This is a genomic window from Streptomyces yangpuensis, assembly GCF_001005295.1.
GTDB classification, from domain to species: Bacteria; Actinomycetota; Actinomycetes; order Streptomycetales; family Streptomycetaceae; genus Streptomyces; species Streptomyces yangpuensis.
Genome location: NZ_LBMK01000002.1, coordinates 2043782 through 2099277 on the forward strand (window position 1 = coordinate 2043782; position 55496 = coordinate 2099277).

Here is a 55496-nt window from a genome sequence, read left to right on the forward strand (position 1 = left end):
CACCCAGGGCGGTACGCAGGGTGGCGGCAACGGGAACACCCAGGGCGGTACGCAGGGTGGCGGCAACGGGAACACCCAGGGCGGAACCCAGGGTGGCGGCAATGGCAACACCCAGGGCGGAACCCAGGGTGGCGGCAATGGCAACACCCAGGGTGGAACCCAGGGCTGACCAGTCCCGCCGAAAGGCGCAGCACCTCGCAGAGGCCCCCTCTGCGAGGTGCTGCCGTCCCCTTCAGCCGTTGCCGCCCCGACACACGTCGGGGCGGCAACGGCTCGATGTGTGCCGGCGCGCCCGCCGAACCCGCCCCGCCCACCCCAGGCACGGCAGGGCGCCCATCCGAATCCGAACTTGTCAAGCCCCGAATCTCCGTCTCTTTCTCCCCGTGCCCGAAAAGGGCAATCTGGATACAGATAAACCGCTCGGCCAGACAAACGGAACTGAGACACCAGGCAAGTCGAATCCCCGGCTCGCAGAGAATCTCGAATCCGGGTCGACCATTCAAGGGAGATTTAAATGTCGAGGAAGAAGCACGTCGCCAACATTGCCGGTCTTTCCTGTGTCACCGCGATACTCGCCGGAACGGCGGGGGTGGCATTTGCTCAGCCCTCCCAGGCCTCCACGCTTCCGACCGCAGCCCCCGCGGCGGTATGCAGCCTGAAGAGCGGGGAGATCCGCGGCAACGGCTTCGCCCTCAAGCAGACCTACGACGTCAAGCGCAACGGGAAGACCGTCGCCCGCGTCGCTGCCGGACCGAAGGGCGACATCCGCGCCGAAATCACCGGCGGCGGTCCGGTCTCCGTAGGCACCGTCCGGTGCGCGTCGGCCGCATCCAGCGCGGCTTCGACGAAGGCCGACGCCGCTGTTGCAACGGCACGAGGCACGGCAGCGGCTCAGCAGGCAGCCCGCGGCGGAGCTTCCCAGGCGCAGGCGGCCGCCATCGGGCGGAAGGCCGCGGCCTCCGAAGCGAAGCGGCTCGGACTGGCGCCCGCCGTGATCAACCAGGTGACGAACAACGTGACGACCATCGTCAACAACACGATCATCGGCGGCTCGAACAACACCATCGGCGGCACCCAGGTCGGCAACGGCAACACCCAGGGCGGCACGCAGGGCGCCGGTAACGGCAACACCCAGGGCGGCACGCAGGGCGCCGGTAACGGCAACACCCAGGGCGGTACGCAGGGCGGTGGCACCGGGAACACCCAGGGCGGTACGCAGGGTGGCGGGACCGGTAACACCCAGGGCGGTACGCAGGGTGGCGGCAATGGCAACACCCAGGGCGGTACGCAGGGCGGTGGCACCGGTAACACCCAGGGCGGTACGCAGGGCGGTGGCACGGGTAACACCCAGGGCGGTACGCAGGGTGGTGGCACGGGTAACACGCAGGGCGGTACGCAGGGTGGCGGGACCGGTAACACCCAGGGCGGTACGCAGGGTGGCGGGACCGGTAACACCCAGGGCGGTACGCAGGGTGGCGGCACGGGTAACACCCAGGGCGGTACCCAGGGTGGCGGCGCCGGTAACACCCAGGGCGGGACCCAGGGCTGATCAGTCATCAGCGGTCGAGGGCGGCACCTCGCGGAGGCAACTCTGCGAGGTGCCGCCGCATGTCCGGCACCGGCACCGGCACCGGCGGGCCCGGCATCCGCCTCGGGCGGCCCGCGTACGGCAGGGCAGACTCGTCCGGTGGACACCCGTCGCCCCTGCCCCTGTTGTGGTCATCTCGTCTTCGATGCCGAAGACGGGTGGCCCGGTTCGTACGGCATCTGCCCGGTCTGCTGCTGGGAGGACGACCCGGTGCGGCTGCGTTGGCCGTTCGTGCCGGGCGGCCCGGACCGGCTGTCGCTCGTCGAGGCCCAGCTCAACTTCCGCGCCTACGGGGCCTGCGGCCAGCGGGGCAGGAGGTTCGCCAGGCCCGCGACGGACGACGAACCCCTGGACGGGGCCTGGCGCCCGGTCGACCCCGCCACCGACCTCTTCGAGGACTCCACGGGTACGGAGCACCGCCCCTGGCCCGACGACGCGGTGGTCCTGTGCTGGTGGCTCCCCTCGTTCTGGGGCGTTCCCGAGGAGCCCGCGCAGGATCCCGGCCGCCGGGTGGTCATCGACGTCGGCCCGGTGTGCAGCGAGCGTGATCTCCACCAGGTGCTCAAGCGGGAACTCGGCTTCCCCGCGTTCTACGGCATGAACCGGGACGCGTTCTGGGACGCGATCACCGGCCTCGTCACCATGCCCCGGGAGCTGCGGTTCGTCGGCTGGGCAGGGCTGGAGCTGCGGGAGCCGTCGGCCGCGGCCGTGCTCCGTGAGCAGCTGGAGGCGTGGGCAGAAGGCCGCGGACTTCAGGTGGTCTACGACCGTTAGCGGCCCCCGCCGCCCCGCGGCCCCCGCCGCCCCGCGGCCCCCGCCGCCCCCGTCGCCCCGGCGGCCCCCGAGGTCGGCGGGTGTCGGCCGGGCGGTCCCGGGTAGGCGCCCGGTGCGGGGTGCGGTCCTGGCCCTCATGGCTGCGACGGGGGCCGCATCCCGCCCGCCCATGCCCGGCCCCGCCCGCACCCTCCGCCCCCGCCCTCCGCGGCCGGGGACGGGCCGGGTCAAGTTGACCGCAGTACGGGGATCGCCTCGCGCGTCTCGTCAGCCTCGAGGCCCGCGGTGCGGCGGCCGGCCGGTTCCGGGGGTGACTCGTCCGCGCAGACGGTGCCCCGCGCGGGCAGCGCCCCCGTGGCGAGGTAGCCGTTGACCAGGGCGCTGACGCACGCGCTGCGGTTGTAGGCGGTGTGCCCCTCCGCGGCGAACGTCAGCAGCCGGCCGTTCTCCAGCGTCCCGGCGAGGGCCACGGCGTCCTGGTAGGGGGTGTCGGGGTCCCCGGTCGTACCGAGGACCAGGATCGGGGCGGAACCGGCGGCACGGTAGGAGCCCTCGAAGCGGCCGGGCCGGTCCTCCTGCCACGGGACGCACGCCGGTGCGTGGTTGTGGTCGTAGGCGGGCGGCCCGAGACCGACCGGGGGACCCAGCAGCGGAGCCGAGGCGGCGTGCGCGCCGACCAGCGCACCCAGGAGCGTACGGCCGGACGGATAGCGGCGGTCGGCGCACTCGACGGCCGTGTTCACGGTCAGGAAACCGAAGGACGCCCGTGAGGGCGGGGACAGCAGGAACGACACCCGCCGCTCCTGCGCCGCCCGCAGCGCCTCACCCAGGTAGGGCCAGATCTCCCTGCCCGCGTTGATGCCGAACATCAGGCGGTAGGCGAGGGTGTAGCCGGTGGCCGGGCGCCCGCCCGCGGTGACGACCGGGTCGGCGTCCAGCGCCCGTTCGAGGTCTTCGAAGGCCTGCCGCGGCCGGCCGTCACCGAACCCGCAGACCGCCGCCTCGCGCGCGCACCAGTCGAGGAACCGGCCGACCGCCGCGTCCAGGGCGGCGAACTGCGCGGCGTCGTAGGCGTAGGGCACGTCCGCGTACAGGTGCGGGTCGTAGGCCCCGTCCAGGACCATCGCCCGTACCCGCCGCGGGAACAGCGCGGCGTAGACGGTGCCGACGTAGCTGCCGAAGGAACGCCCGTAGAAGGAGAGCGTCTCCTCGCCCAGGGCCCGGCGCAGCAGGTCGATGTCCCGGGCGTTGAAGCCGGTGCCGACGAACGGCACCAGGCCGCCGGAGCGCTGCCGGCAGGCGGCGGCGAAGTCGGCGCCCTGGCGGACGGCGCGCCGCACGGCTCCCCGGCCGGGCACGCCGCGCGCGGCGTCGACGGCGGCCGTGTACTCCTCGTCGTCCCAGCACTGCACCCGGGCGCCGCGCGCCACACCGCGCATGTCGTAGCCGACGACGTCGAAGGTGTCGCGGAGGGCGGCGGGCAGGGCGGCGTGGCTGTTACGGGCGAAGTCCACACCGGAGCTGCCCGGCCCGCCCGGGTGCAGCAGCAGGACACCGGTGCGGCGGGCGGGGTCGGCCGCGGGCCGCCGGGTGACGGCGAGGGCGATCGTGGGCCCGGTGGGCCGGCGGTGGTCCAGCGGTACGCGGGCGGTCGCGCACTCGAAGCCGTCCCGCGGGCCGGTGCAGGGGCCCCAGGACAGGACCGGCACGGACGAGCCGGCCACCCCGGCCCCGGCCGCGGAGGCCCCGGCCCCGGCCGTGGTGGCGGGGGCCGTAGCCGCGGTTGCCCCGGCCCAGGCCGGGGCGGGGGCCACCGTGGCCGCTGTGGTGGCGGTGGGCCGGGGGGCGGCTCCCAGGAGGGCGGTGACCGCGGTCAGGGCGAGGGCCGACACCCCGGCCACGTGCCCGCGCGGGCCGACGGCGGAACGGGTCTGCATGCTGCGCACCTCCGTGACGGGCGTCGCGAACGGGCGCCAACGTAGCCGCCCGCCCGGCCCCCGTCGTCCCGCCGACAGCCGGCCGCGCGCTGCACCCGGGAGGTGACGGACCGGGGCCGCGCTCAACCATCCGCCGGCCGGCGCGGTCTTGCCGGGCGGGCGGACCCCGCCGGTTCCCGGGGGAAGCCGCACGAGTTCCCGCGAGCACACCGACCGCCGAGGAGCACGACATGACGTTACGCACGACCGTTACGACCGCACGGGTTGCCCTGGTGGGCCTGGCGGCGGCCGCGATGGCCGCCACCGCCCTCACGGTCCCCGCCCAGGCCGCCCCGGACCCCGGACCGGACACCACCGCGGGCGCCACCCAGGACACCAGCGCGGGCGCCGCCGCGGACCGGGCCTCCGGGAGGGCGGGGCACGGGGCGACCCGGCGCGCGATGGACGCCGAGGTCGAGGCCGGTATTCCCGGTATCACGGCCCAGGCCCGCGACGCCCGCGGTGTCTGGAAGGCCGCCTCGGGCGTCGGCGACCTGACCACCGGCGCCCCGCGCGGCACCGACGACCGGTTCCGGATCGGCAGCATCACCAAGACCTTCGTGGCCACCGTCCTGCTCCAGATGGAGACGGAGGGCAGGCTCCGGCTCGACGACACCGTGGAACACCATCTGCCGGGCCTGGTCAGGGGCAACGGCAACGACGGCAGCAAGATCACCGTACGGCGGCTCCTGAACCACACCTCCGGCCTCTTCGACTACCTGGCCGACGAGGAGTACCTCACCACGTACATGCTCGGCAACGGCTACCTCGCGCACCGCTACGACACCCTGCCGCCCGCCCAGCACGTCAAGGTCGCTCTCTCCCACCCGCCGCTGTTCTCTCCCGGCGCCCGCTTCTCGTACTCGAACACCAACTACGTCCTGGCCGCGCTCATCATCGAGAAGGCGGGCGGACGGACCTACGAGGCCGAGGTCCGCGACCGCATCATCAGGCCCCTGGGCCTGAAGGCCACCACCAACCCCGGCAACAGCATCCGCATCCCACGCCCCAGCAGCCGCGCCTACTCCAAACTGTTCGAGCAGGACCCCGACCGGATCGACGACGTCACCGAGATGAACGGCTCGCAGGGCTGGGGCGACGGCGACATCATCTCCACCACCGGCGACCTGAACCGCTTCTACCGCGCCCTGATGCGCGGCGAGCTCCTTCCCCCGCGGCAGCTGGCCGCCATGAAGACCACCGTGGAGATCCCCGAACGCCCCGGCACGGCCTACGGACTCGGCATCACCCGGATGCGCACGAGCTGCGGCACCACGCTGTGGGGCCACGGCGGAGGCATGGTCGGATCGACCTCCCTGGCCGTCACCACCGAGGACGGCGGCCACCAGCTCGCCTACAACCGCAACGGGGACTGGAGCACCACGGTCGCCCCGGACGCCGTCATGGAAGCCGAGTACTGCCCCGCCGCCCCGGCCGCCCCCACCCCCGCCCCCGACGCCGCCGACGCCCCGGCCGTCTCTCCCTGAGCCGTACGGGTGTTCCCCGCCGCGGGAGGACCACCGGCCACCGGCTGCCATCGGCCGTCGGCCCGCCCGCGGCGGGGCACCCTGCGCAATACTGACCGGATGAGCCCGGCGCAAGCCCCGTCCTTCAGGGCGGGGTGAGCCGGAACGGTCCGCGGAGCGAAGCTAAAGCGGCCGGCGCTGTTGCTCGATGTACTGCTTCACCACGGTCAGCGGCGCGATAGACCAAACGCTAGGGTCGCGGCTGTGCAGCTCCGGTGCAACTTCCGCGTGTACCCCGAGCCCGCCCAGCGCCACGCGCTGGCCAGGGCGTTCGGGTGCGCCCGGGTGGTCTTCAACGACGGCCTGCGGGCCCGTCAGGAAGCCCACGCGGCGGGCCTGCCGTACATCAAGGACACCTACCTCCAGAAGCAGGTCATCACCGCCGCCAAGCGCACCGACGAACGGGCGTGGCTGGGCGAGGTGTCCTCCGTCGTGCTGGTGCAGTCCCTGAGGGACCTGCACACCGCCTACCGGAACTTCTTCTCCTACGTCACCGGCAAGCGCAAAGGGCCGAAGGTCGCGCCGCCCCGGTTCAAGTCCAAGCGGGACAACCGGCAGTCCATCCGCCTCACCGCCAACGGGTTCAGCCTGCGCGAGAACGGCCGCCTGTACGTGGCCAAGGTCGGAGACCTGCGGGTGCGCTGGTCGCGCCCGCTTCCGGCCGCGCCGACCTCGGTCACGGTCACGATGGACGCGGCCGGTACTGGGCCTCGTTCGTTGTGGACACCGACCCCCAGTTCCTGCCCGAGACGACCACCGAGGCCGGCATCGGCCTCGGACTGTCGGCGTTCGCGGTCCTCTCCGACGGCACGAAGATCACTTCCCCGTGCTTCCTGCGCCGGGCCGAACGCAGGCTCAAGCGGTTGCAGAAGGACCTCAGCCGCAAAGCCAAGGGATCGAGGAACCGGGCCAGGGCCCGCATCAAGGTCGCGCGCCAGCACGCCCGCGTCGCGGGCCGGCGCCGGGACTGGCACCGCAAGGAATCCACGCGCATCATCCGCGACAACCAAGCGGTGTACGTGGAAGACCTCGCGGTGTCCGGCCTCGCCCGCACCCGCCTGGCGAAGTCCGTGCACGACGCCGGATGGTCGGCGTTCCTCGGCATGCTGGAGTACAAGGCCGCCAAGCATGGGCGGTACTTCGGCAGGATCGGCCGTTTCGAGCCGACCTCCCAGGTCTGCTCGGCCTGCGGGATCAAAGACGGCCCCAAGCCCCTGCACGTCCGCGCATGGACGTGCAAGGAGTGCGGGACCGTCCACGACCGCGACGTCAACGCCGCACGCAACATCCTGGCCGCCGGACGGGCGGACAGGCCAAACGCCTGTGGAGCGCCGGTAAGACGGGCATCCGTGCCCGCACAGCGCCGTGAAGCAGGAAGCCCCCAGACGGGCCGGACGGCCCAGGCTGGAATCCCCGTCCTTTAGGAGCGGGGAGCGCGTCAACTTCCTGCACTGGCCCGCGGACCCCGCCGTCGTCGCCCGGCTGCTCCCGGCCCGACACCCTGGACGGCCTCACCTACATCGGGCTCGTCGCGTTCCGCATGCACCGTGTCGGATGGCTGCGCCTGCCCGGCATCCCCTACCTGGGCTCCTTCCCCGAGACCAACGTCCGCCTCTACTCGGTCGACACCCACGGCCGCCGCGGCGTGGTCTTCCGTTCCCTCGACGCCTCCCGCCTCCTGCCGGTCCTCACCGCCCGCACCCTGTTCCGTATCCCGTACGTGTGGTCGCGCATGTCGGTACGCCGCGACGGCCCCACCCTCACCTACACCAGCAGCCGCAGATGGCCCGGACCGCGCGGCGCGCACAGCACCCTCACCGTGCGGACCGGTGAACGCATCACGGAGCCGACCGCCCTGGAACACTTCCTGACGGCCCGCTGGGGCATGCACAGCGACTTCTCCGGCCGGCTGCTGTACCTGCCCAGCAGCCACCCGCGCTGGCCGCTGCACCGCGCCGAACTCCTGGGCTGCGACGAGGACCTGGTGACGGCGGCCGGTCTGCCCGCGCCCGCCGGCCCGCCGGTCAGCGTGCTCTACTCCCCGGGAGTCCCCGTACGGTTCACCCGCCCCACCGGCTGACCCGCCCCGGCCCTCCACCCGTCCGACCAGGCGCGGGGCATTGACAGAGCCCGCGGGACATGCGAAAAAGACCCCACGTCCGAGGCCGCGCGATGTCCGTTTCTCCGCGGCCCGGCGCCGCAACCGCGAGACGCCGCCCGGGACCGACAACCCCGCGGGATCCACCCCGCCGCGATCAGCACCGCGTCGGTGCGACCGACCGCGACCGACCCACCTGAAACACGACGATCGGACCCGACTTGACCCTCATGCCCGGATCACGCGTGCCCGGCCGGACCTGGACGGTCCGGCTCACCGGCCACGCCGATCACAGCGCCTCCGTCACCTGCAGCACCGAAGCCTGCCGGATGCCGCCCCGTTCGAAGGACACCGCGGCCCTGAAGCGGTTCGCCGCCGAACACGCCCGGGCCCACGCCCGGCTGGCCACCGTCCGCCCCAACGCCGCCTGCGCCTGCCGGGCCGCCGCACAGTGCGCCTGGCACGAGACCCGCACCCAGTGCACCGGCTCCACCCTCCTGGTCCTGCTCCACAACCCGGCCGTGGGACAGGTCTGGACGCTCGCCGAGATCTGCCAGTCCTGCGCGCCGCTCATCCCGCACACCGCCGTCCTCGGCCGCTCCCAGCCCCAGCCCCAGACGCCGTCCCAGGCGCAGGGGCAGGCCCGCCGGGCCCCGGCCGGCGCCGTGGTCCCCGCGCCCGCCACCGCCCCGGCGGCGGCCCCCCTGCCCGTCGCGGGCGGCTTCTCCTCACCACAGGCCGCCCCGGAGGCACCCGCCGCCCGCCGCCGCCCGCGCCGCCACGCCAGCCCCCGCCGGGCCTCCTGACCCCGCGGGCCGGCGGCCGCCGCCCGAAGCCGCGCCGGCCCGAAGCCCGCGCCGGCCGGCCGCCGTCAGGCCATCACACCCACGTGTAGTTGTCGTCGGTGACAGCCTCCAGGGCGGCGTCGGCCGTGGCCGCCCGCGGGCCGGGCAGCGCGGCGAGCGCGGCACCGATGGGCGGGAAGACCGGGAGCCCGGCCACCTTCCGGTAGTCGATCCACTCGATCACGCCGATCTCGTGGCTCCCGTCGGGCTGCTCGTCCCGTTCCTCCACGGCCAGCGTGGCGCGCACCGCGGGGGTGATGTGCAGGCGGTGGATCAGGTGCAGCTTGCGCGGGGGCGGGGTGGGGCCGGGCCGGCTGACCCGCTGGTCGACGACCCACAGCAGGTCGCCGCCCTCGGCCCGGTCGATGTCCAGGGCGAGTTCCTCGGCGAGCTCCCTGCGCAGGGCGCAGGTGAGGTCCTCGCCGTCCTCCACGTTCCCGCCGGGCGGGCTGTAGTGGGTGGAGCCGGGCCGGTCGCGGCGGATGAGCGCGACCTCGTCGCCGCAGAACACCAGGGCCGCGGTACGGATTTTGATGCGGGAGAACGGGATCGGGACCGCGGGCGGAGGCGGGGGAGCGGACGTCATGACGGCCAGTATCCCGCCCGCCGCCCCCGCACCCACCCGTGACTGACGGGCTGTCGGCGTTGTCGGTGCCCGCCCCCACCACCGAAGGCGGCGCCGGCCTCCTCGGGCTGGAGACCTCCGGCGGGCCGACCCCGGCGGGCTGCGAGCCCACCCGCAGTTCTTCGCCGGGTTCCTGAGCGCACCTCAGGCCGCCGCCCGGGGCCTGCTCGCCGCCGCCTTCGGCCTGCGCGCCGAACTGCCCGCGGCCGGGGCCGGCGAGTCCGGCCCGGACACCCCCTGCCCGGAGCCGGGGAACGCGGCGGTCTCCTGGGCGCAGCTCTCGTGGTGGCCGGCGAACGAGACCAGGCCGGTCCGGCCGCTCTGCCGCCGGCTGAGAGGGCCCGGCTTGACCCTGACCCTGGGGGAGAGGGGAGCGTAGGGGCCATGGAGGAAGAAGCACTGCTCAGCATCGGCACGTTCGCCCGCCGGGCACGGCTGTCGCACAAGGCGCTGCGCCTGTACGACCGCCACGGTCTGCTGCCGCCCGACCACGTCGATCCCGCCACCGGCTACCGGTACTACCGGGAGGGCCGGCTCGCCGCGGCCCGGCTGATCGTGCGGCTGCGCGGGCTGGACATGCCGCTGGCCGACGTCGGCGCGGTCCTGGCCGCCCCGGCCCCCGAGGCGGCCCGCCTGGTGGCCGCGTACTGGGACGGCGTCGAGCGCCGGCACGCGGCGCAGCGCGAGCTGGCGGCGCACCTCCGTATCCACCTGCTCGGAGACGAAGGGAGTCCGGACATGTACGAGATCCAGGAACGCGAGGTGCCGCAGCAGCTGGTCCTCACGGAACAGCGGCACATCACCCCGGAGGAGCTGCCCGACTGGATTTCTGCCGCCCTGGGCCGGCTGGCCCCGGTGGCAGAGGCGCACGGGGGATTCTTCGGCCACCCCTTCGTCGTCTACCACGGGGAGGTCAACGAGGACGGCGACGGCCCGGTGGAGCTCTGCGTCCCGGTGGACCCGGCCCGCGCCGGGCAGTTCCCGGTGCCCTCGCGCACGGAGCCGGCCCACACGGAGGCCTACACCCGCCTCACCAGGGCACAGGTCACCTACCCGCAGATCCTCTCCGCCTACGACGCGGTCTACGCGTGGGCGCAGCGCCAGTCCCGCACGACGACGGCGGCGCCCCGCGAGGTCTACTTCGCCAACTGGTCGGAGATCTCCCCGGCCGACCCCGCCTGCGACATCGCGGTCCCCCTGGCCGGCTGACCGCCCCCGTCCGCCCCCACCCGCACCCGCCGCCCGCCGTGCACAGCGGGCGGCGGGTGCGTGCCCTGCCGCCGCGCCCGGCCGGACCTACGCCGGACCGGTCCGGCGCGCTCCCGCGCCGGCCGGCTCCTGCGGGGAGGAACCGGCCGGGGACCGCCTCCCGGCCCGGTTCCGGTCGCGGTACCACGCACCCGCGCCGACCAGTACGGCCGCCCCGGCCCCGTACAGGGGCAGCCACAGGGTCGTCGTGGACGCCAGGCAGCCGGCGACGGCCTTCCTCCGCCCGCTCTCCTGCGCGTACGCCAGCGCGGCGGCGTCAACGCCGGCCGGCTCCGCCACCGCCGCCCTCGTACGGATGACCTCGTACCGGCCGACGGCCTCGCAGGCGCTGCGGGTGCCCGGCATCGGGAACAGCCAGTCCCAGCGCTGCAGCATGGGGGCCACCGCGACCGCCGCGCACAGGCCGACGACCAGCGCGTACGCGACCAGGGCGCGCATGTACGCCGTGCGGATGCCGGGCCGCCAGGCCGGCCGCACCTGGGAAGGCGAAGACGATCGCGAAGAGCGTCCCCCCGATGTACGTGGCGAACCACTGCCAGGAGCCCTGCGCGAGCGCGAACGTCAGCACGGCGGCGAGCCCGATGCCGATGACCCCGGCCTGGCCGGCGGTGTCGTCGCCCGCTCCGGTGGGCGCGGGCCTGTGCTCTCTTCGGGGGCCGGGCTCGTTCACGGGCCCCTCCTGCAGGGTCGCCGGGCACCGGTACCGGCACCGGTATCGGTATCGGCACCAGCATCCGCCGCGCGCCGGCCGCGGGCCCCGGCGCCATGCCGGGGGCGGGCGAACGGGGCCCGGACGGGGTCCCGGGCGGGCCCGGACGGGGGAGCCGCGCGGCCTGTCACGCGCCTGTGACAGTCGGCGGACGGCTTCATGAAGTACGGGAGCCAGTCTTTTAACCAGAGAACGAAACAGACATTTCGCCCAATGTTCTCTGGAACGTCCCCCTCGTCCCCACCTCTCATCGGAGTCATTCTCATGTTCCGCACCACCTCCCGGAAGCAGCGTTTCGCCCTGTACGCCGTCTCGGCCGCGATCGTCGGAGGAGGCGTGCTGGTCCCCACCAGCGCTTTCGCCGCCCCGTCGATGGCCTCCGCGTCCACGGCCGCCGCCCCCGCGAAGAGCGGTCACGGGAACAGCGACAAGAAGGGGAAGTGGGAGAAGAAGAACGACAAGCACGACAAGGGCAAGAAGAACCAGAAGCACCGCGGCAAGAAGGACAAGGTCCGCGACGTGGAGAACATGCCGGGCTGCAAGTTCTACCAGGGCAAGGTCTACTGCGAGCACAAGCCCGACAAGCCCGCCCCGGCCCCCAACCCGGCCCCGAACACGGACCCCAAGCCGGCCCCGAACACGGACCCCAAGCCGGCCCCGAAGCCCGACCCGGTGGTCGTGGACAAGGAGAACCCCGACAAGGCCCAGACCCCCGCGGCCTAGCCCACACCCCGACGGCCACGGCCGCAGGCCCCTGCCGGACCCCCTCACCGGGGTCCGGCAGGGGCCTGCGGCAGCCGCGGCGCGCACCACACGCAACGCACGCGGAGGGCGGGGCGGGTGGGGTGGGCGGAGCCGGCCGGATTCGAACCGGCGTCCTCACGGTTTTGGAGACCGCGCGCGACGACCTCTGCGCTACGGCCCCGCCCGCCCGGCATCCTAGGGGGCCGCACGCGTTCACCCCGCGGGCGGGTGCGTGGCCAGCCAGTGCCGTGCGATCTGCTCCCGCGTGGCGACCCACGCCCCGCCCCGCGACGCGACGTGCTTCAGGAACCCGTCGAGCGCGCGGATCCGCCCCGGCCGCCCGATGATCCGGCAGTGCATGCCGACGCTCATCATCCGCGGCCGCTCCGCGCCCTCGGCGCGCAGCGTCTCGAAGGTGTCCACGAGATAGGCGAGCATGTCGTCCGCGGTCGTGAACCCGTGGACGATCAGGAACTTGAAGTCGTTCGCGTCCAGGCTGTACGGCACCACCAGGTGCGGGCGCCCGCCCGCCTCGACGTAGAACGGCAGGTCGTCGGAGTAGTCGTCGCTGTCGTAGAGGAACCCGCCCTCCCCGGCGACCAGACGCCGCGTGTTCGCACTGGTCCGACCGGTGTACCAGCCCACGGGCCGCCGGCCGACGAGCCGCCCGACCGTCTCGACCGTGCGCGCGATGTCGGCGCGCTCGACCTCCTCGGGCACGTGCCGGTAGTCGATCCAGCGCCGGCCGTGGCCCGCCACCTCCCAGCCGGCCGCCCCCATCGCGCGCGCCGCCTCCGGGTTGCGCTCCAGGGCCTGCCCCACGGCGTACACGGTCAGCGGCGCACCGTGCGCGGCGAGCGTGCGGTGGATGCGCCAGAAACCGGCGCGCGCCCCGTAGGCGAACATCGACTCCACGTTCAGGTCGCGCCCGCCCGTCACGGGCGGCGCACCGACGATCTCGTGGAGGTACCCCTCCGAGGTGCGGTCGCCCTCCAGGACGTTCTGCTCCCCGCCCTCCTCGTAGTTCAGCACGAGGCTGACGGCGACACGGGCACCCCCGGGCCACGCCGCGTGCGGCGGCTCGGCGCCGTAGCCGGCGAGGTCACGCTGCTGCTCGGACACGGCCCGCACCCTACCGCCGCCCACCCGCCCCCGCCGCGGACCACACGCCCGCGCCGTACGGGCGGCCGCCCCGCCGGCCGGCACGGGCCCGCGGCCCGGTCCGTATCCGCCGCCCCCCCATGAGCACACGACCCCCGAACCGTACATTTCCTTGGATTCCGGTGTAATCCGTACATGCGGCCCGGTCTCTCGAAGGGGTACATGCAGTGACACTCGGTGAGATTCGGGCGCCCCGGAGGTGAGCCGCCCCATAGGACTCACGTCACACACGAACCGGGATAGTAGACCCCGAAGGCCCGCCGCGAGCCCCTCCCGCCCCGCTCCCACCTGCGCGAACCCCACCCCGCCCCGCACCGGGCCGCGCGGCCCCGACTGCGAAGCCCCCTAGTAATGGCGGTCGTTGCCAGGCCGGTGGGGCGTCGGTAGAACTGGATGAGTCGCCGGGCGGCACGGGCTCCTCACCCGCCGCCGACGAACCCCTCTCCACCGCGTGAGTGGCTCACGCATGCCCCAGGCATGCCGCGACCGCCCCAGTCCCCTGTGGAAGGAACCTCCGTGTCCAACGCCGTCATCCGCCGCATCGCCGCCTCCAAGAAGGCCCTCGCAGGTACCGTCGTCGCCCTGGGCGTCGCCGGCTCCATGCTCGCCACGGTTCCCGCCCAGGCGGCCCCGACGAGCGCCAAGGCGATCGCGCAGCAGATGATCAAGGACCCGGCGCAGTTCGCGGCCTTCAACAACATCGTTTCCCGTGAGAGCGGCTGGAACCACACCGCCACGAACGCCTCCTCCGGCGCGTACGGCCTGGTCCAGGCCCTGCCGGCCTCGAAGATGGCCTCCGCGGGCGCGGACTGGAAGACCAACCCGGCCACCCAGATCAAGTGGGGCCTGGACTACATGAACGAGCGCTACGGCAGCCNCTCCGCGGGCGCGGACTGGAAGACCAACCCGGCCACCCAGATCAAGTGGGGCCTGGACTACATGAACGAGCGCTACGGCAGCCCCGTCGGCGCCTGGAACTTCTGGCAGGCCAACCACTGGTACTAAGCCGTCGCCGGCGGACACACACCACGAAGACGCCCCGGCCGGGACCTCCCGGCCGGGGCGTCTTCGCGCACCCGGCCGGATACGCGCGGCCCGGCGGCACCGCCGCGGCGGCCGGTTCGCCCCGCCTCGCCCCGGCCGCCCGCTCCCGCACCCGGCCCGTCCCGGCCGCCCGCGCCCGCACCCGGCGTCACACCCGGGTGCCTGTCTGCGCCGGCGCGGGGACCGGGCCCCCCGACATCGCGCGGGCCATCCACCCCGAGGTGCGCAGGGTCTGCGCGACGAAGGTGCGGCGGCCCACCCCGCAGGCCCGCAGGGCCGGGCCGTGGTCCACCGCGACCAGGGCGGCGGCGCCCGCCAGCAGCCCGCGCCACCCGGCCGTCACCGCCCCGCGGACCGGCCGGGGCAGCCCGGCCAGGCCCTCCTGCAGGCGCAGGCAGTGGAAGGGGACGTGCCGCTCCTCGTCCGCGAGGATCCGGCCCGCGACCTTGCGGGCCAGCGGATCGGCGGCGCCGTCGCGCAGGGCCCGGTAGTACCCCAGGGCCACCACCTCGGCGATCATCAGCACCAGCAGTTCCACCCGCAGCCCGAGCAGCCGCCGTACCCGGACGAAAGCCGCGTCGCTCCAGTGCCCGTCGAGAGTGCCGGCCCCGCCGGCCTCCAGCAGCAGCTTCAGCATCCGGGCGTGGTTCTGCTCCTCGGCGATGAAGAGCCGCACCGCCTCGGAGTAGACCGGATCACCCGCGAGATCGGCCTTGCCGCACAGCGCGGAGCCGTCACCGTCCTCGCCGACCTGGAACTTCTGGATGCTGCGGACGATCTCCGCCGGCAGCCGCGCGCCCCTGCCCCAGTCCGGGTCGCCCAGCGCCGCCCGCCGCTCCCGCCCGGCCTCGAACTCCCGCACCCATGAACCGTACCCAGTTTTGATCATGTTCAAGAATCTAGCGAATGTTGATCGTGTTCAAAACCGTGGGGGTGTCATGGCCGCGTAACAGAACGCCCGGAGCCGCGCCGGGCCGCCGGCGCGTCAGATCCAGCCGTTGCGCGCCGCGTAGAGGGCCATCTGGAAGCGCGTCACCGACCCGGCACGGGCGTTGATCGCCTCCACGTGCCGCGACAGCGTCCGGCGGCCGACGACACCACCGTCGCCTACGGCCGGGCGGAGCAGGGCAGGCCCTTCGTCTACGCGATACCGGCCGACGGCTCCGGAAAGCCGATGAAACTGACCGAGGGCAGTTCACCGTCCATGACTACGGGCGCACGCTGACGGCGCGTCCCCGCGACCGGCCCCCACGCCGCCCCGCGCCGCCCGCGACGATCCCAGCCGACCCCCGCCGACCAGCCCCGTGAGGAACAGCCCGAACATGCACCAGCCCCCCTACGCGCAGTCCGCCCCGGCCCTGGTCGTCCACCCGCCGCAGCCCCACGACCCCCGACGCGGGGCACTCGTGCTCGCCTCGCCGTTCACCAGCCCGCCCCCTTCACGGTCCCGGAGCCGGCGGGGCGCGGTCATACGCATCACGCACACCTACGAGTACCGCGTCACCGACGAGGACGCGCTCCTGCACGCCGCCGCCGACCGCGGATGGCAGCCGCTGCCGGCGTCCGAACGCGGCGACGACGACCCGCGCGACCTGATCGGCGCCATGACGGCCCTCACCGCGCAAGGCGCCGTCGCCGGAACCCGGACCCTGGAGCACCGGAGCACCGCGGAACTCCACACCCTCGCCCCCGTACCGGAACCCGGCCCCGCACCCGTACCGGCACCCGTACCCGGCCCCGCACCCGGACCGGCACCCGTACCCGTACCCGCTCCCGGCGACGCGGCCGGACCGGCCCGCCACGGTGCCGCACGCCCGCCGGACCGGTGGACCGGACCCGCCCCCGCCCCCGCGTTCCGGACGCCGGACTTCGCGGCCCTCTTCGCCCCCCGCGACCACCCGTACACGGCCGCGGGCACGGGCACGGCCGCGGGCCGGCACCCGGGCACACACCGGTGGCAGCTCACCCCCCGTACCGCCGACCTCCTCCACACGGCCCTGCTCGTCCTCGCCGACCAGGCCTACGACGACGCCCAGTACCTCGCGGACCGCCTCCTGCCCGACGCCGGCCCCGCGTCGCTGGAGGTCTTCGACCGGCTGCCCCCGCTCACGTGGAGCGCCGACCACCGCTGGCGGCGGCGGATGGCGCGCGCCTTCGACGACCTGGCCGGCGACCTCGCCGGCGGGCACTGGCCCGAACCCTCCTGCACCGCCGAGGAGATGGCCCTCCACCTGGCCGTCCAGGACGTTCCCGTCCACCTGGAGGACCTCTGCGAGGAGGACGACCACCACACCCTCCCGCACCACCGGGACGACTACGACCTCTCCCACCCGCTGCTGCGCAACGAAGACGTCCTCATGCTCTTCCGCAGCGACCTCACGGGCCCGGCCGGCCTCGGCCGGGCCGCCTGGTTCACCCCCTTCGACCCCCGCAGAACCAGAAACCCCCGCAGGGGCTTCCGCCGCTAGCGGGTGTCCGGCGGATCAGGGCCGGACGGCTGCCGCCGGGCCGGTGCCCAGACGCAGGGCCAGGGCGGCCAGCCACACCAGGCCCAGGCCCGCGCCGGCGGTGAAGGCCAGGACGGAGACGGCGGAGGCCGCGAACCCGCAGAACACGGCCGCCGGCGCGAGACGGGAGGCGACGGCCCACCCGCGGTGGCCCCGCGCGGCAAGCGGACGGGCCAGGACGAGGCACGCGCCGCACAGGGCGAGGTAGCCGGCCATTCCGGCCGCCATGTGGACGGCACCCTGCGCGCTCAGCACGGCCGGCGCCGGACACCGAAGTCATCGCCCCCGGGGGGAACAGCCTGCGCCCCTGCCGGACGGGCTCACTGCGCGCGGCGGAGCTCGTCGAGCTGCTTCTCGAAGTCCTTGGTCGCCGCGATCAGGTGGGCGTGGGCCTTCTTCTGCAGCTCGTCCCCCTGGGACTTGAACGCCGCACTGAAGTGGGGCTGGAGCTGGGTCCACCAGCCGTAGTCCAGCATCGCCCACGCCTGCGGGCACAGCGGGGCGCGGGTCCGGGGGAGGTAGCCGCCGTCGACGAGGGGCTTCTTGTACTTCGCCGGGTCGCTGCCCTCCAGGTAGCACAGGAAGTTGAAGACCCGCTGCTGGGTGACGGGGTGGTCGCTCGCCAGGCCCTCCAGGGTCAGCCGGCCCTCCTTGCGGGCGATCTCGTCGAAGAGGATCGCGGCGGCCAGCGAGGGGCCCGGCCCGACCTCGTTGACGGTGTAGAAGGACGCGTAGCCGTCGGCCGCGTCCTCTTCGAGGCCGAGATTGGCCAGCAGGAGCTGCCGCTGCAGGGCGTGGCCCATCTCGTGGCCGAAGATGAACTCCGTCGACAGCACCGTCAGGTCGTCGGTGTTGTACTGCGACGCCGGGAACGGGGCGGGCCGTTCCACGGTCTTGACCACATCGGCGAGAGCCTTCTCGATCTGCGTCAGGAACGACGGCGGGATGTAGATCGTCCTGCCGTCGGGCTGGGTGACGGCGTCGGTGACACCGGGCGGCACGTCGGCGGTGACCTTGACGACCATGTCGTGCGGGAGGGCGAGGGACCTGCTCACCCAGTCGGCCGACCGCTCCAGCACCCGGGAGTTCCGGATCAGCGCCACCACCTGCCGGTCCTGCGGCTGGACGGTCCTGTCCTCGTAGACGACGGTGACCCTGCCGGAGCGCGCCGCCTGGGGGCGGGGCCCGGCCCAGGCCTGCTGCCCGGTGTCGCGGGCCGTGCCGCCGCACCCGGTGGCGGCGACGCAGGCGAGGACCAGCACCCCTGACAGGACGGCACGCGTCCTCTTCGAGCAACCGGTGGTGTTCGGCATCCTGGTCGGCTCCCGTCGCGTGTTCCCGCACCGATCCTGCGGCCGCCCGCGGACGGCCGCCCGCCGAGCCACCCGTCCGGGCGACCCCCCCGCCGTTCGGCCCGCCAAGGCCGCCCGGCGAGCCCTTCGGCCCGCTGTTCGCCGCGGCCCCCGGGCGGCGGTGAGCGGTCAGGACCGCGGTGCCGCCGGCTCGGCGGCGGCGGGCGGAGCGGGCGTGGCTGCTGCGGCGGCCACCGCGGCGGCCGGGGCGGGCGCCGCTTCGGGAGCGGGCACGGCGACGGGGGCGGCGATCACGGCGGCGACGGCGAGGACGACGGCGGCGCGCAGGGTCCACTTCAGCACGGTGAGGCTCCGGTTTCCGGTCGGTGACGGCATGTGCCGTGATCGTCTCCGCCGCCGGGCCCGCGGGCATCGTCCGCAGGTTGTGGCCGCCTCCCCCGCGCGGGGGAGGCGGCCACCTCGCTCAGAGACCGGCCGGGGCGTTCCGCCTGACCGCGGCCAGGGCCTCCTTGACCTCCCGCACCACGCGGGCCGCGTCGTCGGCGTTGTGCACGACATCCGTGCTGTTCATGTCGACGACGAGGACCTCGCTGGCCGAGTAGTGCCTGTGCACCCAGTCGTCGTAGCCGGACCACAGCGTCCGGTAGTAGTCGATGAGGCCCTCGTCCTGCTCGAAGTCCCGGCCCCGCAGGCCGATCCGGTGCAGCACCGTTGCGAAGTCCGCCTTGAGGTAGACCATGAGGTCGGGAGCCTTGCGGTACGGCAGGCCGTCGATCTCGCGCATCATCTCGCCCAGCAGCCCCTCGTACACCTGCATCTCGAGGGAGCTGATCCGGCCCAGGTCGTGGTTGACCTTGGCGAAGTACCAGTCCTCGTAGATGGACCGGTCCAGGACGTTGTCGCCCTGCTTGTACGCCTCCTTGATCGAGGCGAACCGCGTCTGCAGGAAGTACAGCTGGAGCAGGAAGGGGTAGCGCCGCGCCTGGATCTCCTCCGGGCTCGCCGTGTAGAAGAGCGGAAGGATCGGATTGTCGTCGACGCTCTCGTAGAAGACCTCGCTGCCCAGTTCCTTCGCGAGCAGCTCGGCGACGCTCGTCTTGCCGATCCCGATCATGCCTCCGACGCAGATCACTGCCATACCTCACTTCTCCCCGGCGGTCATATGTGCGTGGGCGTGCGGGCTGGGCATCTCACACCACTGAGACGCACGCCGACGGCACGCGATTCCCCGGGAGCTTCATGATCAGCGTCAGACGGTCCCCGTCCGGACCGGAAGCGGAACCCCTGACGCGGGCCGCTCTCACCGACCGGCCGGCCTGGCCCTTCCGCGGTCGCCGCGCACTGCGACGAGCCCCGGCCCCGCGGCCAGCTTGAATCTTAGATGACGATTCACCCGCGCCGGCCAGCGCTTCGCCGCGCGCCGCCCCCACCACGCTCCGCCATGCCCCGGCGACGCCGGAGAGCAGGGACGGCCGGCACGGCGAAGCCGATGAGCGCCGCAACGAGATGGCCGACAGTGGTGAAGTCCGGCAGCGGACCGGACCATTCGGCACCCCCGAGGGGCCACGCCAGCACGAACACCGCCCAGGGCAGACGGCCCCGGCGCGGCAGCGCCGGGGTCCCGGCCGCCAGCACGCTCTGCGCACCGTAACTGATCCCGAAGTCCAAGGACTCCCGCACGGCCGCCGGATACCAGCCGTAGCGCAGCGCGACGACGATGACGACAGCGGTCAGCAGGGTGGCCGCGACATGCCCGCCGAGGAACACCGCCACGGCACGCCGCTTCCCCCACCGGTACTCCGCCCGGGCCAGGAAACAGCACACCCCGAGGCCCAGCGTGATGAAGGTGCCCACGAAGCCGGGCGAGGCGACATCCGTGAGCGTCCCGTCGAAGAACAGCACACTGCCGGCCAGCGCGGACAGCGGATGGTCCCGCAGGTTGTCCAGGTTGGTGCTGACGTACCCCAGCACACCGGCCGCCCGCTCGGCGGACAGCACGTAGCCCAGCCAGGCGTGGCCCGCCAGGAGCACACAGACATAGACGAGGGTCAGCGGCGCACGACGCGGGTACTCCCGCAGCGCGCGGAGCGCATCGCCCGGGAGACCGGTCGGTGACGGACGGTTCATACCGCGGCATTCTCCAGATCGGGTCGGGGACGGGCCGGTCCCGGACCGGCCACTCAAGGGGATGCGGATCACCGCGCCCGGGTTCCGGCACCCACCGCGCCACCTGCTGACGGATCCTCAAAACCCCTGGTGGGAGAGGGTTTCCCGGAAGTTTCCCGTTTCCCGTTCGCAAGGGGCGACCCGTGCCTGCTCGACACCCGGCCGCGCCGGGGAACAGTCTCGGAGCCGACGAGCACGACGAGCACGACGAGCACGACAACCACGACAACCACGACGAGCACGACGGACACGACGGGTACGACGGGTACCGACGAGACGGGGGACCGGAACATGACGATGCGCAGGACGGCGGCCGCAGCGGTGACGGCGGCGACGGCACTCGCCCTCCTGGCCACCTGGGGAGGCGCACCCGGCGCCGGCGCCGCCACCCCAGCCGCGGCACCGGACACGGCGCAGACGGCGGCAGCGGCGGGGGAGTGCCGCACCCTCGCCCCCGGGGCCTCCGCGGTGGCCGAGAAGGCCGTGGCGGCCGCGTGCGAGCAGATCGGCGTCTGGTACACCTGGGGCGGCGGCCACGGACCCCGGCCGGGCCCGACGTACGGCCAGGTCGACCCCAGCGACCCCGACAGCGCACACGACCCGGAACGGCTGGGCTTCGACTGCTCGGGACTGGTCCGCTACGCCTACCACCGCGCGGCCGGCGGCGACCCGCTGCCCGGCAACGCCTACCACCAGTTCCACGCACCGCAGGCACAACAGCGGTTCACCGCCGCCCAGGGCACCGCGCCGCTGCTCCCGGGCGACCTGCTGGCCTGGGGCTCGGGGGGCTCCATCCACCACATCGCCATCTACCTGGGCGCGGGGAAGATGGTCGAGGCCCGCGAGTCGGGCACCCGGATCATGGTCAGCGACGTCCGGCTGGGCGGCGACTACGCCGGAGCGGTCCGCATCGCGCCGCAGGCGACGGCACCCGGCACGTTCAGCACCTGGGGCACGGACGTGTGGACCCACAAGGAGCCGTCCACCACCAGCGAGCGGGTACACAAGTTCCCCGGCCCGGCCACGGTGCGCATCGCATGCCAGAAGCACGCCGAACCCGTGACCGCCGAGGGCTACACCAACGACGCCTGGTCCTACCTGCCCGAGTACGGGGCGTGGATCACCAACATCTACATCAAGGGCCCGGCCTGGCTGGACGGCGTACCCACCTGCCCCTGAACACCCCACCCACCCCACTCCACTCCACTCCACCCCACTCCAGATCCATCACATCCCGGCTCCGGAGGGAGCCGTTTCCCGAGGAGGAACCATGTACGCAGGCAGGAAGATCGCTCTTGGGCTCGCCGTCGCCGCGCTGGCGGGCGGCATGGCCACCGTGACCGGCCCCGCCGCGGCCACGCCCGCCACCGGGCGGAGCGCGGCCGCCGAATGCGGGGTGCGCGCCGACGGCAAGCTGTGGTGCGGCAACCGGGTCGGTGCCAAGGGCTACGAGCACCGCCGCTACAACTCCGCGGTGCGCGGGCCGCTGAACACCAGCCCCAGCTGGTTCCAGTGCTGGGGCCGCGGCGACCAGCACGCCGGCGGCAACAACGTCTGGTACTGGACCCAGCTGGACAACGGCCAGTGGGGCAACGTCGCGGCCGTCGACGTCCACACCTCCGTCGACCCCGCGCCGGGCCTGCGCGAGTGCTGACCCCCTGAGCAACCGGCCCGCCCCCGGCCCCCGTCGGCAGGACGCCGCCGGGGGCCGGGGCCCGTCCAGCCGTACTCAGCCGTCAGCTGTGCTGGTGCTGCTCGGGCAGCCGGCTCTCCGGATGCGCCCACAGCAGCACGTTGCCGGGCCGCTCGTCGCGGAAGAAGTCGAGCACCTCCCGGTCCGAATGGCGCAGGCTGAAGTGCGTGAGGACGAAGAGGGTCTCCGGGTGGGCCTCGACGACCGGCCTCAGCCGGCTCCACACGGTGTGCCCGACCCGGTCGGCCCGCGCCAGCTCCGCGTCGTCGAGGAACGTGCACTCGGTGATGACCACCGGGTAGTCGAACAGCCACGGATTCTCCTCGAAGACACGCACATGGGTGTCCCCGAGGAACGCGAACAACGGCCTGAGCACCTCCCGCTCGACCTGTACGCCCTCCCTGCGGCGTTCCGCGAGGATCCGGCCGAACTCCGCACCCCGGCCCTGCCCCACCAGGCCGCGCCGCAGTTCCTCGTACCCGGGCAGCAGCACCTTGCGGGGCTCCGAGAACGCGTACCCCACGCACGGCACCTTGTGGACGCAGTCCACCACCCGCACCCGGTGCCCGCGCCGCCCGAAGGTGAACTCGTCACCGCCGCGGACCCCGTGCAGCCGGCAGCCCGCGGCGAGCGAGGGGTCGTAGGCGGATCCGTGGTTCAGCTCGGCCGAGGCCCGCAGGAAGGACTCCACGTACGGCACCGCCGCGGCGGGCAGGTGGATGTCGACACCGCCGGGCCTGGCGGCGAGGTGGTCGAGGTCCTTGGAGTGGTCGTGGTGGGTGTGGGTGAGGAAGACGGTCTCCGGCTGCCGTCCTTCCGCCAGCCCCGCGTCGAGCGCGCACCGCAGTTCCGGGACGACGAAGAACGTCTTGTCGTTGGCGCGCGAGTATCCGGTGAGGGTGAGCTCGGTACCGGGTATCCGCCAGGTCTTCCACTGCCGGAACGGATGTCCCCGCTCCAGCCGTCCGGGATGGGCGGGCGTCCGCGCAGGGGCCGGTGCCATCGGTGCCTCCGTCGGACGGCCGTGATCGGGTCAGGCGCCGATCGTAACGGCCGGAGCCCGCGACGGCCTGCGGTTTTCCCGGCCCGCACCACACGCTACGCACGGCAGGACGTCACGCGCCGCGCGCCGCGCCTTCTCACCGAGGGTCGGCCCCCGCCGCCGTGGACCGGGGCCCCCGGTCCCGGCCCCGCCACCGTCACACCCGGGTCCCCGCTCCCGGCGCCGGCGGCGGACGGCCCGACGGCCTCGGCTCCGGCCGGTGGGCCGAACGCCAACAGCCACCTCGCCGGCCTCGACGCGGCGGGCCTCGGCCTGCGCCTGCTGACGGCCTGAACTCCCGCCGCACTCATGGCGCCGCGGCCGGATGCCTGACACCCTGGTGCCCGTGATCATCAGGGTGAGTGAGGCACGCGTACGTCCTGACCGGTTCGAGGCGTTCCACGACATGATCGTCTCCGCGGTGCGCGAGTTCCCCGGCCGCTACCCGGGGCTCGTGGACCACGAGGTACTGCTCGCGCCGCCCGACTCACTGCTGTACATCAGCCGCTGGCGCAGCGAGCAGGACCTGGCCGGCTACGCCGGCGAGCACTGGCGCAGCAGCCCCGTGGTCCTGCCGGGCGAGGACGAGTACCTCCTCGCGCCGCTTCGGGTACGGCACTTCACGCCCGCGTCCCTCGCCCAGGGGAGCGCGCCTCGGCCGGAGCGCTAGCCCGGCGGCCGGGCCGGCCCTCCGGGAGGCAGGCCCACAGGGCGACGCCGATGAAGACCACCTGCTCGGGAATCCGGAACCACAGCGGCGTCGCCGGTTCCCCGTTGAACGGGATGTGCTCGACGGCCGCGTGGATGTTGGCCGGGAGCATCAGCACGAACAGCACGGCGAGGCCGAGCCCGGCCGCCCGCCGCGTTCTGCCGAGGACGAGGCCGGCGGCGCCGAGGAGTTCCAGCACACCCGTCGCGTAGACCGCGAGGCGGGGGAGGGGTACGAACGGCGGGACCATGGCGACCAGGTCGTGGTGGCCGGGCACGGGGCCCAGGGCGGACGGGGCGAAGTGCGCGCTCGCCGTGAACACCAGCATGACCGCGAGGCCGTGCACAACGGACATCCGCCAGGTCGCGAACCGTCCGACGCCGAGTGCGCCGAGCAGCCGGAACAGCACGGAGGGAACGGCGATGAGCATGAGTGTGCCGAACATGAGAGGAGGATCCTTCCGGTCGGTAAGAACGGATAATAGCGTTATCCGCTATCCATTGACGAGAGAGTGGGCGAATGAAGGTCTCCGAGCTCAGCCGCCGCACCGGCGTACAAGTGCCGCTGATCAAGCACTACTTGAGGCAAGGGCTGCTGCACCCGGGGCGCGCCACCGCGTCCAACCAGGCCGACTACGGCGAAGACCACGTGCACCGGCTCCGGTTCATCCGCACCCTGATCGGGATCCGCGGCCTGTCGACCGGTGCGACGAAAGAGATCCTGGACGCGATCACCGCCGAACAGGACGACCTGCACCAGGTCTTCGGCATCGTGCTCGGTGTACGCCCGACCACGCTGGAGGAGCCCGCCGGCACCCAACAGCCCCCGACAGAGCCGACGCAGGAGCCGGAGCCTGCGGGCCTGGCCGACGCCCGCAGGCTGATCGCGGAGATGGAGTGGGACGTCTCCCCGGGCAACCCCGCCGCGCACACCCTGGCGGAGGTCCTGGCCGCACTCGGCGAACTCGGCGCGGACATCGACTGGCGCGGCCTGCTGCCGTACGCCCGGCTCGCCGACAGCATCGCCGACGTGGACGTGCGCCAGATGCGCGGCGAGCGCGATCTGCTGGCCCAGGCCGAACGGGCCGTCCTGGTCTCCGTCCTCCTCGAACCCGCCCTGCTGGCCCTGCGCCGCCTGGCCCAGGAATCCAAGTCGGCCCGCCGCTTCGGCGGTGTCGGCAACGGCGGCTCCACCACCCCCGCAGGAAGCTGACCCGGCCCCCGCTCGGGGCTCCGCACCGGTGCTGTAGGGTCCGCCTGCTTGCGTATGCCCAGGTCAGGGCTACCGGGAAGGGAGATATGGGCGGTTCGGGATCAAACGACAGCGAGTGGAAGCTGACGGACGAGGAGGGCCGGGCCCTGTCGGGCCGGTGGTGGCGATGGGCCCTGTCCGCACCGGAGCGCCGCAGCCCGGTCAGTGACACCACCGGCGAACACGCCGGCTGGAAGCAGCCGGAGGACCTGTGGTTCCTCGCCGGCACCTACGGCGGGCGCGTCGTGCGCCGCTGCGCCGTCCCCGCAGGACGCCCCCTCTTCTTCCCCGTGCTCAACATGCAGCACAACCGCTTCTACGCGAAGACCCCCCAGAGCATGTACGTGCTCAAGGCCACGGCCGCCCTCAACGGCGTCGACCTGCCCCTGCGGGAGTACACCGCGCAGTTCCGCACCTCGTGGCTCACCCGCCGCTTCACCTGGGGCCTCTGGGCCGGCATCGCACCCCTGCAGCCCGGCGAGTACGTGCTGGAGATCAAGGCGAAGGCCCACGGCGGCTTCTGGGTCGACACCACCTACCACCTCGAGGTCACCCCCGCCTGACCCGCCCGCCCCGTTCCCCTCCCCGCCCGCCCGCGCCGCCCCCCCGTCAACCGGGAGCCGCGGCATCATCCCCCGGCCCCCGGGCGTCACCCCCGGGGGCCCGGTGGCGCGCCGATCCCAGTGCCGGTGGGGCGCGCGGCGGGACCCCTCGCCGCCCGGGCGCCGGTACGGGCACTCCGGTGCGCCGGAGGCGCCCCCGTTCGGTGCCACCATGCCTCCCGAACAGCGGGCCATGCGACGAGAGGTCTGGAACGTGATGCCTCAAGCGACCGGGAACCCCACCCGGCAGCTCTCCGACGGGCAGCAGAAGAACACCCCCCACACTCCCGATATCTGCGACGGCCTGGACGGCGCAGGTCCCGCGGACGACGGCCCCGCGGTACGGCACCCGGCCGCCACCGCCACCCGTACCGACACCGAACTCCTCATCGCCGCCTCCGTACTGCTCGCCGACGCCGCCCTCGCCGCCAGACAGGCCGGGGCCGACCTCACCGATGCCCTGACCGGAGGCCGCTTCGCCCTGCAGGCCCTGCGCCGCCCCGCCTGGGCCCTCGGCACGGCACTGTCCTGCGCACACGCCCTCACCAGCCCGGCCGGCCTCGGCTTCGGCCCCAACGGCGGCGTCATCGGCGAGCTCGCCCGCATCGCCGGCAACGTGACCCGCCGGCGCCCCGCAGCGGTCGCCATGGCGGTGGACGCCTTCGCCCTGCGCATCGAAGCGGCCACCGTGACCCACCCCAACCTGGACTCCGCCCACGCCCGCCGCCTCACCGGCGCCGTCGTCGCCGGGGACCGGCTGGAGGCCGTACGCGCCCTGCACGCCCTCGTGGAACGGCTCGGCGTCACCCGCGCCCTCACCACCGTCAGCCCCGTCATCATGGAACTCCTCGCGCTGACCGGCCTGCTGGACGAGAACCCCGTCAACGACGGCTTCTCCTGGGTGACCCTCGCGGGCGGCGTCCCCACCACCGACCCGTTCCTCGGCCTGCCCAGCTCCCTGCTCAAGTACCTCAACCCCGGCCCCGGCCGCGCCGAACGCGTCGACGCCGACCCGATCCTCGCCAAGGTCCTCGGCACCTCCCGCAACGACATCGTCAGCTACATCAACGACATCGGCGCCCTCGGCAACCACGGCCTGGTCCTCCTGCGCCGGATCGCCTGCGCGGACGGCACCGCACGGCACGTGCTGCTCCTGCCCGGCACCAGCTTCGCCCTCCTCAGCAACAGCACACCGCAGGACCTGGTCGGCGCCTTCGACGGCTGCCTGCGCACCGACACCACCTACACCCGGGCGGCGAAGAAACTCCTGCGCCGGGCCGGTGTGCCGGCGGGGTCGGAGCTGATGCTGGTCGGGCACAGCCTCGGCGGCCTGACCGCGATGAACCTGGCGGCCGACGTGGACGTCGCCTCCGAGTACCGGATCACCCACGTGGTCACGCTCGGCTCCCCGATCGACGCCAAGCGGCCCGCCGACCACACCACCCGCGTCATCAGCCTGGTCAACAAGCACGACGTCATCCCGATGCTGGACGGCCGCGGCCCGGCCTCGCCCCACGACATCCCCGCCGGCTGGGTGGAACTCGCCTGGCTCGACGAGTCGTACGACTACCCGCTCTCGCACGCCCCCCAGGCCTACTCCGACAGCCTGCGCGGCGAGCTGGCCCACTACCGCGAGCAGGTCAACGCCTCGATCCGGCGCTACGACGGCGAGATCACCGGCAACCAGCCGTACATGCTCCGCGACAAGTGACCCACCCCGCCCCCGGGCCCTCACCCGCCCCCGGGCCCTCACCCGCCCCCCGGGTCGTCGCCCGTGTTCCGGTCCGGGCCCGCGCCTGTGTTCGTGTCCGTCGTCCGTGTCTTTCGTGCGATCCGAGGGAGAACGCCCCCGATGACCACCCCCGCCACCGCCTGGCCCCTGGAGAACGCCGTGTTCAGCGCGGCCATGCTCGCCCATCGCCTGCCCTGGGCGGACGCACCCGCCCGCGCCCTGGGCCTGGACTCCCTCACCCGGGAGGGCGCGGCCCGCAAGGTCCTCGCGCACCTGCGCCGCAGCCGCTCCGGCCGCCCCGTCCGGCTGCGCACCCCGTTCGGCTCGTTCCTCGTCCCCCTCGGCGCGGCCGACACCGCCGGACTCCTCGCCGGGGCCGCCGCGTCGGACGCCCTCGCCGCGCCCGTCCGCCTCGATGCGGCCGGACGCCGGTACGGCCTGTACCCGCACGTCCCGCTCCCGCCCGACGGCGTCCCGCCGGCGGCCGCGCTCCGCGCGCCGCTGGCCGAAGAGCTGGAGAAGGTGGCCGCCGCCCGCCGGGACGACCACGCCCTGCCCTGGGAGGTCTGGCGGCCCGGTCTGCTGCGTGCCGCCCGCCGGGTGGTGGCGGGCGGGGCCGCGGCGGACGACACCCTGCTGACCGAGGTGCTGCTCAGAACGGCCGGGGCGGCGGGCAGCCGCGCCTACGACGGCCGGTCGGCCGCCCTGAACCGGCGGCTCGCCCCTTACCTGGCCGACCCGGACCCCGGCTCCGCGGCCGCCGGCCTTGTCCGCGGCCGGGCCGCCGGGCCCGTCGTACCCGCCGCCCGCACGCAGGGCGTCCCGCCGTCCGGGGAGGGGCGGCCCGAGGAGGCGCTGGCCCACACCCTGGCCGTGGTCTCCGAGGCGGCCGTCACCACCGCCCTGCAGGCACTCGCCCTCGCCGCCGCGGGCGTACCGGGCGCCGCGGACGGCCCGGCCGGGGCCGTGGCGCTCGCGCTCGGCCACTTCCCGCCCCTCGAAGCCGTCGTGCACCCGGTCCGTACGCGTTTCGTGTGGGACGGACTCGTCGTCGACGAGGGCACCGAGATCCTGGCCGCACCCGGCTGGCTCCGGGACCCCGCGGACGCCACGGCGCACGCGGACGCCACGGCGCACGCGGGCTCCGGGGCCGGACCGGACGCCGCACCCGGGCACGGCCACGACGGGCCGTCGCCGCTGTGCGGATCGCCGACCGGCTGCTCGGCCACGGCCCTCGCCGTCCACGTCGCCGAGGAGGTCGTCCGGTTCTTCACCGAGGCCGCCCGGCCGGCCCTGCTGTCACCGGCCCTCACCCCGGACCGCATGCCGTTCACCCTCGCCCCGCACACCGTGCTGGTCGCCCTCCCCACGGCCGGCACCGTCCCCCGGGCCGTACGGGCCGGCACCCCGGCATCGTGCGCGGCATCGGCCCGAGCCGGCGCGGACCGCCTCGACCGGCACGCCCGCAGCCTCGCCGCGTGCGCCGCCCAGGCGGGCTGGGACGGCGAAGAGACCGGCGAACGGTTCCGGATGCGGCTGCTGGAGCACGCGGAGCGGTGCACCCGCGCCGCCTCCGACGTCCGCGCCGCCGCCCGCCGCCTCGCCGACTGACGCCCTCCCGGGGACCGCGCGGCGACCGCAAGGGGGGCGCAGGCGGGGCGCCCCGCGCGGGCTACCGTACGAAGGCGTCCCGCCGTTCCCGTTCCCGCTCGACCATCTCCTGCACGGTGGCCCGGACTTCGGCGCACAGCCAGCGGGCGGCCGCCGAGCGGGCCCCGGGACCCCGGGGCCGCTCGGGCGGCGTGATCGGCTCACCGATGCTGATCAGCCACTTCGCCGGCAACGGGAAGGGCGAGGTCAGCGGGAAGCAGGGGAGTCCCAGGAGCTTCGCCAGCGCGGGCACCTCCCCGATCCGCGGTGAGGACTCCTCCGCCCCGATGACGCTGACCGGAACGACCGACGCTCCCGTGTGCAGGGCCGCCACCGCGAAGCCGGGGTTGAACGGCTGCAGCCGGTACCGCTCGCGGAACGGCTTCTCCAGCCCCGAGACCCCTTCGGGGAACACCGCGACCAGTTCACCGGCGCTCAGGCGCTGCATGGCCGTCCGCGCCTCGATGGGCACGGCGCCCTTCTTCGCGGCATACGAACCCAGCACGGGCAGCCGCAGGACGAACGGCGCGGCCAGCACGTGCAAGGAGCGCCGCAGCGACCGGTGCAGGGCCTTCTGCAGCACGAAGGCGTCCAGCCCCCAGGCCCCCGAGTGGTTGGCGACGAGCACCGCCGGCCCGTCGGCGGGAATGTTCTCCACCCCCAGCACCTCCAGCCCGAACCAGTCGTCCATCAGCCATTCGAGGAGCCGTTCCCAGGCGTCCTCGCCCACGTCCCCCAGCAGCCTCCGCAGGAAGCGCAGCTCGCCCCCGGCGGCCCCGATGACATCGGCCAAGCTCTCGGACACGCACGAGCCTCCTGATCCCTTGCGCCGGCACGTCCCTGCGTACGAGGGACTTCCCCACCAACGGACACGGGGCACGAAAGGTCGCGGTACCACCCCGGCACGACCACCGCCGCCGCCCGCTCCCGGCGGCCGAGAGCAAGATCCGGACAGATCTAGACTGGCTTCGAGGGGCAACGCACCGGAGAGCCGGGGGCGTCAGGGGAGGCGGGGGAGTGACGGCATGGACGTGAAGGATGCGGGCGGGAGTGCGGGCGACGGGGCGGAGCCTCCCCTGGTCGCCGCCGTCCGGGCGGGGGACACCTTCCTGGTGAAGTGCCTCCTGGAGGCGGACAAGAACTACGACGAGGTGTCCGAGGCCTTCGGCGTCGCCGCCCGGGCCTTCCGCGGGGACCTCGCCGAACTGCTGCTCCTTGGCGGCGCCGATGCCGGGCAGTGCGCGCCGCACGAGCTGCCGTCCCTGCGCGAGGCCGTGGACTCCGGCTCGCCCGCGCTGGTGGAAGCCCTCCTGAACCACAGCATCCGCGACCGGTACCCCGCCTCCGAGCTGCGGGAGATGCGGGACCTCGCGCGCAGCTGGTACGAGGAGGGGACCGAGGCCGAACTGCGGCGCCGCACCGGCTCACAGGACGAGACCGTCCGGACCCGGGTCCAGGACGACAGCTACCACACGGTCGGCGAACTCACCCTCGGCGCGACGACCGTACGCGACGGCCACGGCGCGATCCTCACGGACCTGGAGGAACTCCTCGGCATCCGCGCCCCGTTCGAGGAGCTGACGGCACGCGCGCTGGAACACGACCCGGACCACACCGCCTGGTCACGGGCCACCATCCTGCTGTCCCACCGGCGCGACCCGCAGACGTGGACGGCCGTCACGGCCCTGCGCACGCACACCGACCCCTCACACCGGCTGTTCGGCGCCGAGCTGATGCGGCTGACCGAACTCTTCTCCGACGACGGCGAGGACGAGCTCGCCGTCCAGGCCGTGGACGCCCTCACCGCCTGGTCGGCCGAGGAGACGGACACCACCGTCCTCACCGAGGTGCTGCACGGCCTGCATTCGTACGCCGGACCACGCGCCGAAGCCGCCCTCCTGGCCCACGCCGGCCACCCCGACGCCGGGGTCCGGCAAGCGGTGGCCAGCGGCCTCGGCACGCGCGGGGAGCCCGCGTACCTGTCCGGCGAGGCCCGCGACGCACTCCTCGCGCTCCTGGCCGACGACGACACCGACGTACGGATCGCGGCCTGCCACAGCGCCGGCGAGACCGCCCGCCCCCATGCAGTCAAGGGCGATCCCGCCCTGGCCGACGCCATGGCGGCCCTCCTCCACGACCCGCTGCGCCGGGTCCGGCTCGTCGCCGTGTACGGGCTCGCACTCCACGAGGACGAGCGGTGCCTGGAGGCGGCCGACCGGCTGGGCCCGCCCCGCCCCGGCTTCCGCGCCGAGGAGATGGCCTGCCTCGACGTGGCGTGGCGGTACCAGTGGCGCCGCGACGGGGTGACATCGGCCTGAGCCCGAAAGGCCTGAGCCTGAAAGGCCCGTGTCCGGAAGGCCCGAGTCCGAAAGGGCCCCGGCTGCCGGCACCGGGCGGGCAACTGCACGCGTTGTTGGGCGGCCGGGGGTGCCGGGCGGGCACGGGGGCGGGGCAGGGTGGCGCAGGGAACGTGTCGGAGGGAGGTACGCCGGTGGAATGGGACTGGTGGACGGCGGAGTTCGGGGACGCGCACGCGGGCGCGGTGGGTGTCCTCGTCGGCGGGGGTGAGCCGGGTCCGGTGTACTTCGACGTGGGGAGCGGCCCGAACATGCCGTCGACCACGCACTGGTCGGCCTACGACGGCCGCCGGCACCGCGGCCCGCGCGCCGAGGCGCTCCGGGCGGTGTGCGCGTGCGGATGGCGGGGTGCCGCCGAGTACCTGCTGGACTGGCCCGCGATCGGTGACCGGCCTCTGTACGAGGCCGACGTCGACCTCACCGGACCGCTCGCGGACTGGAACGCCCACCTGTCCCTCGTCCGCGACAAGGCGGCCCCGCTGCCCGAGCCGCTGGCCGCCCTCCTGGTCACGGTGGCCGAGCAACTGTCCGCCACCGCCGAGGACGCACCGATGGCAGCGCTGCGCGCCGTCGGTGTGCTGGAGCGGATCGCCGCCGGCGTCGGGCGGGAGGCGGCCGGCGCGCTGCGCGACGACGGCGTGTCCGCCGAAACGGTGGCCGCCGGGCTCGGAACCACCCGGTCCAAGGCCCTGGTGCTCCTCCTGACCGCCCAGGACCGGTGACGGGCACCGCGCGTCCGCAGACAGCAGGAGGGCCCCGAGTCGCCTCGGGGCCCTCCTGTACTTCGCTGACCTCCCCGTCCAACGACCCCGCCGCCCAGGAGTCACGCCCCGCTTCCGGACGCCGTCCGCTCAGCCGTTGAAGCGGAGCTCCGGCCGGGTCCAGAGGGTGCGGTCGCTGCTGGTGGCGACGGCCAGGGGGCAGGCCGGAGGGAGACCCGTTCCGGGCGCCCGGCGGGGGAGTGTCTGGCAGGGTGTGGCGTATGGAGCCGTTGAGAGTGGTGGAAGCGCTGTGGGACCGGATCCAGGCGCGGGACTGGGACGGTGTCGCCGGGCTGGTCGCGGAGGACGCCGTCGTGGAGTGGCCGGTCAGCGGCGAACGCATCGTGGGCGGCGGGAACTACGTCGCGGTGAACTCCGAGTACCCGGAGGGCTGGGCGATCCGTGTGCTGCGGATCGTCGCCGACGGCGACGAGGTCGTCTCCGAGGTCGAGGTCCCGCACGAAGGCGTCGGGGTGTTCCGGGCGGCGTCGTTCTGGACCGTCCGCGACGGGCGGATCGTCCGCGGGCGGGAGTACTGGACGAGCCCGGGCGCCGACCCGCGCCCCGAGTGGCGGGCCGCCTTCGTCGAACCCATGGAGGCGGAACACGCGCCGTGACCGGGCAACAGCCGCACGGGTTGCGTGGTCCGGGGACCTGAGAACACAGAGAACGCCGAGAACACAGAGAACGCCGAGAGCGCCGAGAAGGAGAGACCGGCATGGCGATTCAGCGGATGGACAACGTCGGCATCGTGGTCGAGGACATGGACGCCGCCATCGCGTTCTTCGTGGAACTCGGGATGGAACTGGAGGGCAGGGGAGAGGTCGAGGGCCTCTTCGCCGACCGGTGCACCGGACTCGACGGCGTCCGCTGCGACATCGCGATGCTCCGGACCCCCGACGGCCACAGCCGGCTCGAACTGGCGAAGTACCGCAGCCCCGCGGCGATCACTGCCGGGCCGCGCAACCGGCCGCACAACATCGTGGGCACGCACCGCGTCATGTTCGCCGTCGACGACATCGAGGACACCGTCGCCCGCCTGCGCCCCCACGGCGGTGAACTCGTCGGTGAGATCGCCCGGTTCCAGGACAGCTATCTGCTCTGCTACCTCCGCGGTCCGGACGGCGTCATCGTCGGGCTGGCCGAGCAACTGACCCGACCTACCTGACCTGACCCGACCCGACCCGACCTGAGCCGAGGCGACCTGAGCCGAGGCGAGCGGCCGTGCTGCGGGGGCCGCCGTTCGGCCGCGGCTCACCTCACCGGCGTACCAGGTCGAGCTGGCGGTTCATCTCCGCGAGGAAGCGCACGACGGTGGCGAGTTCGGCGTCGGTGAACCGGCGCCGTGCGGTGTCGGTGGCGTCGGCGAGGGGGCGGAAGTAGTCGCGGGCCGCGGTCCGGCCAGCCTGCGCGTAGTGCAGATGGACCACCCGGCGGTCGTCCTCGGCCCGGACCCGGTGGATGTGGCCGGCGCTCTCAAGCCGGTCCAGGCAGGCGGTGACCGCACCGGAGGTGAGGTTCATCCGCTTGCGCAGCCGCCCGGGGGTCATCGGGCCCGGTTCGGCGTCGTCCTGGTCGGCGTCGAGGATCGCGATCAGGGCCTGTACGTCGGTCGGGTGCAGCCCCTGCGCCTGCGCGAACTCCTGGGTGATGCGGTTGAACTCCGCGTTCATATGACGCAGCAGGACGGCGAAGGCCTCCAGCCCGCCCGGGTCCTGGGCCGCAGACAAGGGAGACGTAGGCGGGGAAGACGGAGTCGGGGGTGTCTGGGAGGGGGCGTCGGCGCTGCGCATACCTCAGCATAAGATCTCTCAATGATTGAGATACTTTATCGCTGACATAGTCGGTGTGTTCTGAGGACGGACATGGTGAGAGCATCACGCTGGGCACGCCGGGCGATCCCCCTGGTACTGGTGGTGGTCTGGCTCGCGATCGGAGGGATGCTCGGCCCCTACGCGGGCCGGCTGGGCGAGGTCGCGACCAACGACCAGGCGGCGTTCCTGCCGCGCAGCGCCGAATCCACCCAGGTGCTGCAGGCCCGCAAGGCCTTCGAGCGGTCCGAGACGGTGCCGGCCATCGTGCTGTGGACCGTCTCGGGCGGCCGCGTGGACGAGGCCCGGCAGCAGGCCGCCACCCGGGCCGTCGCGGCCCTGGCCGGCCGGCCGGGTGTCGCCGGGACCCCCTCCCCGGCCACGGCCTCCGCCGACGGCGCCGCCCTGCAGGCCGTGGTCCCGCTCGCACCGGACCTCGGCAGGCAACTGCCCGCCGTCCTGGAGGACGTCCGCGTGGCGGCCCGGCAGGTGCCCGGCACCACCGCACACATCGCGGGCCCGGCCGCCGGCCAGGCCGACCTGGCGGACGCGTTCTCGGGGATCGACGGCCTGCTGCTCGGGGTGGCGCTCGGAGCGGTCCTGCTGATCCTGCTGCTGGTCTACCGCAGCGTCCTGCTCCCCCTGATGATCATCCTCGGTGCCGTCCTCGCCCTCGGCCTGTCCTGCGCGGTGGTGTACTGGCTGGCCGCACGGGACATCGTCCGGGTCGACGGCCAGGTCCAGGGCATCCTGTCGATCCTCGTCATCGGCGCGGCGACCGACTACGCACTGCTCCTCGCCGCCCGCTTCAAGGAGGAACTCGCCGCCCGCGGGGAAAACCGTACGCGCGCCGCGTGGACGGCCGTACGCCGCTCGGCCGGTGCGATCACGGCCAGCGCGGCCACCGTGGCCCTCGGCCTGCTGGCGCTGCTCGCCGGCGACCTGACCAACAACCGTGCGCTGGGACCGGTCGGGGCGATCGGCATCCTCTGCGCGGTGCTGGCCACCCTCACCTTCCTGCCCGCCGTCCTGGTCCTCACCGGCCGCGCCGCCTACTGGCCCGCCACCCCCGGGCCCGCCACCCCCGGGCCCGCGGGCGCCGAAGGCGGGGGCCACGGCGTGTGGCGCCGGGTGGCCGCCCTCATCGACCGGGCCCCGCGCCGCGTGTGGGCCTCCACCACGCTGGTCCTCCTGGCCCTGGCCGCGTTCGCACCGGGCCTGTCCTCCAAGGGAGTTCCGCTGGACGAGATCTTCGTCAGCGACGCACCCTCGGTCGCCGCCCAGCAGAACCTGGGCCGGCACTTCCCCGGCGGCTCCGGCAGCCCGACGGTCATCATCGCCACCGCCGACCGCGCCGCCCAGGTCACCGCGGTCACCCAGGACACCGGCGGAGTCGCCTCCGCCGCCCCCGTCACCACCACCGGACGGCCCGGCCCCGGCGCCCCCCTGGTGGTCGACGGCCGGGTGAGGATCGACGCGACGCTGGAAGCGGCCGCGGACAGCGACGCCGCCAAGGACACCGTCCAGCGGCTGCGCCAGCGCCTGCACGCCGTCGACGGCGCCGACGCCCTGGTCGGCGGCTACACCGCCCAGCAGTACGACACGCAGACCACCGCCGCCCGCGACCGCACCGTCATCGTGCCGGTCGTCCTCGCCGTCATCGTCCTCGTCCTCGTCCTGCTCCTGCGCTCCCTGCTCGTCCCGGTCCTCCTGGTGGCCACCGTGGCCCTCAACTTCGCCGCCACCCTGGGTGTTTCGGCCCTCGTCTTCGAGCACCTGCTCGGCTTCACCGGCACCGACGCCTCCGTACCCCTGTACGGATTCGTCTTCCTGGTCGCCCTCGGCGTCGACTACAACATCTTCCTGATGTCCCGGGTACGGGAGGAGTCCCTGACCCACGGCACCCGCGAGGGTGTACTGCGCGGGCTCACCGCCACCGGCGGCGTCATCACCTCCGCCGGAGTCGTCCTCGCCGCGACCTTCGCCGCCCTGATGGTGATCCCGCTGGCGTTCCTCGTCCAGATCGCCTTCATCGTCGCCTTCGGCGTCCTGCTGGACACCCTCNCGCCCTGATGGTGATCCCGCTGGCGTTCCTCGTCCAGATCGCCTTCATCGTCGCCTTCGGCGTCCTGCTGGACACCCTCGTCGTGCGCTCCCTGCTCGTCCCCGCCCTCGTCGCCGACATCGGCCCGCGCGCCTGGTGGCCCAGCACCCTGGCCCGCCCCGCCGCGGACCGGCCCCTGCCGGTACGGACCCCCGCCGGCTGACACCGTCCACGCCGGCACGGTCCGAGAGGTTGCACATACCCCCCAGGGGTATATGGTGGGGATGTGGGTCCGTGGGGACGGGGTCACACTGACGGTATTGGGGATGACGATCATGGATCACAGCGCACACCACACAGCCACCGCACACGACCACGCCGCGCACCAGGCGCACGCGGGTCACGCAGGGCACGGGACGGGCGGCGTGACGTGGGGGGCCGCGGCGAAGGCGACGCTGCACTGCCTGACCGGATGCGCCATCGGCGAGATCCTCGGCATGGTCATCGGCACCGCCCTGCTGTGGGGCAACGTCCCGACGATGATCCTCGCGATCACGCTCGCGTTCCTCTTCGGCTACTCCTTCACCCTGTTCGCCGTCCGCAGGGCCGGCCTCGACTGGAAGAGCGCGATCAAGGTGGCCCTGGCCGCCGACACCGTCTCGATCGCCGTCATGGAGTTCGTCGACAACGGCATCATCGCCCTGGTCCCCGGCGCCATGGACGCCCACCTCTCGGACGGACTGTTCTGGGGAGCGCTGCTCGGCGGCTTCGTCGTCGCCTTCCTGGTCACGACGCCGGTGAACAAGTGGATGATCGGCCGCGGCAAGGGCCACGCCGTCGTCCACGCCTACCACTGACCCGGGCCGCCCGCCCGTACCGAGCCCCCTGCCCGGCCGCCCCCTCGGGCGGCCGGGCACCGGCGCGGACAGGGCCCGCTGCCGCCCGGGGTTCAGCTCGTGCGGGCCAGCGGCCGGCCGGCGAAGCTCACCCCTGCCAGGCCGTGGGCCATGAGGTTGCGGATGTTGCCGTGATCGGTGCCCTCCGGCGTCGCCAGCACACTGCGGTAGTGCTCACCGAACGCCTGCAGGGCCTCCTGGTCGCTCAGCCCCTCCAGCAGGGCCAGCCCCAGCGTCTTGCAGGAACCCTCGTTCTCACCCGCGGCGTTCGCCAGCTCCCCGTTGCGGAACGCCTGCGGCTCGTACGCGTAGCGCGCGGCGATGAAGGCCAGGGTGTCGGCGAACTCGTGCTCACCCGACGCAAGGCTCGCCCGCAGCGCGTTCAGATCGGTCATGTCGGTTCCCTCGGGTCGGACAGACGATCCGGTTGCCGTCCGTGACCGGGCGACCATACCCCCCGCTGAGCAACCCGGCACGAACCGGCCACATACCGGAACGATCACCATCCGCGCAGGCCACGGCGCACGACGGCGTGACGGCGCCACCCGCCGGGCGGCGGCGGCATTGTCAGTGGGGGACAGGATGATGACCTTCATGACGGAAAACAGTGCCCTGCTCTCTCCTGCCGCCTACACGGAGGCCGTGACCACCGCCGTGGCGGCCTCCGCCGCGTACTACGGCGACGGGACCACCCCGCTCGGCGACGACGAGTACGACGGGCTGCTGCGCGCCATCGCGGCCTACGAGGAGGCCCACCCGGACGAGGTGCTCGCCCAGTCCCCGACCGGGAAGGTGGCGGGCGGGGCCGTGCAGGGCGACGTGCCGCACTCGGTGCCGATGCTCTCCCTCGACAACGTCTTCGACGCCGACGAGCTCACCGAGTGGGCCGCGGGGCTGGAACGGCGCCTCGGGCACCCGGTGGCCGGATGGTGCGTGGAGCCGAAGCTCGACGGCCTCGCGGTGGCCGCCCGCTACCGGGACGGCCGGCTCGTGAAGGTCCTCACCCGCGGCGACGGCCTGGCCGGCGAGGACATCACCCACGCCGCCGACGCCGTCGTCGGTCTGCCGCCGGTCCTCACCGAGCCGATCGACGTCGAGCTGCGCGGCGAGGTGCTGCTGACGACCGCGCAGTTCGAGGAGGCCAACCGGATCCGGCTCGCCCACGAGGCCACGCCCTTCGCGCACCCGCGCAGCGGAGCGTCCGGCACCCTGCGGGCCAAGGACCGCCCCTACCGCATCGAGTTGACCTTCTTCGCCTACGGCGCGATCGGCCTGGACGACCTCGGCCACGCCGCTCTGCTGGAGAAACTGGCCGTGCTCGGCGCGAACACTGCCGCCGGCACGGCCGCCGCCCCGATGCGCTGCGAGACCGTGCAGCAGGTGCAGGAACGTATCGACGTGATCGCCGGCCTGCGCGCCGGCCTGCCGTTCGGGATCGACGGCGTCGTCGTCAAGGCCGACACGGCCGAGGACCAGCGGCAGGCCGGCAACGGCTCGCGCGCCCCGAGATGGGCGGTCGCCCGGAAACTGGCGGCCGAACACAAGGTGACGCGCCTGCTGGCGGTGGAGTGGAACGTCGGCCGGACCGGGATCATCGCCCCGCGCGCCGTCCTGGAACCCGTGGTCATCGACGGGGTGACGGTCACCTACGCCACGCTGCACAATCCGTCCGACATCACCCGCCGCGGGCTCATGATCGGCGACCAGGTGTTCGTGTACCGGGCCGGCGACGTCATCCCCCGGGTCGAGGCACCCCTGGCCGACCAGCGCACCGGCGCCGAGAGCCCGATCGTCTTCCCCGAGGCGTGCCCCCGCTGCGGCGACGCGATCGACACCTCCGAGCAGCGCTGGCGGTGCGTGCGCGGCCGGAGCTGTCAGGCCGTGGCCTCGGTGATCTACGCGGCCGGCCGCGACCAGCTCGACATCGAAGGCCTCGGCGGCACGCGCGCGATCCAGCTGGTGGAGGCCGGTCTGGTCAAGGACGTCGCCGACCTGTTCACGCTGACCCGCGAGCAGCTCCTCGGCCTGGAGCGGATGGGGGAGACCAGCGCCGCCAACCTCCTGGCCGCGATCGAGACCGCCCGCGGGGCCGCACTGAACCGGGTGTTCTGCGCCCTCGGCGTCCGCGGCACCGGGCGCACGATGTCCCGCCGGATCGCCGCGCACTTCGGCTCGATGGCCGCGATCCGGGCCGCCGACGCCGACACGCTCGCCGGGGTCGACGGCATCGGCACCGAGAAGGCCCGCGTCATCGCGGCCGAACTCGTCGAACTCGGCCCGCTCCTGGACAAGCTGCAGGCCCAGCAGGTCGGCACGCAGGTCACCGAACCGCAGAAGCCCGCCGCCGCGGCCGACCCGGCCGACGGGGGCGAGGGGGGTGGCGGCGCGGACTCGGCGGGCGGCCCGCTGGCCGGACAGGCCGTCGTGGTGACCGGCTCCATGACCGGCCCCCTCGCCGTGCTGTCCCGCAACGAGATGAACGAGCTGATCGAGCGGGCCGGCGGCAAGGCATCCTCGTCGGTGTCCAAGCGCACCACCCTGCTGGTGGCGGGCGAGAAGGCCGGCTCCAAGCGCACCAAGGCCGAGGAACTGGGCATCCGCATCCTCGGCCCCGAGGAATTCGCCGTCCTCGTCGCCGACCTCCTCCCCACCCCCTAGTGCTGTGACCGGAAAGGTTCACCGGGTCACGGCGCCCGGCACGGCACCTCGCCGCGTTGTCGGACCACGCAAGTACGTCNCCAGTACGAGACGTGGCCCTCCGCCTTGCGATGCACCGCACCGGACACCGCGACCCGGCAAACCTTTCCGGTCACAGCACTAGAAGGGGTGCCCCCGAGCCGGGGAAGGGGGTCCCGGCTCGGGGGCGGCGGAGGGGACGGAAGGGGGAGGGGACGGGGGACTGCCGGGGTGTGTCCGCCTACTTGAAGGTGACGTCCGAGCAGGAGTAGAAGGCCTCCTCGCTCTGGAAGGAGCCGTCGGGCCGCTTCAGCCCGTGCCAGATCGTGTAGATCAGGTGCTTGCCCTTCTTCTCGGGGAGCACCGCCTTGAACGTGAACGCCTTCGCGCCGAGGAAGCCCGAAGGGGCCGCCGTGGCCGCGGTGTTGTCGGCGCTGAGGAACGGAGTGTCCTCCAGGTCGGACCACTTCAGCGGCTTCTTCGGGTCGTAGCCGTCCTTGGTGACGTACATCTCCATGCGGTACGGGTTGTGCAGCGCGCTGATGTCGTAGCGCAGGTCGTACTCGGCGCCGCCGGGCAGCGTCGTCGAGGGGAAGTCGTCCCGCGCCAGGTCCAGGCCGGAGAACTGCGCGTTGCCGGCGCTGCACAGCTTGCCGTCGGCTATGCGGGCGCGGTGCTGCGGGGAGGAGGTCGGGGTGCTGTGGTCGATGGCGCGGCCCTGCACGATCGACTTCCAGTCGCCGGGGATGCCGGGGCTCTGGGCGAGGGCCAGCCGGCAGGCCTCACTCGCCTTCGGGTTCTTGGTGCAGGCCACGCTGCGGCTCACCGGATCGGCGGTGGAGCCGTGTGCGGAGGCCGGTGCCGAGCCGAGGGTGGTCACGGCGAGGGGAAGGGCCACGAGCGCGGTCAGGCGCAGGAGGGCGGCGCGGCGGGCCGGGGGCCGTACCGCGTCGGGGGAAGCCGTGGCGGCGGGACGGGTCGTACTCATGAGGGGGACGCTCCTGGTCATGGGGTCTGGGGCCGGTCGGGCGGCCAGGCGTGTGGGTGGGCAGGCGTGCGGGTGGGCGGTCGGCCGCCGGGTCAGCCGCCCGTCCGCACGCTCACCTCGCGGGAGAACGCCCCCCACGTGCCGTCGCCGAGCCGCGCCCGGATCTTCACGGCGTACGTCGAGCCGGGGTGGGCGCCGACGAGCACCTCGCGCGAACCCTTCGTCGCCGGCACCGGCAGGACCGGGTCGCCGGTGCCCCACATGAAGGTCTGGGCGGGCTTGCCGTTCAGGTAGACCTGGTAGGTGGTGATCTGGCCGACGCCCTGCGGCACGGACCAGGTGAGGTTCAGGTAGTGCTGGGTGACACCGCCGTCCTGCTTCGTGGCGGTGGTGGCGGCGAAGTCGCCGGGGGAGGCGGTGCCGCCACCGCCGTCGGGAGCCGCGGTCGTCGTCACCTGCGCTTCGCGGGTCGGTTCGGACTCCTTCCCGGAGGCGTCGACGGCGGTCACCTTGAAGCGGTAGGCGGTGCTCGCGGTCAGGCCGGAGACGGTGGCCGAGGTGGCCTTGGCGTCCGCGTCCTGGACCTTCACCCCGTTGCGGTAGATCCGGTAGCCGGTGACCGCGACGTCGTCGGTCGCCGCACGCCAGCGCAGCGCGGCCTGGTACGGGCCGGAGGCCGTCGCCTCCAGGTCCGCGGGGACGACCGGCTTCGCCTTGTCCTGGCCGGGCGCCGCGAGCGTGGTGAGCACGATGTCCTTGCTGAAGCCGGTGGTGCGGCCGTCGGCGCGGACGGCGCGGACCTTGAACGCGTAGCGGGTGGCGGGGGCCAGCCGCTCGATGTCCGTCATCGTGTCCTTGACGGTCTTGACCTGCTTGCCGTTCTGGAAGAGTTCGTAGCGCACGACCTCGGCCCCGCCCGCGGGCGGCTTCCACATCAGGTGGACGGCGGTGTCGTCCTTGACGAAGGAACCGCTGTCGGCGGGCACGGCCGTGTTCGTGCCGCTGTCGCCCCCGTTGCCCGACGCGCCGTTCACACGGCATCCGGTGATCTTGGGCAGGCCCTTGCCGGCGGGGTTGATCCCGACCTTGACGGTCCGGCTGCCCCCGGCGGCCACGTCGGCGCGGTCGGCGACCGGCTTGACGGTGACGTGCTTGCCGTCCTGGCGCAGCTCGTACGCCCAGGGGTTGTCGAGGGTGACCTGCCCCTGCGACACGTCGAACTCGGCGGTCCAGTCCCGTACGGGCCGGTCCCCCTTGTTGGTCAGGGAGACCTCGCCGGACGCCCACCACACGGTGGCCTGGTCCGCGACGCGGCAGGCGGCGCCGAGGCCGTCCTTCTCCTCTCCCGCATTGGCGGCGACGGGGATGACGACGGAGCCGACCCCGACGACCACGGCCGCACAGGCCAGGGCAATTCGCTTTCGGGACATCAGAAACCTCTTGGTAAAGCCGATCCGCCGGTGCAGCGGCGGCATCGAAAGTGCCTCGGTCAACACCGGTGACCCTAAGTGCGGTTCACGGCCCGAACGGCCCTCCGAGGCCCTCCGCACCCGCTGTTATCCGTCCCTTAAGGTCCGGATAGGGCGCCCTTGATCCCTTGCCCGCACCCCTCGACCCTACGGAAACCGAAGATCACGCTCCGTTCCCGCCCGAGTCGTGCGCGGGGGTCCGGTCCGGTTCGCAAACGATCAGCCGGAGGTCTCGTCCCGTAGCAGTCGTCCGGTCCGAAGCAGGAGGCCGGCGCGTGGGCCTCCTGCGTGGTGACGGCCCGGTGATCGCGTCCAGCTGCAGGCATCGTCTGTCGATCTCGTCCTCGGCGGAGTCCCGGTCGGGCAGCGGGCCGTCGGCGGCGAAGATCTGAACCTCTGTTCTCATGCGCGGATGATCGGCCGCCCATGCCGGACCCGGCACATCCCGCCGGGAGGAGACCGCGCCCCCGACGGGACGGCGGCCGGCGGCTCCCTCGTCCTCGGCTGACCGGGCCCGGGGGACCGGCACGCGGGGTCGTGCCTGCGCCGCCTCTCCGGGCCGCTCGGCGCTCCGCCGGGGTTGCCCTCCGCGACACCATCGTGTCCTGATCTCCGCCAGAGCTTGACGTTCCGCCTGCCGTTGTCCTTTCGAGACGCGTTCGCAGCACCCCCGTCGGCTCCAACTCCCTGCCTCGGACGTCACATTCGCAGAGACCCACCGTCCGAAGGGGGACACCATGACGTTGCGCACGCCCAGCCGCGACGGCGGCCACGACCGCGAGCGCGGCCACGACCGCGACCGCGCTCGCGGCCGCAACCGCAACCGCCGCCCGGCGGGACCGGCCCTGCTCGCCGTCCTCGCCGCCGGGGCGGTACTGCTCTCCGGGTGCAGCGGCTCCGGCAGCGGCCACGACCGCAGCAGCACCGCCCAGGAGGACACCCGGCGCCCCCGCGGCGGCAACTCCGCCCCCGCGCCCGGCGGCACCGCCCAGGGCGCTCCCGGCACCGCCGACCGGGCCGACGGCACGGCGGAGGGCGAGGACGACGGCCGCCGCACCCAGGCACCGCCCCCGGACTACCTCTCCACCTTCGCCCTCGACGTGGACACCGCGAGCTGGGGCTACGCCCGCCGCACCCTCGCCGACGGCAGACTTCCCGACCCCGGGACCGTCCGCCCGGAGGAGTTCGTCAACAGCTTCCGCCAGGACTACCGCCAGCCGGACGGCAACGGCTTCTCCGTGACCGTCGACGGCGCCCGCACCGACGCCGCCGGCTGGTCCCTGATGCGCGTCGGACTCGCCACCCGGGCCGGCTCCGGCCAGGACCGGCGCCCGCCCGCCGCCCTCACCTTCGTCGTCGACATCTCCGGCTCGATGGCCGAGCCCGGCCGCCTCGACCTCGTCCGCACCTCCCTGGACCTGATGACCGACCGGCTCCGCGACGACGACTCCGTCGCCCTCGTCGCCTTCAGCGACAAGGCCGAGACCCGGCTCCCGATGACCCGACTGGACGGCAACCGCCAACGGGTGCACCAGGCCGTCGACCGGCTGCGCCCCACCGACTCCACCAACGTGGAGGCCGGCATCACCCGCGGCTACGACACCGCCGTCGAGGGCCGCCGGGCCGGCGCCACCAACCGCGTCGTCCTGCTGTCCGACGCCCTCGCCAACACCGGCACCACCTCCGCCGACGCCCTGCTGCAGCAGATCGACGGCGCCCGCCGCGACCACGGCATCACCCTCTTCGGGGTCGGCGTGGGCAGCGACTACAACGACTCCTTCATGGAACGGCTGGTCGACAAGGGCGACGGCCACACCGTCTACGTCTCCGACCCGGAGGAGGCCCGCAGGGTCTTCTGCGACGAACTGCCCGCACAGGTCGAACTGCGCGCCCGCGACGCCAAGGCCCAGGTCTCCTTCGACCCGCGCAACGTCGAACGGTTCCGGCTCATCGGCTACGACAACCGGCGCGTGGCCGACGACTCCTTCCGCGACGACTCCGTCGACGGCGGCGAGGTCGGCCCGGGCCACACGGTCACCGCGCTGTACGCGGTGCGGCTGAGGCCGGGCGCGTCCGGACACGTGGCCACCGCCACCGTCCGGTGGCTCGACCCCGACGGCCGCGCCCCGCACGAGGAGTCCGGCCGGGTGGAGGCCTCCGCGCTGACCGGCGGAGGCTGGGAGCAGGCCGCGCCCCGCTTCCAGGTCACGGCCGCGGCGGCGTACCTGGCCTCGTCGCTGCGCGAGCGGGACGGCGGCTGGGAGGCCGTGCCGGGCGCGGTCGGTCTGGGCCGGCTGTCGGAGATCACCGGCCGGCTGGCCGAGCGGACCGAGGACCCCGAGGTCCGGCAACTGTCCGAAGCGGTACGGCAGGCCCGCCGCCTGCTGGGCTGACGTACGGGGAGTACGGGGGAGCTCGGGGAGTGCGGCAGGTACGGGGAGCAGTTCGGCCTCGCCGCCCTCGCCGCCCTCGCCGCCCTCGCCGCCCTGGCCGCCCTGGCCGCCCCGGCCCCGCCCCCGCCCCGGTCCGTGAACCGGCGGCCGTACGCCGGGCGTTGGCGCCGGGGGCGTGGGTGTCCACGCCGCCCGGCGGATTTTCTCGTCACCTTGACGATATGAAGAGCTCCCGTTATCGTCGCCTTGACGAAATGAAGGGGGTTCGCCATGGCCGACATCACCCGGCGCCTGGGCTGGCGCCATCTGCGCTCCGCGCCCACCGCCCACATCCGCCACCACAAGCGCGGCCGGCTCGTCCACGACGGCCGGGGCCTCAGCTTCTGGTACCGGTCCCTGTCGGCGGCCCTGTCCGAAGTGCCCGTCGACGACCGGGAACTGGCCATGGCCTTCCACGCCCGCACGGCCGACTTCCAGGACGTCACCGTGCAGGCCACCGTCACCTACCGGATCAGCGACCCGGCCCAGGCCGCCGAGCGCCTCGACTTCTCCGTCGACCCGGACACCGGAAGCTGGCGCGGCGCCCCCCTGGAGCAGATCACCACCCTCCTCACCGAGACCGCGCAGCAGCACGCCCTGGACGTCCTGGCCCGCATCCCGCTCGCCGACGCCCTGGTCGACGGCGTCGCCTCCGTACGGCAGCGGGCCGCCGACGGCCTCGCCGCCGAACCCAGACTCCCGGCCACCGGCATCGAGGTGGTGGCCGTACGCGTCGTCGCGATCCGCCCCGAGGCCGAGGTGGAACGCGCCCTGCGCACCCCCGCCCGCGAGCAGATCCAGCAGGAAGCGGACCGGGCCACCTACGAACGCAGGGCCGTCGCCGTCGAGCGTGAACGCGCCATCGCCGAGAACGAGCTGGCCAGCCAGATCGAACTGGCCCGACGCGAGGAACAACTGGTCGACCAGCGAGGCATCAACACCCGCCGCGAAGCCGAGGAACAGGCGGCCGCGGACAGCGTACGGACCGACGCCGAAGCCGCCCGCAAGGTCCGCCTCGCCCGCGCGGAGGCCGAAGCGGCCCGCGAGACCGGCGCCGCACGCGCCGAGGCCCAGGCCGCCTGGCTGCGCGTGCACGGCGAAACCCACCCGGACACCCTGCACGCCCTGGCCACGACCCGCCTGGCGGAGAACCTGCCGCGGATCGAGAGCCTCACCCTTTCCCCCGACGTCCTCACCTCCCTCCTCCCCCGCCTCGGCCGCCCGGACGGGGGAGCGGGCGCGTGAGCCTGGCCCCGCGCGCGGTGATCGTGCACCGCAGGACCGAGTACGAGGAACTCCTCGCCCGGCACGGAACGCACGGGCAGGCCGCCTTCTTCCTCTCCAGCCGCGGCCGCACGATCGACGAGGTGGTCCGCCGCCACGACCGCACCCGCCAGGCGCTGCGCGACGTGGCGGCGGCGGTGCCGCTGACCTGGCGCAACTCCCGGGTGGAACGCGCCGACCTCGACCGCTTCCTCTTCGCCCCGGAGGACGTGGTCGTCGTGGTCGGCCAGGACGGCCTGGTCGCCAACACCGCGAAATACCTCCACGGACAGCCGGTGGTGGGCATCGACACCGACCCGGGACGCAACCCCGGGGTCCTGGTCCGCCACCGCCGCACCGACGCGGCCGCCCTGCTGCGCGCCGCCACCACGCCCGGCGGCCGGACGGACGAACTCACCATGGTCGAGGCCGTCGCCGACGACGCCCAGCGCCTCCTCGCCCTGAACGAGATCTACCTGGGCCCGCCCGGCCACCAGACGGCCCGCTACCGCCTGGGCCCCGACGGCGAGAGCGGCCAGGGCGAGGCCCAGGCATCCTCCGGGGTCCTGGTGGGCACCGGCACGGGCGCCACCGGCTGGCTGCGCTCCCTCTGGCTGGAGCGCGGCAGCACCGCGGCCCTGCCCGCACCCTGCGAGGAACGGCTCCTGTGGTTCGTTCGCGAAGCCTGGCCCTCACCCGCGACCGGAACGAGCAGGGTCACCGGCGAACTCGGACGCGGACAAGGACTGCGGCTGACCGTGGAATCGGACCGGATCGTGGTCTTCGGCGACGGAATGGAGTCCGACGCCCTGGAACTGACCTGGGGTCAGAGCGTCCGGCTGGGCATCGCGGAGACATCCCTGCACCTGGTGGCCTGACCTCCGGACGACCGCACGCCCCCACCACGGGGGACGCACGGCGCGCACCCCGGACGCTCACCTCAGGGCGAAGAGCAGGCTGACCGAGTTGTAGTAGTTGGGCAGGTGCGCGATCTCCGACCCCGGACGCGGCGGGTCGGACTTCGGCCAGTTCCGCGGGCCCAGCAGATGGTCGGCGTAGTCGCTGTACGGGACCTTCGGCACGAACCAGACGCGGTACGCGCCGGGGTACATGTCCCGCTCGAACCGCCAGAGCTGCGTCACCCGGTCCCCGCCGGCCCGGCAGGCACGCAGGGTGACCCCGACGACGTTCCCGCCGGCGGCGGTCCCGTCGAGGCAGGCACCGGTTCCCGCGTTGCGGAGCTGGTAGGTGTTGTGCTGATGGGCGGGCAGCCGCTCCCACTTCTGCCCCGCCTTCCCGGTGCACGGCTCGAGCTGCACCGGACCGCCGCCGGAGGTGGCGTCGCCCACGCCGACGCACAGCCCCGAGGCCACATTGACCAGGGCGGAGCCGGCACCGGTGCGATCCGGCGACGGCGACGGAGAAGGCGGCACGGCGGACGCCGAAGCGGTCACGGAGGCCGAGGGCGAAGCGGGCGGCGTGGCAGGGGCGGTGGCGTAGGCCGCCGACCCGATGGCCGAGATCGGTGTGGCCTCCGGCAGCGGGGCGCGCGGCACCGCGAACGTACTGACGGGAGCCGCGGCCTGCCCGGACCCCCTGCCCTCGGAGTCGGACGGCAGCAGGACGACCACGGTGGCCGCCGTGCCCGCCACGGCTGCCGCAGCGGCCCACTTCACCGCACCGGCCTTGGCCCCGGCGAGCTGCGTCCCGCTCAGTACGCCAGAGGCGGCGAGCTGCGTACCGCCCCCGCCCAGGGCCGACAGGAACGAGGCGGGGTTCCACAGCAGGATGCCCCCCAGCAGCAGCACCCCCAGACGGCCGTTGACGTCGCGCAGGTCCCGCTCGGCCCGCGCACAGCCGGCGCACCCCTGAAGGTGGCGGCCGAGGTCCCGGGTCAGGCGCGTGCCCGGCCGGCGCAGCCTGGCGGCGATCTGCCCCCCGTAGTGCTTGCACTCATCGCTCGCACTCCGGTCCAGGTGAGCGCGCAGGTACGCCTCCCGCAGGCCCTCCCGGGCCCGCGCGGCCAGCGAACCGACACCTCCCGCCGATATCCCCAGGCGCGCCGCGGTCTCGGCCGCCGGCTCGTGCTCGACGACGGAGTGCCACAACACGGCCTGCCAGCGCTCCGGCAGCGACCGGTAGGCGTGCAGGACCAGCGATTCCTCCTCCGCCGAGAAGACGGCGTCCTCGGCGTCCGCACCGTCGGAGAGCTGCTCGACCCATTCCTCGAAGTCGTCCGACAGCCGTGTACGGGAGGCCTCCCGCGCCCAGGCGGCCGCCAGACGGCGCACACAGGTCAGCAGGTACGGCCGCCAGGCGTACTCCGGACCGGCACCCCAGGCGATGGCCCGGTAGGTACGGGCGAACGCCTCGGCGGCGAGATCCTGAGCAGTGGAGAGGTCCCGGCAGCACGTACGGGCGTACGCGAGCACCGACGGATGGTGACGGGCGAACACCTCGTCCATCACATCCCTGACCGCCGTGCCGGAGTCCGAGGTGTTGCCACGCAGCAGAGCACACAGCTCGCCGTCGCTGAGGGCTCGGAGATCCTGCTGACGGGCGGTACCAGGTCTACTCAACACGTGCTCCTGTGTGGCTTGCTGACGACCCGGGCGTCGGTCCCGGGCACATCCGTCATGGGGGTGCGACGCTGCGCCCGACCGGAATTCGCGCAAGTGTGCACGCTCGTAGGGCCGCAGGCAAACGCCAGGAAGGAAAGCAGAGCCTGTCGCTCCGGATCCGCCAACATTGGAGACAATCCCTGGTCAGAGCGGCTAAGATCCGCCCACCACGGCAGCGGCAAGGGCGCCGTGCGCACCCCTCTGCGGCCCGTCCGCAGCCCCCCTGCGGACGCGCCGGCACCGTCGCACCGGCGATATCCCGCCACCCCCCCCGGGACTTCAGGGGGCGGGACGTGGAGGCGGCGGACCGGCTGGGCCCGCCCACCACACCACTGTGCAAGGAAACAACGGAACGTTGTTTCCTTGCACAGTGGGCTAGGGTGGTGTCATGTCGGACGACACCGAGCCCACAGCCCGCCGCAGACCCGCCGCCCCCGCGGACCGCTTCCCGGCCGACGGGGCTCTCGCGGCGGGGCTGCAACAGGACGTCGCCTTCCTGGACACGCTGCTGGCCGGCGCGGCCGGACGTGACGGAACCGGACGGCACGCCGTCCCGGACGAGGGCGTCGCTGCGGCGCTGGGCCTGTTCGAGGGCATGCGGACGGCACTCGACCGGATGGAGGCGCAGGTCGTCATCGAGGCCCGGCGCCGTGGGATGGAATGGCGGGAGATCGCCGGCCACCAGGGGATGAGGTCGTCCCAGGCCGCTTCCCAGCGCTACCAGCGCCTGGTGACCCGCCTCGAAGAGATCCGCCAGGGCATCCGGTAAGACCAGGCAGGAGACGCCCATCCCATGACCAGCCAGCCTTCCGACCCCCTCGCCGCGGTCGACGCCCTCCTCGCCGCCGTCGAGGCCGGCCACCTCCTCCCGGCACCTGCGGAACGGGTCCGCCTGCGGGAAGCGGCCGGCCTGACCCAGGCCGCCGTCGCCCAGGCCCTCGGCGTACGCATCCCCAGCATCCAGGCCTGGGAGGAAGGACGCGCCGAGCCGAAACCCGAACGCCTCCAGGCCTACCGCCGCCTCCTCGAAGGCCTGGCCGAGCGCTACCCGGCCCCCACCCCCACCCCCGCCGCCCCACCGCGGCCGCACACCCCACCCCCGGCGGCAGCGGCACACACCGCCCAGGCAGCCCCGTCACCCGCGCCCGGTGGCCCGGTCGTTCCCCGTACCACCGCCCGCCCGGCGGCGACGACGCGCCGCCCCGCGGCGAAGAAGACCGTGAAACCTGCCACCATCACTCCGGCCGACCCCCGGTTCCCGCACGGCCCGCTCGCCGTCCTGGACGGCGACGGCAGCGCCTACGCCATGAACGGGACCGTCCTGGACTGCCCCGCCACCACCGTCACCGAACTGGTGGAGTGGACACTGAAGGAGTCCGGCCTCGGCGCCCCGCGCCTCAACCGCAACGGCAAGGACTCCGACCCCCTCGTCGTCCTCACCGCCTCCGCCGCCGTGCGACTCGGACTCCCCGAACGCCTCGAAGGCCGCGAGGAGCGCCGCTCGCTGCGCCTGGCGCAGGACCACCCGGTCGTGCAGCAGATCGGCCGGGCGAAGTGGCAGCTCACACAGCGCGGGTTCGGCCCGTGGCCGCGCATCTACCGCAAGACCGACGCCAGTACACGGCAGTGCGTACAGCTCGCGATCCTGTCCTGGGACGCCCTCGACACCCGCTCCTGGCCGGGCGTTGCGGAGATGGCTCCGGCCGACATCGCCCGCGTCCTCGGCGTCTACGCGCAGCGGGTCATCACCCCGCGCGGATCCACCGCCGTCTCCGGCCTGGAGCTGATGACCGCCCTGCGCCCGCCCACCCGCGCCGTGCAGGAGAACGGCACCTGGGTGTCCGGCCACAACCCCGGCAGCCTCGGCTCGCAGCCGCCGGCCCCGGCACCGCCGGAGGCGATCGCCGAACACCCCGTCGTCGTCGGCTCCGGCTGGACGGGAGGCTTCCTGAACGAGGAGGCCTACCAATGGGTCCGCGACCCCGCCCTCCTGTCCGACGAGGAGTGCCTGCTGCCCTACGCGGTCGGCCTCGACCTCAACACCGCCTTCCTCGCCGCGTCCGCACGCCTGACGGTCGGCCTCTCCGCCCCCGACCACTTCCACAAGCCCGTCTTCAACAAGAAGATCCCCGGCTCCTGGCTCGCCGACCTCTCCCACATCGACCTCGACCCCCGCCTGCCCTCCCCGTTCACCCCCGACGGCACCCGGCCGTCCGGCCCGGCCTGGTACCAGACCCACACCCTCGCCTACGCCCAGGAACTCGGCCACGACGTCCACCCCGTCGAGGCCTACCTGCGCCGCGAGACCGGCGCCTACCTCGACCCCTGGCACGACCGCCTCAAGACCGCCTACCTCGACACCCTCGCCGACCTCGGCGTCACCACCGACCTCACCGACGCCGACTTCCTCACCGCGATGCAGGCCCACCAGCAGACCGACCCGGCCATGGCCGCCGTCCTCGCCGCGATCAAAGCCACCGTCAAGGGCGGCATCGGCAAGCTCCGCGAACGCCCCCAGGGCCGCACCTACCGCGACGGCGACCCCTGGCCCGCCATGCAACGCCCCACCTGGCGCCCCGACATCCGCGCCGCCGTCATCTCCAAGGCCCGCGTCAACATGCACCGCAAACTCGCCAACATGGTGAAGCTGACCGGCCTGTACCCCCTCGCGGTCCTCTCCGACTGCGTCGTCTACCCCTCACCCGGCCCCTCCCCGCTGGACTTCCTCCCGTACGCCGCGCCGGGCAAGCCGCTGATGGGCGGCTTCCGCCTCGGCCCCACCCCCGGCCTGGCGAAGCCGGAAGGGGTGCAGGAAATGTCCTGGGCAGTCGACCTGATGGAGAAGGGCCTCAACCCCGCCCGCCACATCAAGGGCGGCGACGCCGTCCTCGACGACGGCGAATAGAGACCGTGCCGAGGAGCCGAACCGCTGTGGGAGAGATCGAGGACGCCATCGTCCGCGCCGACCAGGAGGCCTTCACCAAGGCCCCGCCCAAGACGTTGAAGGGCCGGATCAACTTCCTGCTGAAACAGCTCAGGACCACCCGCGCCGTCGCCGCCGAAATCGGCGTCAGCCAGCGGTCGGTGGAGCGCTACCGCAAGGGCGACCGCAAGACCCCGCCCAGGCCGGTCGCGGACCGCATCGATGAGGCCGTACGCGCCCGCTGGCAGCCCGTGGTCCGCGGCCGCCGCCGCAAGCAGGCCGCCACCAGCACCGGCATCACCGTCGAGACCCGCGCCCGGTTCGGCTACACCGCACCCGTCGGCACCACCGACGACGGCCGCGTGCGCCGCCTCACCGTCCACCTCCCACCCGCCTACGCCCAACGCCTCTTCGACGCCCGCGCCCGCGGCGCCGCCGACCGCGACCTGCGCGCGATCGTCGCCGAGGGACTGCAGGAGACCTACTTCAAGGACGGCGGCACCCGGGCCGACCAACTCCGCGTCGAGTTCACCGACATCGACTACTTCGACGTCTCCTTCTGAACCCGCCCGCATGCGGTCCCCCAGACCGCCTCGGTTCACGAAGAGCCCCATGCGAGAGCAGCGCGGGACACCGGTACGCCACCGGCTCCGGGGTCTAGCGCGGCGTGGTGTCGTCGGCCCTGAACGGGCCCCCGTGGCCGGGCACGGTCAGGGACACGGCGGCCAGCACCCGGAGCCGGGAGGCGCGCAGCACCTCACGGTCGGGGGCCACCGGGTCGTCCGCCGGGCCGTTCGCATGCCACCACAGGTCACCGGCGAAAGCGGCCACGCCCGAGTCCGGAGTGCCGCCCCGCTCCTACCGCCGCTCCTTCACCACCACCCCGTAACGCATCCCCGCCGCGGAACTTTCGTCCAAGACAAGGGCCTGCGACTCCGGCGAACCTGGAGGCATGCCCAGAGACGACATGGGGGACGTACCCCCGGAGCGCACCGCTCACCACCGCTGGGAGGTCGCCCGCCCGCGGGGCGGAACCTCTCTCGACGGCGTACGGATGGCCGGGTACCGGGACCGTACGGGCAGCAGCCTGGACATGCAGGTGCTGCCGCAACCCGCCGTGATCGTCGTCATCGGGCTCGGCGCCGGCCCGATCACGGTGGAGAGCCCCTCCGGACACCGGCCACTGAGCGGGCTCGTCGCCTCCCTGTCGCCCGGTCCGGCCCGTATCCGCGGCGAGGGCGTCGAATGCGTCGAGATGGCGCTGTCACCCCGGGCCGCCTACGCCCTGCTGGGCGTGTCCCCGCTCGAACTGGACGGCTCCGTCACCGGACTCGAGGACCTCTGGGGGCGGCACGCCCGGCTGCTGCGCGAGCAGCTGGCCGACACCGCATCCTGGCAGGGACGCCTCGCGCTCACGGACAAATTCCTCAGACGCAGGGCCGCAGGTGCCCCGCCCATGGCGGCCGAGGTCGCCGCCGCCTGGGACGCCATCGTGACCGGCCGCGGCCGGGTGCGGGTCGGCGACCTCGCCGCGTCCTGCGGATGGAGCCGCAAACGGCTCCGGGCCAGGTTCACCGCCCAGGTCGGCCTGACCCCCAAGCGCGCCGCCATGCTGGTCCGCTTCGACCACGCCGCCCGGGCACTCCTCGCCGGCGAACGCGCCGGCGACGTCGCCGTGGCGTGCGGATACGCCGACCAGCCCCATCTTCACCGCGACATCCAGGCCCTCGCCGGGTGCACCCCCGGTGCACTGGCCGGCCTGACCGCGTCCACCGAGCCCTGACCGTTCATGTCCCAGGCCGATCGGCGACGGGTGATGGGTGATCGGCCGACCCGAAGGAAGGAAGCAAGAACCGTGATGAACACCGAGGTCCGAGCAGCACAGACGGCAGCGGCACAGACGGCGGCGGCACAGACGGCGGCAGGCCGTGAGCTCGTCGTCCGGCTCGCGTTCGGCAGCATGGCCGCGCACACCCTGCGGGCGGCGGTCCGCCTGGAGGTCGTGGAACTGATCGGCGACGGTCCGCGCACAGCTGCCGAGCTGGCCGCCGGAGCCGGGACCGCACACCAGCCCATGACACGCCTGCTGCGCGCCCTGACCGCCCTGGGCCTCCTCACGGAAGACGCCCCCGACACGTTCTCGGTGACCCCGGCGGGCACGTTTCTCGGCCCCGGTCACCCCGAGTCCCTCACGTCGTTCGTCCGCATGTTCACCGATCCGGCGATCGTGCGCGCCTGGGAGCATCTGGAGGACAGCGTCCGTACGGGAGAGATCGCGTTCGATTCCGTCTTCGGCACGGACTTCTTCAGCCATCTCGCCCGGCACCCCGAGCTCTCCGCGGACTTCAACGCGGCGATGAGCCAGGTCACCTCCGAGACCGCCGCCGTCCTGCCGCGAGCCTTCGACTTCAGCCGGTTCACCACGGTCACGGACATCGGCGGAGGCAACGGCACCCTCCTGGCCGCCGTCCTCGACGCGCACCCAGGCCTCGCCGGCACGGTCTTCGACACCGCCGACGGCCTCGCAGAGGCTGCGAGGACACTGGCGCGGCACGGACTGGAGGACCGCTGCTCCCTCGTGGCCGGGGACTTCTTCCGGTCGGTCCCACAAGGCTCGGACGTGTACCTCCTGAAGAGCATCCTGCACGACTGGACGGACACCCGGGCGGCCACGATCCTGCGCCACTGCCGCCAGGCGCTGCCACCCGGCGGCACGGTCCTGATCGTGGAGCCCGTGCTTCCCGAGGCCGTCGGCACGCAGGACGCCGGCACCTACCTGAGCGACCTCAACATGATGGTGAACGTCGGCGGCAGGGAACGCACCCGCGCGGACTTCGAGGAGGTGTGCCGCCGGGCGGACCTGCGCGTCACGTCGGTCACCCCGCTCGCCGACGCCGCCCCCTATTCCCTGATCGAGGCTGTGGCCGAGGCCGACTGACCACGGACCACTGCGCGTTCACGGTTGGCCCTGCAGGACCCCGGCCCCGGCCCCGGCAGCGGCCCCCGCCCCGGCAGCGACCCCGGCCCCGGCGGTGATGATCTCGGCGAGCTGATTGGCGAAGGCCGCATTGCACCCTCCGAGCCGGACGAAGCCGTGGCCGGCCACCGGGCCGTCGTTGCACAGCGAAGGAAGGGTCAAACCTGCGAGTGCGAGCGCGGTCTTGAGGTTGGTGACAGCTTCTTCACCGGCCTGGTAGGCAGCGTCCTGGAGCCGCTTGTAGCGGATCCGTTCGGTACGGGTCAGTTCGTAAGCCATGCTGTGTGGCCCTTTCATCGTGAGTGAGGCGGTGGAAGGAAGGCGCTCGCCCAGCTCCCGGATCCGTTCGGTCCGGCCGCCTGGAGGCGCCCCGGGTGCGGGACCGGGTGAGGGACCGGCTGAGGGGCTGCGGTCCGTCCCGGCCGTGGCCGCGGCCGCAGCCGCGGCGCAGAGCATGAGGGGCCGTTGCGCAGACGTGCCCGATATGCGCAAAGCCCGTGACTATCGGTTTCGATCTTCGTTTCAAAGGTGCAGGCAGGCACCCTTTTACGTGTGGGAAGGAGCGGGTTGTCCAGGAAGTCAGCGGCTGCCACAGGCTTCCTGCTCCACGACAGCCCGCCATCGGATGCCGCCGGCGCCCGGCGCGTGCGCGGCGGGACCTCACGGCCTCTTGCCGGACAGCCGGCCACAGCGTGCCGCGGCCGCCTCCGCATCACCGGCCCGAGGGCTGCGGCGTCGGCGTCGGCCTGCGCCCGTGGGACCGTCTCCCGCGTACGACCGTTAGGCGCCGTACCCCAGCCCACGACCGCTGGACGACGGCCGGCCGCTCTTGCCGGCACCGGAGTACCCGGGACGGCCGCCGCCGACCGGTCCGGGTACTCCGGCCGGACCGGCCGGACCGGCCCAGTCCGCGGAGGTGTGCCCGGGCCTGAGCGTATGGTTCTGCGGGTTCCGGTGTCTCGGAGCGGCCTGGCGGGGAGGCCGTGTGAGGGTGATCTGACGGACCAGCTGCTGGAAGCAGGCCAGCGTCGCGACGGCGGGAAGCGCGGACGACATTGCGGCGGTGAGAGTTCTGGGTGCCTGGGCCACACACAGAAGAGTGGCCAGAGTGGAGAACAGCAGAACCATCGACCAGGAATGAAGCGCGCGGCGCTGGTGCAGCGCCGATCTGAGGATGGACAGGGAAGCGACCACCCAGGGGCCGTAGACCAGCAGGGGCCACCAGCCCACCACGCCGCGGGCCGTGTGCAGTCC

The 55496-nt window shown here is 73.5% G+C and carries 54 protein-coding genes, 1 tRNA gene and 3 pseudogenes (1 of these 58 cut by a window edge); 35 read left to right on the top strand and 23 right to left on the bottom strand.

Annotated elements, in window-relative coordinates; genetic code table 11:
• The first annotated feature begins 514 nt into the window (after positions 1-514).
• On the top strand, positions 515-1549 hold the full coding sequence (locus AAT21_RS34460) for a hypothetical protein (protein ID WP_157879690.1): 1035 nt from the start codon (positions 515-517) through the stop codon (positions 1547-1549).
• Positions 1550-1687: 138 nt separating this feature from the next.
• On the top strand, positions 1688-2362 hold the full coding sequence (locus tag AAT21_RS38940) for a CPCC family cysteine-rich protein (protein WP_235438790.1): 675 nt from the start codon (positions 1688-1690) through the stop codon (positions 2360-2362).
• 227 nt (positions 2363-2589) lie between these two features.
• Here AAT21_RS38940 and AAT21_RS14430 read toward each other — a convergent pair whose 3' ends face one another.
• The gene (locus AAT21_RS14430; RefSeq protein WP_079025638.1) at positions 2590-4299 is read right to left on the bottom strand and encodes an alpha/beta hydrolase; all 1710 of its coding nucleotides are present in this window, start codon (positions 4297-4299) and stop codon (positions 2590-2592) included.
• A gap of 230 nt (positions 4300-4529) precedes the next feature.
• Here AAT21_RS14430 and AAT21_RS14435 point away from each other — a divergent pair, with 230 nt between their 5' ends.
• The 4 genes and pseudogenes from AAT21_RS14435 to AAT21_RS14450 all read left to right on the top strand — a co-directional run bounded on the left by AAT21_RS14435 (position 4530) and on the right by AAT21_RS14450 (position 8768).
• A complete protein-coding gene (locus AAT21_RS14435; protein WP_046776946.1) occupies positions 4530-5825 on the top strand; it encodes a serine hydrolase domain-containing protein in 1296 nt (431 codons plus the stop codon).
• Positions 5826-6068: 243 nt separating this feature from the next.
• Positions 6069-7288, top strand: a pseudogene (locus AAT21_RS14440) (RNA-guided endonuclease InsQ/TnpB family protein).
• Positions 7269-7944: pseudogene (locus AAT21_RS14445) on the top strand (YqjF family protein). Before AAT21_RS14440 ends, AAT21_RS14445 begins: the two co-directional pseudogenes overlap by 20 nt.
• Before the next feature lie 248 nt (positions 7945-8192).
• Entirely contained in the window at positions 8193-8768 is a 576-nt protein-coding gene (locus tag AAT21_RS14450) for a hypothetical protein (RefSeq protein WP_046777426.1), read from the top strand.
• A 73-nt stretch (positions 8769-8841) separates the two neighbouring features.
• On the opposite strand, the gene AAT21_RS14455 is transcribed toward AAT21_RS14450, so the two are convergent.
• The gene (locus tag AAT21_RS14455) at positions 8842-9393 is read right to left on the bottom strand and encodes an NUDIX domain-containing protein (RefSeq protein ID WP_046776947.1); all 552 of its coding nucleotides are present in this window, start codon (positions 9391-9393) and stop codon (positions 8842-8844) included.
• A 423-nt stretch (positions 9394-9816) separates the two neighbouring features.
• Between AAT21_RS14455 and AAT21_RS14460 the strand changes: the two genes are divergently transcribed.
• Positions 9817-10641 (top strand): MerR family transcriptional regulator, encoded by an 825-nt coding sequence (locus AAT21_RS14460; RefSeq protein ID WP_046776948.1) that lies wholly within the window; start codon positions 9817-9819, stop codon positions 10639-10641.
• Between the two features lie 87 nt (positions 10642-10728).
• Here the strand turns inward: AAT21_RS14460 and AAT21_RS14465 are convergent, their stop codons facing one another.
• On the bottom strand, positions 10729-11178 hold the full coding sequence (locus AAT21_RS14465; protein ID WP_235438791.1) for a hypothetical protein: 450 nt from the start codon (positions 11176-11178) through the stop codon (positions 10729-10731).
• A 496-nt stretch (positions 11179-11674) separates the two neighbouring features.
• Between AAT21_RS14465 and AAT21_RS37495 the strand changes: the two genes are divergently transcribed.
• Positions 11675-12133, top strand: coding sequence for a hypothetical protein (locus AAT21_RS37495; protein WP_046776949.1), 459 nt, complete (start codon positions 11675-11677; stop codon positions 12131-12133).
• Between the two features lie 127 nt (positions 12134-12260).
• Here the strand turns inward: AAT21_RS37495 and AAT21_RS14475 are convergent.
• Together AAT21_RS14475 and puuE are read right to left on the bottom strand one after the other, a co-directional pair.
• Positions 12261-12335, bottom strand: a tRNA-Trp gene (locus AAT21_RS14475).
• Positions 12336-12367: 32 nt separating this feature from the next.
• A complete protein-coding gene (gene puuE, locus AAT21_RS14480) occupies positions 12368-13276 on the bottom strand; it encodes an allantoinase PuuE (protein ID WP_046776950.1) in 909 nt (302 codons plus the stop codon).
• A 555-nt stretch (positions 13277-13831) separates the two neighbouring features.
• Here puuE and AAT21_RS14485 point away from each other — a divergent pair.
• Both AAT21_RS14485 and AAT21_RS38950 read left to right on the top strand, forming a co-directional pair.
• On the top strand, positions 13832-14192 hold a 361-nt coding region (locus AAT21_RS14485), incomplete at its 3' end, for an aggregation-promoting factor C-terminal-like domain-containing protein (protein WP_459543214.1).
• Between the two features lies 1 nt (position 14193).
• Positions 14194-14320: pseudogene (locus tag AAT21_RS38950) on the top strand (aggregation-promoting factor C-terminal-like domain-containing protein); the annotation flags it as partial.
• A 187-nt stretch (positions 14321-14507) separates the two neighbouring features.
• Here AAT21_RS38950 and AAT21_RS14490 read toward each other — a convergent pair.
• Positions 14508-15248: a ferritin-like domain-containing protein gene (locus AAT21_RS14490; RefSeq protein WP_046776952.1), complete on the bottom strand. Its 741-nt coding sequence runs from the start codon at positions 15246-15248 to the stop codon at positions 14508-14510.
• Positions 15249-15425: 177 nt separating this feature from the next.
• Between AAT21_RS14490 and AAT21_RS37500 the strand changes: the two genes are divergently transcribed.
• Positions 15426-15584 carry a hypothetical protein gene (locus tag AAT21_RS37500; RefSeq protein ID WP_157879691.1) on the top strand — a complete coding sequence of 53 codons (159 nt, stop codon included), beginning with the start codon at positions 15426-15428 and terminating at the stop codon, positions 15582-15584.
• 97 nt (positions 15585-15681) lie between these two features.
• Complete coding sequence (locus tag AAT21_RS37505) at positions 15682-16827, top strand: hypothetical protein (protein ID WP_052757780.1); 1146 nt, start codon at positions 15682-15684, stop codon at positions 16825-16827.
• Positions 16828-16842: 15 nt separating this feature from the next.
• Here AAT21_RS37505 and AAT21_RS14500 read toward each other — a convergent pair whose 3' ends face one another.
• The 5 genes from AAT21_RS14500 to AAT21_RS14520 all read right to left on the bottom strand — a co-directional run bounded on the left by AAT21_RS14500 (position 16843) and on the right by AAT21_RS14520 (position 20306).
• Complete coding sequence (locus AAT21_RS14500) at positions 16843-17121, bottom strand: hypothetical protein (protein WP_412180312.1); 279 nt, start codon at positions 17119-17121, stop codon at positions 16843-16845.
• A 65-nt stretch (positions 17122-17186) separates the two neighbouring features.
• On the bottom strand, positions 17187-18179 hold the full coding sequence (locus tag AAT21_RS14505; protein WP_079025639.1) for a DUF4344 domain-containing metallopeptidase: 993 nt from the start codon (positions 18177-18179) through the stop codon (positions 17187-17189).
• A 168-nt stretch (positions 18180-18347) separates the two neighbouring features.
• Positions 18348-18554, bottom strand: a complete 207-nt coding sequence (locus tag AAT21_RS14510) for a hypothetical protein (protein WP_046776954.1) — start codon at positions 18552-18554, stop codon at positions 18348-18350.
• Positions 18555-18642: 88 nt separating this feature from the next.
• Positions 18643-19317 (bottom strand): deoxynucleoside kinase, encoded by a 675-nt coding sequence (locus AAT21_RS14515; protein WP_046776955.1) that lies wholly within the window; start codon positions 19315-19317, stop codon positions 18643-18645.
• A 251-nt stretch (positions 19318-19568) separates the two neighbouring features.
• A complete protein-coding gene (locus AAT21_RS14520) occupies positions 19569-20306 on the bottom strand; it encodes a rhomboid-like protein (protein ID WP_200904382.1) in 738 nt (245 codons plus the stop codon).
• Between the two features lie 330 nt (positions 20307-20636).
• On the opposite strand from AAT21_RS14520, the gene AAT21_RS14525 reads away from it, so the two are divergent.
• A complete protein-coding gene (locus tag AAT21_RS14525) occupies positions 20637-21524 on the top strand; it encodes a C40 family peptidase (RefSeq protein ID WP_327152736.1) in 888 nt (295 codons plus the stop codon).
• A gap of 91 nt (positions 21525-21615) precedes the next feature.
• Positions 21616-21999: a hypothetical protein gene (locus AAT21_RS14530; RefSeq protein WP_030964041.1), complete on the top strand. Its 384-nt coding sequence runs from the start codon at positions 21616-21618 to the stop codon at positions 21997-21999.
• An 82-nt stretch (positions 22000-22081) separates the two neighbouring features.
• Here AAT21_RS14530 and AAT21_RS14535 read toward each other — a convergent pair whose 3' ends face one another.
• Positions 22082-23041, bottom strand: a complete 960-nt coding sequence (locus AAT21_RS14535) for an MBL fold metallo-hydrolase (RefSeq protein ID WP_046776956.1) — start codon at positions 23039-23041, stop codon at positions 22082-22084.
• 397 nt (positions 23042-23438) lie between these two features.
• On the opposite strand from AAT21_RS14535, the gene AAT21_RS14540 reads away from it, so the two are divergent.
• Positions 23439-23750: an antibiotic biosynthesis monooxygenase gene (locus AAT21_RS14540; RefSeq protein WP_235438793.1), complete on the top strand. Its 312-nt coding sequence runs from the start codon at positions 23439-23441 to the stop codon at positions 23748-23750.
• On the opposite strand, the gene AAT21_RS14545 is transcribed toward AAT21_RS14540, so the two are convergent.
• A complete protein-coding gene (locus tag AAT21_RS14545) occupies positions 23701-24234 on the bottom strand; it encodes a DoxX family protein (protein WP_046776958.1) in 534 nt (177 codons plus the stop codon). The genes AAT21_RS14540 and AAT21_RS14545 overlap by 50 nt on opposite strands.
• A 74-nt stretch (positions 24235-24308) precedes the next feature.
• Here AAT21_RS14545 and AAT21_RS14550 point away from each other — a divergent pair, with 74 nt between their 5' ends.
• The 4 genes from AAT21_RS14550 (at position 24309) to AAT21_RS14565 (ending at position 28985) form a co-directional block, all read left to right on the top strand.
• Positions 24309-25001, top strand: coding sequence for a MerR family transcriptional regulator (locus AAT21_RS14550; RefSeq protein WP_046776959.1), 693 nt, complete (start codon positions 24309-24311; stop codon positions 24999-25001).
• A gap of 86 nt (positions 25002-25087) precedes the next feature.
• Positions 25088-25603 (top strand): hypothetical protein, encoded by a 516-nt coding sequence (locus tag AAT21_RS38955; RefSeq protein WP_046776960.1) that lies wholly within the window; start codon positions 25088-25090, stop codon positions 25601-25603.
• A gap of 211 nt (positions 25604-25814) precedes the next feature.
• On the top strand, positions 25815-27353 hold the full coding sequence (locus AAT21_RS14560) for a lipase family protein (protein ID WP_157879692.1): 1539 nt from the start codon (positions 25815-25817) through the stop codon (positions 27351-27353).
• Positions 27354-27494: 141 nt separating this feature from the next.
• Positions 27495-28985 (top strand): cytochrome P450 family protein, encoded by a 1491-nt coding sequence (locus AAT21_RS14565; RefSeq protein WP_046776961.1) that lies wholly within the window; start codon positions 27495-27497, stop codon positions 28983-28985.
• Between the two features lie 61 nt (positions 28986-29046).
• Here the strand turns inward: AAT21_RS14565 and AAT21_RS14570 are convergent, their stop codons facing one another.
• A complete protein-coding gene (locus AAT21_RS14570; protein ID WP_052757783.1) occupies positions 29047-29829 on the bottom strand; it encodes a lysophospholipid acyltransferase family protein in 783 nt (260 codons plus the stop codon).
• A 220-nt stretch (positions 29830-30049) separates the two neighbouring features.
• Between AAT21_RS14570 and AAT21_RS14575 the strand changes: the two genes are divergently transcribed.
• From AAT21_RS14575 to AAT21_RS14590, 4 genes are all read left to right on the top strand, one after another.
• Positions 30050-31342 carry a HEAT repeat domain-containing protein gene (locus AAT21_RS14575; RefSeq protein ID WP_052757784.1) on the top strand — a complete coding sequence of 431 codons (1293 nt, stop codon included), beginning with the start codon at positions 30050-30052 and terminating at the stop codon, positions 31340-31342.
• Positions 31343-31515: 173 nt separating this feature from the next.
• A complete protein-coding gene (locus tag AAT21_RS14580) occupies positions 31516-32103 on the top strand; it encodes a hypothetical protein (protein ID WP_046776962.1) in 588 nt (195 codons plus the stop codon).
• A gap of 260 nt (positions 32104-32363) precedes the next feature.
• Entirely contained in the window at positions 32364-32759 is a 396-nt protein-coding gene (locus tag AAT21_RS14585; RefSeq protein ID WP_046776963.1) for a nuclear transport factor 2 family protein, read from the top strand.
• A gap of 101 nt (positions 32760-32860) precedes the next feature.
• Positions 32861-33310, top strand: coding sequence for a VOC family protein (locus AAT21_RS14590; protein ID WP_046776964.1), 450 nt, complete (start codon positions 32861-32863; stop codon positions 33308-33310).
• A gap of 91 nt (positions 33311-33401) precedes the next feature.
• Here the strand turns inward: AAT21_RS14590 and AAT21_RS14595 are convergent, their stop codons facing one another.
• Positions 33402-33935 (bottom strand): MarR family winged helix-turn-helix transcriptional regulator, encoded by a 534-nt coding sequence (locus AAT21_RS14595; protein ID WP_079025640.1) that lies wholly within the window; start codon positions 33933-33935, stop codon positions 33402-33404.
• Positions 33936-34007: 72 nt separating this feature from the next.
• Here AAT21_RS14595 and AAT21_RS14600 point away from each other — a divergent pair.
• The 3 genes from AAT21_RS14600 to AAT21_RS14605 form a co-directional block, all read left to right on the top strand.
• Positions 34008-36017: MMPL family transporter (locus AAT21_RS14600; RefSeq protein ID WP_235438794.1), on the top strand; the 2010-nt coding region annotated here is incomplete at its 3' end.
• Positions 36018-36028: 11 nt separating this feature from the next.
• Positions 36029-36220, top strand: a complete 192-nt coding sequence (locus tag AAT21_RS38960; RefSeq protein WP_412180320.1) for an MMPL family transporter — start codon at positions 36029-36031, stop codon at positions 36218-36220.
• Between the two features lie 112 nt (positions 36221-36332).
• On the top strand, positions 36333-36854 hold the full coding sequence (locus tag AAT21_RS14605; RefSeq protein ID WP_046777435.1) for a DUF4396 domain-containing protein: 522 nt from the start codon (positions 36333-36335) through the stop codon (positions 36852-36854).
• 92 nt (positions 36855-36946) lie between these two features.
• Here the strand turns inward: AAT21_RS14605 and AAT21_RS14610 are convergent, their stop codons facing one another.
• The gene (locus AAT21_RS14610; protein WP_046776965.1) at positions 36947-37288 is read right to left on the bottom strand and encodes a HopJ type III effector protein; all 342 of its coding nucleotides are present in this window, start codon (positions 37286-37288) and stop codon (positions 36947-36949) included.
• A gap of 190 nt (positions 37289-37478) precedes the next feature.
• On the opposite strand from AAT21_RS14610, the gene ligA reads away from it, so the two are divergent.
• Positions 37479-39551: an NAD-dependent DNA ligase LigA gene (gene ligA / locus AAT21_RS14615; RefSeq protein ID WP_046776966.1), complete on the top strand. Its 2073-nt coding sequence runs from the start codon at positions 37479-37481 to the stop codon at positions 39549-39551.
• 259 nt (positions 39552-39810) lie between these two features.
• On the opposite strand, the gene AAT21_RS14620 is transcribed toward ligA, so the two are convergent.
• The 3 genes from AAT21_RS14620 to AAT21_RS37510 all read right to left on the bottom strand — a co-directional run bounded on the left by AAT21_RS14620 (position 39811) and on the right by AAT21_RS37510 (position 42432).
• Positions 39811-40557, bottom strand: a complete 747-nt coding sequence (locus tag AAT21_RS14620) for a lytic polysaccharide monooxygenase auxiliary activity family 9 protein (RefSeq protein WP_046776967.1) — start codon at positions 40555-40557, stop codon at positions 39811-39813.
• Positions 40558-40649: 92 nt separating this feature from the next.
• On the bottom strand, positions 40650-41987 hold the full coding sequence (locus AAT21_RS14625; RefSeq protein ID WP_167350582.1) for a fibronectin type III domain-containing protein: 1338 nt from the start codon (positions 41985-41987) through the stop codon (positions 40650-40652).
• Between the two features lie 202 nt (positions 41988-42189).
• Complete coding sequence (locus AAT21_RS37510) at positions 42190-42432, bottom strand: hypothetical protein (protein WP_157879694.1); 243 nt, start codon at positions 42430-42432, stop codon at positions 42190-42192.
• 331 nt (positions 42433-42763) lie between these two features.
• Here AAT21_RS37510 and AAT21_RS14630 point away from each other — a divergent pair, with 331 nt between their 5' ends.
• The 3 genes from AAT21_RS14630 to AAT21_RS14640 all read left to right on the top strand — a co-directional run bounded on the left by AAT21_RS14630 (position 42764) and on the right by AAT21_RS14640 (position 46599).
• Positions 42764-44419 carry a vWA domain-containing protein gene (locus tag AAT21_RS14630; protein ID WP_079025642.1) on the top strand — a complete coding sequence of 552 codons (1656 nt, stop codon included), beginning with the start codon at positions 42764-42766 and terminating at the stop codon, positions 44417-44419.
• Positions 44420-44689: 270 nt separating this feature from the next.
• On the top strand, positions 44690-45703 hold the full coding sequence (locus tag AAT21_RS14635) for an SPFH domain-containing protein (RefSeq protein WP_046776969.1): 1014 nt from the start codon (positions 44690-44692) through the stop codon (positions 45701-45703).
• The gene (locus tag AAT21_RS14640) at positions 45700-46599 is read left to right on the top strand and encodes a hypothetical protein (protein ID WP_046776970.1); all 900 of its coding nucleotides are present in this window, start codon (positions 45700-45702) and stop codon (positions 46597-46599) included. Before AAT21_RS14635 ends, AAT21_RS14640 begins: the two co-directional genes overlap by 4 nt.
• A gap of 57 nt (positions 46600-46656) precedes the next feature.
• Here AAT21_RS14640 and AAT21_RS14645 read toward each other — a convergent pair whose 3' ends face one another.
• Positions 46657-48300, bottom strand: a complete 1644-nt coding sequence (locus AAT21_RS14645) for a sigma-70 family RNA polymerase sigma factor (protein ID WP_157879695.1) — start codon at positions 48298-48300, stop codon at positions 46657-46659.
• 430 nt (positions 48301-48730) lie between these two features.
• Between AAT21_RS14645 and AAT21_RS14650 the strand changes: the two genes are divergently transcribed.
• From AAT21_RS14650 to tpg, 3 genes are read left to right on the top strand one after another with little or no spacing between them, the layout of a single operon-like run.
• A complete protein-coding gene (locus tag AAT21_RS14650; RefSeq protein ID WP_046776971.1) occupies positions 48731-49111 on the top strand; it encodes a hypothetical protein in 381 nt (126 codons plus the stop codon).
• A 24-nt stretch (positions 49112-49135) separates the two neighbouring features.
• Positions 49136-51247 carry a telomere-associated protein Tap gene (gene tap / locus AAT21_RS14655; protein WP_046776972.1) on the top strand — a complete coding sequence of 704 codons (2112 nt, stop codon included), beginning with the start codon at positions 49136-49138 and terminating at the stop codon, positions 51245-51247.
• 26 nt (positions 51248-51273) lie between these two features.
• Positions 51274-51828, top strand: coding sequence for a telomere-protecting terminal protein Tpg (gene tpg, locus AAT21_RS14660; RefSeq protein ID WP_046776973.1), 555 nt, complete (start codon positions 51274-51276; stop codon positions 51826-51828).
• 94 nt (positions 51829-51922) lie between these two features.
• Here tpg and AAT21_RS35585 read toward each other — a convergent pair whose 3' ends face one another.
• Positions 51923-52096, bottom strand: coding sequence for an MBL fold metallo-hydrolase (locus AAT21_RS35585; protein ID WP_412180313.1), 174 nt, complete (start codon positions 52094-52096; stop codon positions 51923-51925).
• A 121-nt stretch (positions 52097-52217) separates the two neighbouring features.
• On the opposite strand from AAT21_RS35585, the gene AAT21_RS14665 reads away from it, so the two are divergent.
• Positions 52218-53048 carry a helix-turn-helix transcriptional regulator gene (locus AAT21_RS14665; protein WP_107081265.1) on the top strand — a complete coding sequence of 277 codons (831 nt, stop codon included), beginning with the start codon at positions 52218-52220 and terminating at the stop codon, positions 53046-53048.
• A gap of 75 nt (positions 53049-53123) precedes the next feature.
• Positions 53124-54203: a methyltransferase gene (locus AAT21_RS14670; protein ID WP_046776975.1), complete on the top strand. Its 1080-nt coding sequence runs from the start codon at positions 53124-53126 to the stop codon at positions 54201-54203.
• A gap of 18 nt (positions 54204-54221) precedes the next feature.
• On the opposite strand, the gene AAT21_RS14675 is transcribed toward AAT21_RS14670, so the two are convergent.
• Entirely contained in the window at positions 54222-54521 is a 300-nt protein-coding gene (locus AAT21_RS14675; RefSeq protein ID WP_046776976.1) for a hypothetical protein, read from the bottom strand.
• 501 nt (positions 54522-55022) lie between these two features.
• Positions 55023-55496 carry the 3' portion of a hypothetical protein gene (locus AAT21_RS35590; RefSeq protein WP_157879696.1) on the bottom strand. It continues 456 nt past the right edge of the window, so only the last 474 of its 930 coding nucleotides appear in the window; the start codon falls outside the window, past its right edge — the gene reads right to left on this strand; the stop codon is at positions 55023-55025.

What these genes read in the sequence shown, in the direction of transcription:
- AAT21_RS34460 (WP_157879690.1), top strand. Translation starts at nt 515, where the DNA reads ATGTCGAGGAAGAAGCACGTCGCCAACATTGCCGGTCTTTCCTGTGTC.
- AAT21_RS14430 (WP_079025638.1), bottom strand. Translation starts at nt 4,299, where the DNA reads ATGCAGACCCGTTCCGCCGTCGGCCCGCGCGGGCACGTGGCCGGGGTG.
- AAT21_RS14435 (WP_046776946.1), top strand. Translation starts at nt 4,530, where the DNA reads ATGACGTTACGCACGACCGTTACGACCGCACGGGTTGCCCTGGTGGGC.
- AAT21_RS14450 (WP_046777426.1), top strand. Translation starts at nt 8,193, where the DNA reads ATGCCCGGATCACGCGTGCCCGGCCGGACCTGGACGGTCCGGCTCACC.
- AAT21_RS14455 (WP_046776947.1), bottom strand. Translation starts at nt 9,393, where the DNA reads ATGACGTCCGCTCCCCCGCCTCCGCCCGCGGTCCCGATCCCGTTCTCC.
- AAT21_RS14460 (WP_046776948.1), top strand. Translation starts at nt 9,817, where the DNA reads ATGGAGGAAGAAGCACTGCTCAGCATCGGCACGTTCGCCCGCCGGGCA.
- AAT21_RS37495 (WP_046776949.1), top strand. Translation starts at nt 11,675, where the DNA reads ATGTTCCGCACCACCTCCCGGAAGCAGCGTTTCGCCCTGTACGCCGTC.
- AAT21_RS14490 (WP_046776952.1), bottom strand. Translation starts at nt 15,248, where the DNA reads ATGATCAAAACTGGGTACGGTTCATGGGTGCGGGAGTTCGAGGCCGGG.
- AAT21_RS37505 (WP_052757780.1), top strand. Translation starts at nt 15,682, where the DNA reads ATGCACCAGCCCCCCTACGCGCAGTCCGCCCCGGCCCTGGTCGTCCAC.
- AAT21_RS14505 (WP_079025639.1), bottom strand. Translation starts at nt 18,179, where the DNA reads ATGCCGAACACCACCGGTTGCTCGAAGAGGACGCGTGCCGTCCTGTCA.
- AAT21_RS14510 (WP_046776954.1), bottom strand. Translation starts at nt 18,554, where the DNA reads ATGCCGTCACCGACCGGAAACCGGAGCCTCACCGTGCTGAAGTGGACC.
- AAT21_RS14515 (WP_046776955.1), bottom strand. Translation starts at nt 19,317, where the DNA reads ATGGCAGTGATCTGCGTCGGAGGCATGATCGGGATCGGCAAGACGAGC.
- AAT21_RS14520 (WP_200904382.1), bottom strand. Translation starts at nt 20,306, where the DNA reads ATGAACCGTCCGTCACCGACCGGTCTCCCGGGCGATGCGCTCCGCGCG.
- AAT21_RS14525 (WP_327152736.1), top strand. Translation starts at nt 20,637, where the DNA reads ATGACGATGCGCAGGACGGCGGCCGCAGCGGTGACGGCGGCGACGGCA.
- AAT21_RS14530 (WP_030964041.1), top strand. Translation starts at nt 21,616, where the DNA reads ATGTACGCAGGCAGGAAGATCGCTCTTGGGCTCGCCGTCGCCGCGCTG.
- AAT21_RS14535 (WP_046776956.1), bottom strand. Translation starts at nt 23,041, where the DNA reads ATGGCACCGGCCCCTGCGCGGACGCCCGCCCATCCCGGACGGCTGGAG.
- AAT21_RS14545 (WP_046776958.1), bottom strand. Translation starts at nt 24,234, where the DNA reads ATGTTCGGCACACTCATGCTCATCGCCGTTCCCTCCGTGCTGTTCCGG.
- AAT21_RS14550 (WP_046776959.1), top strand. Translation starts at nt 24,309, where the DNA reads ATGAAGGTCTCCGAGCTCAGCCGCCGCACCGGCGTACAAGTGCCGCTG.
- AAT21_RS38955 (WP_046776960.1), top strand. Translation starts at nt 25,088, where the DNA reads ATGGGCGGTTCGGGATCAAACGACAGCGAGTGGAAGCTGACGGACGAG.
- AAT21_RS14560 (WP_157879692.1), top strand. Translation starts at nt 25,815, where the DNA reads ATGCCTCCCGAACAGCGGGCCATGCGACGAGAGGTCTGGAACGTGATG.
- AAT21_RS14565 (WP_046776961.1), top strand. Translation starts at nt 27,495, where the DNA reads ATGACCACCCCCGCCACCGCCTGGCCCCTGGAGAACGCCGTGTTCAGC.
- AAT21_RS14575 (WP_052757784.1), top strand. Translation starts at nt 30,050, where the DNA reads ATGGACGTGAAGGATGCGGGCGGGAGTGCGGGCGACGGGGCGGAGCCT.
- AAT21_RS14585 (WP_046776963.1), top strand. Translation starts at nt 32,364, where the DNA reads ATGGAGCCGTTGAGAGTGGTGGAAGCGCTGTGGGACCGGATCCAGGCG.
- AAT21_RS14590 (WP_046776964.1), top strand. Translation starts at nt 32,861, where the DNA reads ATGGCGATTCAGCGGATGGACAACGTCGGCATCGTGGTCGAGGACATG.
- AAT21_RS14595 (WP_079025640.1), bottom strand. Translation starts at nt 33,935, where the DNA reads ATGCGCAGCGCCGACGCCCCCTCCCAGACACCCCCGACTCCGTCTTCC.
- AAT21_RS14605 (WP_046777435.1), top strand. Translation starts at nt 36,333, where the DNA reads ATGGATCACAGCGCACACCACACAGCCACCGCACACGACCACGCCGCG.
- AAT21_RS14610 (WP_046776965.1), bottom strand. Translation starts at nt 37,288, where the DNA reads ATGACCGATCTGAACGCGCTGCGGGCGAGCCTTGCGTCGGGTGAGCAC.
- ligA (WP_046776966.1), top strand. Translation starts at nt 37,479, where the DNA reads ATGACCTTCATGACGGAAAACAGTGCCCTGCTCTCTCCTGCCGCCTAC.
- AAT21_RS14620 (WP_046776967.1), bottom strand. Translation starts at nt 40,557, where the DNA reads ATGAGTACGACCCGTCCCGCCGCCACGGCTTCCCCCGACGCGGTACGG.
- AAT21_RS14625 (WP_167350582.1), bottom strand. Translation starts at nt 41,987, where the DNA reads ATGTCCCGAAAGCGAATTGCCCTGGCCTGTGCGGCCGTGGTCGTCGGG.
- AAT21_RS37510 (WP_157879694.1), bottom strand. Translation starts at nt 42,432, where the DNA reads ATGAGAACAGAGGTTCAGATCTTCGCCGCCGACGGCCCGCTGCCCGAC.
- AAT21_RS14630 (WP_079025642.1), top strand. Translation starts at nt 42,764, where the DNA reads ATGACGTTGCGCACGCCCAGCCGCGACGGCGGCCACGACCGCGAGCGC.
- AAT21_RS14635 (WP_046776969.1), top strand. Translation starts at nt 44,690, where the DNA reads ATGGCCGACATCACCCGGCGCCTGGGCTGGCGCCATCTGCGCTCCGCG.
- AAT21_RS14650 (WP_046776971.1), top strand. Translation starts at nt 48,731, where the DNA reads ATGTCGGACGACACCGAGCCCACAGCCCGCCGCAGACCCGCCGCCCCC.
- tap (WP_046776972.1), top strand. Translation starts at nt 49,136, where the DNA reads ATGACCAGCCAGCCTTCCGACCCCCTCGCCGCGGTCGACGCCCTCCTC.
- AAT21_RS14665 (WP_107081265.1), top strand. Translation starts at nt 52,218, where the DNA reads ATGCCCAGAGACGACATGGGGGACGTACCCCCGGAGCGCACCGCTCAC.
- AAT21_RS14670 (WP_046776975.1), top strand. Translation starts at nt 53,124, where the DNA reads ATGAACACCGAGGTCCGAGCAGCACAGACGGCAGCGGCACAGACGGCG.
- AAT21_RS14675 (WP_046776976.1), bottom strand. Translation starts at nt 54,521, where the DNA reads ATGGCTTACGAACTGACCCGTACCGAACGGATCCGCTACAAGCGGCTC.